At 55.3% G+C, this 56565-nt stretch carries 57 protein-coding genes, 5 pseudogenes and 1 riboswitch (1 of these 63 running past the window's edge); of the genes and pseudogenes, 29 read left to right on the top strand and 33 right to left on the bottom strand.

Annotation, left to right across the window (positions count from 1 at the left end; genetic code table 11):
• Positions 1-113 precede the first annotated feature (113 nt).
• The gene (locus tag RE428_RS15405) at positions 114-788 is read left to right on the top strand and encodes a FadR/GntR family transcriptional regulator (protein WP_004578696.1); all 675 of its coding nucleotides are present in this window, start codon (positions 114-116) and stop codon (positions 786-788) included.
• Complete coding sequence (locus RE428_RS15400) at positions 788-1774, top strand: bile acid:sodium symporter family protein (RefSeq protein WP_004578695.1); 987 nt, start codon at positions 788-790, stop codon at positions 1772-1774. Before RE428_RS15405 ends, RE428_RS15400 begins: the two co-directional genes overlap by 1 nt.
• Positions 1775-2578: 804 nt before the next feature.
• Here the strand turns inward: RE428_RS15400 and RE428_RS24465 are convergent.
• A pseudogene (locus RE428_RS24465) lies at positions 2579-2713 on the bottom strand (integrase core domain-containing protein); the annotation flags it as partial.
• A gap of 236 nt (positions 2714-2949) precedes the next feature.
• Between RE428_RS24465 and RE428_RS15390 the strand changes: the two are divergent.
• Positions 2950-3222, top strand: a pseudogene (locus RE428_RS15390) (MerR family DNA-binding protein); the annotation flags it as partial.
• Positions 3223-3282: 60 nt separating this feature from the next.
• Here RE428_RS15390 and RE428_RS15385 read toward each other — a convergent pair.
• The 6 genes from RE428_RS15385 to RE428_RS15360 all read right to left on the bottom strand — a co-directional run bounded on the left by RE428_RS15385 (position 3283) and on the right by RE428_RS15360 (position 8099).
• Complete coding sequence (locus RE428_RS15385) at positions 3283-4005, bottom strand: cytochrome c biogenesis CcdA family protein (protein WP_004578693.1); 723 nt, start codon at positions 4003-4005, stop codon at positions 3283-3285.
• Between the two features lies 1 nt (position 4006).
• Complete coding sequence (locus RE428_RS15380) at positions 4007-4510, bottom strand: DUF411 domain-containing protein (protein ID WP_004578692.1); 504 nt, start codon at positions 4508-4510, stop codon at positions 4007-4009.
• Between the two features lie 79 nt (positions 4511-4589).
• Positions 4590-4853, bottom strand: a complete 264-nt coding sequence (locus RE428_RS15375) for a hypothetical protein (RefSeq protein WP_004578691.1) — start codon at positions 4851-4853, stop codon at positions 4590-4592.
• A gap of 925 nt (positions 4854-5778) precedes the next feature.
• Positions 5779-6684 (bottom strand): cation diffusion facilitator family transporter, encoded by a 906-nt coding sequence (locus tag RE428_RS15370; protein ID WP_004578690.1) that lies wholly within the window; start codon positions 6682-6684, stop codon positions 5779-5781.
• A gap of 65 nt (positions 6685-6749) precedes the next feature.
• Positions 6750-7139: a DUF3703 domain-containing protein gene (locus RE428_RS15365; protein ID WP_004578689.1), complete on the bottom strand. Its 390-nt coding sequence runs from the start codon at positions 7137-7139 to the stop codon at positions 6750-6752.
• A gap of 63 nt (positions 7140-7202) precedes the next feature.
• Positions 7203-8099 (bottom strand): cation efflux transmembrane domain-containing protein, encoded by an 897-nt coding sequence (locus RE428_RS15360; protein ID WP_004578688.1) that lies wholly within the window; start codon positions 8097-8099, stop codon positions 7203-7205.
• 168 nt (positions 8100-8267) lie between these two features.
• Between RE428_RS15360 and RE428_RS15355 the strand changes: the two genes are divergently transcribed.
• The 3 genes from RE428_RS15355 to RE428_RS15345 all read left to right on the top strand — a co-directional run bounded on the left by RE428_RS15355 (position 8268) and on the right by RE428_RS15345 (position 9864).
• Positions 8268-8732 carry a hypothetical protein gene (locus tag RE428_RS15355; protein WP_004578687.1) on the top strand — a complete coding sequence of 155 codons (465 nt, stop codon included), beginning with the start codon at positions 8268-8270 and terminating at the stop codon, positions 8730-8732.
• A 498-nt stretch (positions 8733-9230) separates the two neighbouring features.
• Positions 9231-9518, top strand: coding sequence for a hypothetical protein (locus RE428_RS15350; protein WP_004578686.1), 288 nt, complete (start codon positions 9231-9233; stop codon positions 9516-9518).
• A gap of 103 nt (positions 9519-9621) precedes the next feature.
• Positions 9622-9864 (top strand): hypothetical protein, encoded by a 243-nt coding sequence (locus tag RE428_RS15345; RefSeq protein WP_041644884.1) that lies wholly within the window; start codon positions 9622-9624, stop codon positions 9862-9864.
• 85 nt (positions 9865-9949) lie between these two features.
• Here RE428_RS15345 and RE428_RS15340 read toward each other — a convergent pair whose 3' ends face one another.
• The 3 genes from RE428_RS15340 to RE428_RS15330 are packed head-to-tail and all read right to left on the bottom strand — an operon-like array spanning position 9950 to position 11248.
• A complete protein-coding gene (locus RE428_RS15340; RefSeq protein WP_227499680.1) occupies positions 9950-10372 on the bottom strand; it encodes a c-type cytochrome in 423 nt (140 codons plus the stop codon).
• Complete coding sequence (locus RE428_RS15335) at positions 10369-11034, bottom strand: isoprenylcysteine carboxylmethyltransferase family protein (protein ID WP_004578683.1); 666 nt, start codon at positions 11032-11034, stop codon at positions 10369-10371. Before RE428_RS15335 ends, RE428_RS15340 begins: the two co-directional genes overlap by 4 nt.
• Positions 11027-11248 (bottom strand): DUF2933 domain-containing protein, encoded by a 222-nt coding sequence (locus RE428_RS15330; RefSeq protein WP_040882146.1) that lies wholly within the window; start codon positions 11246-11248, stop codon positions 11027-11029. The genes RE428_RS15335 and RE428_RS15330 overlap by 8 nt, the downstream gene beginning before the upstream one ends.
• Positions 11249-11396: 148 nt before the next feature.
• Between RE428_RS15330 and RE428_RS15325 the strand changes: the two genes are divergently transcribed.
• Positions 11397-12689, top strand: coding sequence for an ATP-grasp domain-containing protein (locus RE428_RS15325; protein ID WP_004578681.1), 1293 nt, complete (start codon positions 11397-11399; stop codon positions 12687-12689).
• Between the two features lie 60 nt (positions 12690-12749).
• Here the strand turns inward: RE428_RS15325 and RE428_RS15320 are convergent, their stop codons facing one another.
• The 9 genes from RE428_RS15320 to RE428_RS15280 all read right to left on the bottom strand — a co-directional run bounded on the left by RE428_RS15320 (position 12750) and on the right by RE428_RS15280 (position 21388).
• Complete coding sequence (locus tag RE428_RS15320; protein WP_004578680.1) at positions 12750-13208, bottom strand: hypothetical protein; 459 nt, start codon at positions 13206-13208, stop codon at positions 12750-12752.
• A 175-nt stretch (positions 13209-13383) separates the two neighbouring features.
• The gene (locus RE428_RS15315; protein WP_004578679.1) at positions 13384-13770 is read right to left on the bottom strand and encodes a DUF302 domain-containing protein; all 387 of its coding nucleotides are present in this window, start codon (positions 13768-13770) and stop codon (positions 13384-13386) included.
• A gap of 24 nt (positions 13771-13794) precedes the next feature.
• Positions 13795-16149, bottom strand: coding sequence for a heavy metal translocating P-type ATPase (locus RE428_RS15310; RefSeq protein ID WP_004578678.1), 2355 nt, complete (start codon positions 16147-16149; stop codon positions 13795-13797).
• Positions 16142-16369 (bottom strand): hypothetical protein, encoded by a 228-nt coding sequence (locus RE428_RS15305; protein ID WP_004578676.1) that lies wholly within the window; start codon positions 16367-16369, stop codon positions 16142-16144. The genes RE428_RS15310 and RE428_RS15305 overlap by 8 nt, the downstream gene beginning before the upstream one ends.
• Positions 16370-16399: 30 nt before the next feature.
• Positions 16400-17752, bottom strand: a complete 1353-nt coding sequence (locus RE428_RS15300) for an APC family permease (RefSeq protein ID WP_014575800.1) — start codon at positions 17750-17752, stop codon at positions 16400-16402.
• 11 nt (positions 17753-17763) lie between these two features.
• Positions 17764-18117 carry a hypothetical protein gene (locus tag RE428_RS15295; RefSeq protein WP_004578674.1) on the bottom strand — a complete coding sequence of 118 codons (354 nt, stop codon included), beginning with the start codon at positions 18115-18117 and terminating at the stop codon, positions 17764-17766.
• A 151-nt stretch (positions 18118-18268) separates the two neighbouring features.
• The gene (locus RE428_RS15290; protein ID WP_004578673.1) at positions 18269-19018 is read right to left on the bottom strand and encodes a copper resistance protein B; all 750 of its coding nucleotides are present in this window, start codon (positions 19016-19018) and stop codon (positions 18269-18271) included.
• Positions 19015-20775, bottom strand: coding sequence for a copper resistance system multicopper oxidase (locus tag RE428_RS15285; RefSeq protein ID WP_004578672.1), 1761 nt, complete (start codon positions 20773-20775; stop codon positions 19015-19017). The genes RE428_RS15290 and RE428_RS15285 overlap by 4 nt, the downstream gene beginning before the upstream one ends.
• An 85-nt stretch (positions 20776-20860) precedes the next feature.
• Positions 20861-21388: a cupredoxin domain-containing protein gene (locus RE428_RS15280; protein ID WP_004578671.1), complete on the bottom strand. Its 528-nt coding sequence runs from the start codon at positions 21386-21388 to the stop codon at positions 20861-20863.
• Positions 21389-21591: 203 nt separating this feature from the next.
• Between RE428_RS15280 and RE428_RS15275 the strand changes: the two genes are divergently transcribed.
• From RE428_RS15275 to RE428_RS15260, 4 genes are all read left to right on the top strand, one after another.
• A complete protein-coding gene (locus RE428_RS15275) occupies positions 21592-22257 on the top strand; it encodes a response regulator transcription factor (protein WP_004578670.1) in 666 nt (221 codons plus the stop codon).
• Positions 22244-23599 carry an ATP-binding protein gene (locus tag RE428_RS15270; RefSeq protein WP_004578669.1) on the top strand — a complete coding sequence of 452 codons (1356 nt, stop codon included), beginning with the start codon at positions 22244-22246 and terminating at the stop codon, positions 23597-23599. The genes RE428_RS15275 and RE428_RS15270 overlap by 14 nt, the downstream gene beginning before the upstream one ends.
• A 595-nt stretch (positions 23600-24194) precedes the next feature.
• Entirely contained in the window at positions 24195-24929 is a 735-nt protein-coding gene (locus RE428_RS15265) for a HupE/UreJ family protein (RefSeq protein WP_205624585.1), read from the top strand.
• A 15-nt stretch (positions 24930-24944) separates the two neighbouring features.
• Positions 24945-25640: a hypothetical protein gene (locus tag RE428_RS15260; RefSeq protein ID WP_004578667.1), complete on the top strand. Its 696-nt coding sequence runs from the start codon at positions 24945-24947 to the stop codon at positions 25638-25640.
• A 240-nt stretch (positions 25641-25880) separates the two neighbouring features.
• Here the strand turns inward: RE428_RS15260 and RE428_RS15255 are convergent, their stop codons facing one another.
• Both RE428_RS15255 and merR read right to left on the bottom strand, forming a co-directional pair.
• Positions 25881-26465, bottom strand: a complete 585-nt coding sequence (locus tag RE428_RS15255; RefSeq protein WP_227500167.1) for a class I SAM-dependent methyltransferase — start codon at positions 26463-26465, stop codon at positions 25881-25883.
• A 152-nt stretch (positions 26466-26617) separates the two neighbouring features.
• Positions 26618-27052, bottom strand: a complete 435-nt coding sequence (gene merR / locus RE428_RS15250; protein ID WP_004578665.1) for an Hg(II)-responsive transcriptional regulator — start codon at positions 27050-27052, stop codon at positions 26618-26620.
• Positions 27053-27125: 73 nt separating this feature from the next.
• Here merR and merT point away from each other — a divergent pair, with 73 nt between their 5' ends.
• From merT to RE428_RS15210, 8 genes are all read left to right on the top strand, one after another.
• Entirely contained in the window at positions 27126-27482 is a 357-nt protein-coding gene (gene merT, locus RE428_RS15245; RefSeq protein WP_004578664.1) for a mercuric ion transporter MerT, read from the top strand.
• Positions 27483-27497: 15 nt separating this feature from the next.
• Positions 27498-27800, top strand: a complete 303-nt coding sequence (merP, locus tag RE428_RS15240; protein ID WP_004578663.1) for a mercury resistance system periplasmic binding protein MerP — start codon at positions 27498-27500, stop codon at positions 27798-27800.
• Positions 27797-28057, top strand: coding sequence for a mercury resistance system transport protein MerF (gene merF, locus RE428_RS15235; protein ID WP_004578662.1), 261 nt, complete (start codon positions 27797-27799; stop codon positions 28055-28057). The genes merP and merF overlap by 4 nt, the downstream gene beginning before the upstream one ends.
• A complete protein-coding gene (gene merA / locus RE428_RS15230; RefSeq protein ID WP_406564722.1) occupies positions 27999-29453 on the top strand; it encodes a mercury(II) reductase in 1455 nt (484 codons plus the stop codon). Before merF ends, merA begins: the two co-directional genes overlap by 59 nt.
• A 294-nt stretch (positions 29454-29747) precedes the next feature.
• On the top strand, positions 29748-30245 hold the full coding sequence (locus RE428_RS15225; protein WP_004578660.1) for a c-type cytochrome: 498 nt from the start codon (positions 29748-29750) through the stop codon (positions 30243-30245).
• 715 nt (positions 30246-30960) lie between these two features.
• Positions 30961-31350 (top strand): SIR2 family NAD-dependent protein deacylase, encoded by a 390-nt coding sequence (locus RE428_RS15220; protein WP_004578659.1) that lies wholly within the window; start codon positions 30961-30963, stop codon positions 31348-31350.
• Between the two features lie 437 nt (positions 31351-31787).
• Complete coding sequence (locus RE428_RS15215) at positions 31788-31982, top strand: helix-turn-helix transcriptional regulator (RefSeq protein WP_004578658.1); 195 nt, start codon at positions 31788-31790, stop codon at positions 31980-31982.
• 32 nt (positions 31983-32014) lie between these two features.
• Positions 32015-32395, top strand: coding sequence for a hypothetical protein (locus RE428_RS15210; protein ID WP_004578657.1), 381 nt, complete (start codon positions 32015-32017; stop codon positions 32393-32395).
• An 11-nt stretch (positions 32396-32406) separates the two neighbouring features.
• Here RE428_RS15210 and RE428_RS15205 read toward each other — a convergent pair.
• The 6 genes and pseudogenes from RE428_RS15205 to RE428_RS15180 form a co-directional block, all read right to left on the bottom strand.
• Positions 32407-32991 (bottom strand): annotated as a pseudogene (locus tag RE428_RS15205) (IS3 family transposase); the annotation flags it as partial.
• Positions 32992-33021: 30 nt separating this feature from the next.
• A complete protein-coding gene (locus RE428_RS15200) occupies positions 33022-33291 on the bottom strand; it encodes a hypothetical protein (protein WP_004578758.1) in 270 nt (89 codons plus the stop codon).
• On the bottom strand, positions 33281-34912 hold the full coding sequence (gene tnpC / locus RE428_RS15195) for an IS66 family transposase (protein ID WP_004578759.1): 1632 nt from the start codon (positions 34910-34912) through the stop codon (positions 33281-33283). Before tnpC ends, RE428_RS15200 begins: the two co-directional genes overlap by 11 nt.
• Positions 34913-34940: 28 nt before the next feature.
• Positions 34941-35285 carry an IS66 family insertion sequence element accessory protein TnpB gene (gene tnpB, locus RE428_RS15190; RefSeq protein WP_004578760.1) on the bottom strand — a complete coding sequence of 115 codons (345 nt, stop codon included), beginning with the start codon at positions 35283-35285 and terminating at the stop codon, positions 34941-34943.
• Positions 35282-35572 carry an IS66 family insertion sequence element accessory protein TnpA gene (gene tnpA / locus RE428_RS15185; protein ID WP_004578761.1) on the bottom strand — a complete coding sequence of 97 codons (291 nt, stop codon included), beginning with the start codon at positions 35570-35572 and terminating at the stop codon, positions 35282-35284. Before tnpA ends, tnpB begins: the two co-directional genes overlap by 4 nt.
• A 50-nt stretch (positions 35573-35622) precedes the next feature.
• Positions 35623-36191 (bottom strand): annotated as a pseudogene (locus tag RE428_RS15180) (transposase); the annotation flags it as partial.
• Positions 36192-36808: 617 nt separating this feature from the next.
• On the opposite strand from RE428_RS15180, the gene RE428_RS15175 reads away from it, so the two are divergent.
• Positions 36809-37222 carry a hypothetical protein gene (locus RE428_RS15175; RefSeq protein ID WP_004582729.1) on the top strand — a complete coding sequence of 138 codons (414 nt, stop codon included), beginning with the start codon at positions 36809-36811 and terminating at the stop codon, positions 37220-37222.
• 121 nt (positions 37223-37343) lie between these two features.
• Here the strand turns inward: RE428_RS15175 and RE428_RS15170 are convergent, their stop codons facing one another.
• Both RE428_RS15170 and RE428_RS15165 read right to left on the bottom strand, forming a co-directional pair.
• Positions 37344-37802, bottom strand: coding sequence for a hypothetical protein (locus tag RE428_RS15170; protein ID WP_004582730.1), 459 nt, complete (start codon positions 37800-37802; stop codon positions 37344-37346).
• Positions 37803-37880: 78 nt separating this feature from the next.
• The gene (locus RE428_RS15165; RefSeq protein ID WP_004582731.1) at positions 37881-39347 is read right to left on the bottom strand and encodes a tyrosine-type recombinase/integrase; all 1467 of its coding nucleotides are present in this window, start codon (positions 39345-39347) and stop codon (positions 37881-37883) included.
• A gap of 704 nt (positions 39348-40051) precedes the next feature.
• Here RE428_RS15165 and RE428_RS15160 point away from each other — a divergent pair.
• From RE428_RS15160 to RE428_RS15125, 8 genes are all read left to right on the top strand, one after another.
• On the top strand, positions 40052-40768 hold the full coding sequence (locus RE428_RS15160; protein WP_004582732.1) for a response regulator: 717 nt from the start codon (positions 40052-40054) through the stop codon (positions 40766-40768).
• Positions 40761-42215, top strand: a complete 1455-nt coding sequence (locus RE428_RS15155; RefSeq protein ID WP_115840358.1) for an ATP-binding protein — start codon at positions 40761-40763, stop codon at positions 42213-42215. The genes RE428_RS15160 and RE428_RS15155 overlap by 8 nt, the downstream gene beginning before the upstream one ends.
• Positions 42216-42360: 145 nt before the next feature.
• On the top strand, positions 42361-43611 hold the full coding sequence (locus tag RE428_RS15150; RefSeq protein WP_004582734.1) for an ABC transporter substrate-binding protein: 1251 nt from the start codon (positions 42361-42363) through the stop codon (positions 43609-43611).
• Between the two features lie 132 nt (positions 43612-43743).
• A complete protein-coding gene (locus tag RE428_RS15145; protein WP_004582735.1) occupies positions 43744-44673 on the top strand; it encodes a carbohydrate ABC transporter permease in 930 nt (309 codons plus the stop codon).
• On the top strand, positions 44666-45535 hold the full coding sequence (locus RE428_RS15140) for a carbohydrate ABC transporter permease (protein ID WP_004582736.1): 870 nt from the start codon (positions 44666-44668) through the stop codon (positions 45533-45535). Before RE428_RS15145 ends, RE428_RS15140 begins: the two co-directional genes overlap by 8 nt.
• Before the next feature lie 10 nt (positions 45536-45545).
• The gene (locus tag RE428_RS15135; RefSeq protein ID WP_004582737.1) at positions 45546-46661 is read left to right on the top strand and encodes an ABC transporter ATP-binding protein; all 1116 of its coding nucleotides are present in this window, start codon (positions 45546-45548) and stop codon (positions 46659-46661) included.
• A 172-nt stretch (positions 46662-46833) separates the two neighbouring features.
• Positions 46834-48075, top strand: coding sequence for an ATP-grasp domain-containing protein (locus tag RE428_RS15130; RefSeq protein ID WP_004582738.1), 1242 nt, complete (start codon positions 46834-46836; stop codon positions 48073-48075).
• A gap of 33 nt (positions 48076-48108) precedes the next feature.
• Positions 48109-50127: a hypothetical protein gene (locus tag RE428_RS15125; protein WP_004582739.1), complete on the top strand. Its 2019-nt coding sequence runs from the start codon at positions 48109-48111 to the stop codon at positions 50125-50127.
• Positions 50128-50162: 35 nt separating this feature from the next.
• Here RE428_RS15125 and RE428_RS15120 read toward each other — a convergent pair.
• The 3 genes and pseudogenes from RE428_RS15120 to thiB all read right to left on the bottom strand — a co-directional run bounded on the left by RE428_RS15120 (position 50163) and on the right by thiB (position 53374).
• A pseudogene (locus RE428_RS15120) lies at positions 50163-50800 on the bottom strand (ATP-binding cassette domain-containing protein).
• Positions 50793-52469: a thiamine/thiamine pyrophosphate ABC transporter permease gene (gene thiP, locus RE428_RS15115; RefSeq protein ID WP_004582741.1), complete on the bottom strand. Its 1677-nt coding sequence runs from the start codon at positions 52467-52469 to the stop codon at positions 50793-50795. Before thiP ends, RE428_RS15120 begins: the two are co-directional and overlap by 8 nt.
• Positions 52445-53374, bottom strand: a complete 930-nt coding sequence (gene thiB, locus RE428_RS15110) for a thiamine ABC transporter substrate binding subunit (protein ID WP_004582742.1) — start codon at positions 53372-53374, stop codon at positions 52445-52447. The genes thiP and thiB overlap by 25 nt, the downstream gene beginning before the upstream one ends.
• Before the next feature lie 182 nt (positions 53375-53556).
• Positions 53557-53656: riboswitch (TPP riboswitch) on the bottom strand.
• Positions 53657-54035: 379 nt separating this feature from the next.
• On the opposite strand from thiB, the gene RE428_RS15105 reads away from it, so the two are divergent.
• Positions 54036-55622 carry a BCCT family transporter gene (locus RE428_RS15105; RefSeq protein ID WP_004582743.1) on the top strand — a complete coding sequence of 529 codons (1587 nt, stop codon included), beginning with the start codon at positions 54036-54038 and terminating at the stop codon, positions 55620-55622.
• 66 nt (positions 55623-55688) lie between these two features.
• Here RE428_RS15105 and RE428_RS15100 read toward each other — a convergent pair whose 3' ends face one another.
• On the bottom strand, positions 55689-56565 hold the 3' portion of the coding sequence (locus tag RE428_RS15100) for an alpha-L-glutamate ligase-like protein (protein WP_004582744.1). The gene runs 125 nt beyond the window's last position; only the last 877 of its 1002 coding nucleotides appear in the window; its start codon lies beyond the right edge, outside the window; its stop codon occupies positions 55689-55691.

Below are 56565 nucleotides of genomic sequence, written 5' to 3'. Positions count from 1 at the left end.
GCTGTCACGAGACGGTGCCGTTGCAAAGGCGGCGGCATTCGAGACGGACAGCTTGGCATTCATCTTTAATTGGATTAAATTCATAGGATGACTGGTTGATTGGGTGAAAGGCGATGTCATTGCAGAAGATCAAAAAGGGGTCGCTGGTCGAGCTGGCCATCGAGGACTTGCGACAGGCAGTCGAGCAGCGGGTCTGGGCGATTGGCGAGCGGCTGCCCAACGAAGCAAGCCTGGCTGAAACCCTCGGCGTGAGCCGCAATACCGTTCGGGAAGCCGTCCGGGTGCTGGTGCACGTGGGGATTCTGGATACGCGGCAGGGCGATGGCACCTACGTGAGGGCATTGTTGGACGCTGGCGAAGTCTTCCGCCGCATCGAGCGGACGAAACTACGAGACCAGTTGGAGGTACGCATGATGTTGGAGGGGGAGGCCGCGCGTCTCGCCGCCCACCATCGGCGCGACCAGGACCTGGCTGATATGAAGTCGGCCCTCGCCCTGCGCAAATCAGCCGGCGACGATATCGAAGCGCGGATTCGATTCGACGAGCAGTTTCATCGTGCGATTGTGACGGCCTCGCGTAATCAGGCGTTGGTCGAGCTCTACAGCTATTTCGCGTCCAGCATCAGTAAGACCATCCACGAGACCGAAAAGGACATGAGCCTACCGGAGCCGTCCCATGCTGATCATGAGCACCTGCTGGAAATGATCCGGTTCCGTGATGCCGAAGCTGCCCACGACGTAGCTCGGGCCTTGCTAAAACCGAGCCTGGACGCCCTGGAGGCTAACTGATGCGTATTCCGATCGATCGATTCACCTTGATCCTGCTGGGGACAATCGGCGTGGCCACCTATTTCCCCGCCGAGGGTGAGGTGGCCAGGATGCTGGGGGTCGCAGGTAGTGTCGCCGTAGCCCTGCTGTTCTTTTTTCACGGCGCGGCCCTGTCGCGCGAACAGGTGGTGGCCGGGGCGAGCCACTGGCGGTTGCATATCATCATCACGGCGATGACGTTTGTGGTGTTCCCGGTGCTTGTCTGGCCGATTTCGAAGCTGCCGTCCAGCTGGGTGCCCGAGGATCTGGTGCTGGGTTTTCTCTACCTGGGTGTGCTGCCGTCCGCTGTGTCATCCTCAATCGCCTTTACCGCGATGGCGCGGGGCAATGTGCCAGCGGCGGTGTGTAGCGCGGCCGCCTCGAACGTTTTCGGCATGATGCTCACTCCGTTCCTGCTCTTGCTGCTGGTTAGCGTGGCGGGTGACGGCTTTTCTGTGGGTGATGCCTTGAAGGATATTGTTTTCCAACTGCTGCTGCCGTTTGGAGTAGGGCATGGCCTACGCCCCTGGCTGGGGCGCTTTATGGAACGGAACAAGCCGCTGATGGCGCGGTACGACCAGGGCGTGATCTTGTTGATTGTGTATTCGGCGTTCAGTCATTCGGTGGCCAGCGGGCTTTGGCAGCGGCTACCGGTCACCTCGATCATTCTGGCCATTGGTCTGTGCGACTTACTGCTGTTCGTCGTGATTCTGCTTGCCCGGCTCGCCGCCATGAGTTGGGGGCTGAATACCGCGGATGAGGCGGCTGTCGTGTTCTGTGGTTCGAAGAAGAGTCTGGCTTCAGGTCTGCCCATGGCGAAAGTACTCTTTGCCGGTCATCCCGGGTTTGGCATGATCGTGCTTCCGATCATGTGCTACAACCAGATCCAGATTATCGTAGAGGCGGTTTTGGCGAAGTGGTATCTCTCAAAGTTCGAAGACCTCGAACCAAATTCCCGGCTATCTTGATACAGACTACGCCTACCAGCATGAACTGGAGGGCCATTCTGCAGCCAAAATGAGCGGCAAGAGAAGCTTGTCGCTAACCTTTGTATGATAATGCGGTGCTCCTCAGTCACTACCGTTACATGCATCAAAAATCGACAGAGGCTGTCCGTGATAGTTCGCAACGATTCCGTCGGTCTCGTGTTGGTACAGGCAAAAACTGCAACTAGATTTCAGAATCCCTACATAGGCGCTTACAACGTGGAGTAAACATCTAAGCGTAGCGCGCGTACTCGGCTCAGAAGCAGCGTCGAAAGCTTAGCTGGATAGTCATATTCCAGTCTTATGCGGCAAGAAGCCGAACGAGCTTCTGGCAACCCCAGAGGGCAGACGTCAAGTTTCGATGGTGCTCCGCAAACTCGAAGACGGCGATTTCGGCTAAATCAGCTAACCAAAAGTCTTTCTCACTAAAGCTTACTGGGGCTGATTGCTATGCTGGCCAGTTTCCAGCAGCGAAAAAAACCAAACTGAATTCGTCGTACGCTTCCACTGTGCACATACGTGTTACTTTCGTTGGCTGAGCTTTTTCTTCACCCAAGCCTCCAGTCGATCCCCGTGCCAGTAGCCAACTAACGCAACGATCGTCACCATAAGAAAGAAACCCCCATACCCGATAAACGCTGCAGCCATATTCATATAGTCAGGAACAATCCTCTTTTGCGACGGTATCACCCTAATTAATCCATATTTCGATCACGTCGACCGTGTCGGCGCAGCCTAGGCCGGGATCCCTTATTTCCTGTTCACTTATTGTGACCTGCTGGACCACCCCAGTGCTGAGTGGGGTCTAACTTGATTATAGAACGTTCTCCAAGTCTCAATCTTCTGCTCGGCATCGGTCAGTAACGGGACCCAGTTCTCGTTCAAGCATTCCTGGCGGAGTCTGCCGTTGCATGATTCCACAGCATGGCCGAGCGAAATCAATTTCTATCTGTCTCTCATCGGCCCACCGGTCCCTGACCTTGCCGGACGCATCGATTGGTGCGCTGTTAAACAATAGCGAACATCGAGCCAGAGCTTTCCTCCAGAGCTGACGACTTAATCACAGCCAGTTTATCCAGTGTGATTGGCGGAGCAAATTGCAGGCGCTGCCGCCGTAAAGATAGTGCTCAATATATCGGGGTAAGTCCAATATCGATCGATTGACGTTCGTGAAATCGGCGCAGAACCTGGGCTTCAGTCTCGATGAGATTATCGACTTGCTTCGGCTGGAAGATGGTGCCTACTGCCAGGAAGCCAGTGTCCTGGCCGAGCACAAACTGGAGTCCGTGCGTGGAAAGATCAAAAAGCTGGAGAGGATTGAAGGTGTTCTGAGCGATATGGTCACCCGATGCCATATTCAAAAAGGGGATGTTCAATGTCCTCTAATTGCGTCATTGCACACTGGAATCAGTGAAGCCCCAGAGGTTTGAGTGGGATCGTTGTTGAGATTCTAGAAGCGGGGCACCGGGACCTCCGCTTTTAGAAAAACATTAGCCGAGCTTTCCCAGCACTGGAAATGTGGACAGCATCCAGGTGGCAAATAGAGTCATTTGACCGGTTAACACCATCACGCCCATGACAATCAAAACCAAACCAGCTAGCGCTCTCAGAAACCTACTCCAGCGGCTCAAGCCGCGCACGCGCTTGCGGAAATGCTCAATGAACAGGGCGGTCCCAAGAAAAGGCAACGCCAGTCCCAACGAGTATATTGCCAGATACAGCATTCCCGTTTCGGCGTTGGCATGCGTAGAGCTCAGAGCCAGAATGGCACCAAGTATGGGGCCGATACAGGGCGTCCAGCCGACGGCAAAGGCGACGCCCAGTACAAAGGCCGCCGTCGGCCGCCCACCTTCGAGTGTCTGCCCGAGGCGCCAGTCACGTTGCAGAGCGGGCATGCTCCACCAACCCAGCATGAACAGCCCCATCAGCACAATTAGTGTGCCTGCCACCAGGTTGGCTTCCTGACGGTAGGCCATCAGCCATTGGCCCAGGAGGCTGGCGCTCGCACCGAGCGCGACAAAAACCAGGCTGAATCCCATCACAAAACAAAGGCTCAACCAAAAAGCCTTCAACCTATTTGAGGCTTCGCTTACCGCGCCGCCGGTCACAACGGATAGATAACCCGGTACGAGCGGAAGGGTACAAGGGGAGAAGAAGGACACAAGGCCGCCGAGAAAGGCGGCCAGAGTGCCCCAGGTTGCGAGGTCCGGCATATCAGAACTCGTATCGTTTGACGCTTTGAGCCATGCCGTCGGCGGTAAATGCCATCACGTCATAGTTATCCTGCCTGCCTGTTTCCATACCAGGCGTGCCATGAGGCATGCCAGGGACCGCGAGGCCGACGGCGTTGTCGCCGAATGGTTGTGACGGTGAATCAAGGTATGCCTTGATGTCGTCTGCTGGAACATGACCCTCGATCACCAAGCCATCGATGATACCCGTGTGGCAGGATGCCATGTCCCGTGGAATCTGATGCTGGATTTTGACTTCGTTGATGTTGCTTGTGTTCTCAATGGTCACGTCGAATCCGTTGTTCTCAAGATGCTCTGCCCAGTCGGCACAGCATGAACAATTGGGACTCTTGTAAACGGTAATGGCATGATCGGCTTTACCCGATACGCCGTTTTCGAGAGTGGGTTCGGCGGCGTGAAGCTGGAATCCCGTAGAAAGAGTGCTCAAAGCAAGAGCGATTGAGCCGGCAGCGATGGAGGTTCTCATAGAGTGTTCCTGTCAAATGATTTGAGTGAGGCTGGTGTCGCAGGTTTTAGCGCGTCACCAGCCATGGGCTCTTGATTAGTTATTGGCTGGATTCGTCCTGATTGCTTGATGGCGACGCTTTGTTGTGGCTCTGCATCATCTTCATGCACGCCGCCTGCATTTTGGAACGATCCTCGGCGGACATGCCGGACATCATTCCCATCATGCCGCCCATGGTCTCCATGTGTTCGCCCATCATGCCCATACCTTGCTGTTCAGGTTTGTGGGCAAAAGCGGAAACGCTAGCGATGGCGGCGGTAAGAACAGCACCTGCACCGATCATTTTGAACGTAGTGGTTTTCATCGTCATTCTCCTTACGCGCAGATCCGGACCCGTGTAGCCATTGCCAGAACTGCTTTTGTGTTCGAGCGGATATTCTTGTGCCGAGCTTTGGAGCACGGACTCGGCGGAACAGTGGTTCAGGAGCGAGAATCAGGTGGGGGCGTGAGAACGTCTGCAATAGGGCTCTGGTATTCCGCACTGATCGGTGCGGCACGAAAACCTGTGGTGAGCTGAATACTTGGAACGGAGCTTGTGCCTGTCAGCGCATATAACGGTATTAAGGGGCATTGCGCTGCGATCCGCAAACAGTTCATCTTCTCAGGATCACTGCAGTTCGTCGGTACCTTGGCGGTGCCAGATTCCATATCAGCTGGATAACCTTGACCCATTCCGCGGCAATGAGTCTCACTGCCAATCGCGTCAGTGGCACCCATTGCTACCCCAGCTAGACCCGATGGTACGGTGCCGAGCAAAAGCAGAATACTTAGCAATGCGGTGGTGACGTTTCGGAAGAGCATTGGTCGACCCGGATTAAATACCGAAGGTCATAATAAAACCCTTGAGCTGCTCATACGTCAAGCACTGGATCAGGGCAATCAAAAAAATCTTAAACCTATATCACCTCTGTGAACCAGGGCACTGAAAGTGCCTTCCCTCCCAATTCACAGAGGTAATTTCCAATGTCTGAACAATGCCCCAACTGCCTGTCCCGGAGGATTGGCAAGAATAACTACGGAAAGAAAACCGCTGGTGTGGTCGGTGCGTCTGCCGGTATCTACGACGGTTATGCAGCTGCCACTGCCGGTGCACAAGCGGGCGCCGCGATGGGGCCAGCAATTCAGCGGGGTTTAAAGAACGGAAAATTGGAAATAGCTTAGTTAAGCGTTATAAACCAGGCAGCCGAAATATCGGCTGCCACTAAGCGTGCGCCACATCTTTCCAATATTCAGCAAAGCAATGTATTTGGGCACTGGCCCTCACAACGCTCCCACTGAACGGTCGTATGCTGGATTCCAAAGTGCTGATTCAGCATTTCAGCGGCCTCACTGATCACCTGGTCGTCACTCTCGGGGTCGGGTTTCACTAGGTGAACGGTTAGCGCGTTTTCGGTGGTACTCAGGGCCCAGATGTGTAGGTGATGGGCCGATATTACTCCTGGCAATCGTTCAAGACGCTCATGGACAGCCGAAGGATCAATCCCCTTGGGAACAGCATCCACCGCCAGGTTTACGGAGTCCTTCAGTAACTGCCAGGTGCCCACAAAGATCACAACGGCAATAACGAGACTCACAATTGGATCAATCCAGGTCAGGTTGGTGAACATCAGTATCGTGCCGGAGATCACGACGCCGACCGACACTGCGGTATCTGCGGCCATATGCAAGAAAGCGCCCCGGATATTGATGTCCCCTTTCTGCCCTTTGAGAAAGAGCATCATGGTTGCGCCGTTGATCAGTACGCCAATGCCAGCCACGATCACCACGGTCAGACCAGCGACGTCGGCAGGATCTGTCAGGCGCTGAAGGGCTTCCCAGGTAATGCCACCGACAGCGGCGATCAGAATCAGAGCGTTAAACAGGGCCGCCAGAATCGTGGTTTTCTTCAGGCCATAGGTCTTTGCGTTGGTTGCCGCTTTGCTGGCCAGCCAACTGGCTGCCCAGGCCATGATCAACCCCATAACATCGCTGAGGTTGTGGCCGGCATCGGCAAGCAGCGCCAGCGAGCCGGATATGACCCCGTACACCGCTTCGATGACGACAAACAGGATGTTGAGGAACACAGCAATCGCAAAGGAGCGGTTATGGGTGTCGAAATGATGGCTGTGGTCGTGACCGTGACTGTGATCGTGCATTTTTGCCTCTATCAATGATCAACAACGATGTTGGTCTAGTTATGAACCCTGTAGCAACTATAGGGTCAAGGGAGCCGCCGATTCTTCGGTACGTTGTGAGCAACCATACTGACCGCGCTTTTTCCCAGTATCTCTGCCAAGTCTTCGGGCACCGGCATGGGTGCAAACGCGCTGACGTTGGCACGACCGGTGTTTCCGACCGGAACCCAAATTCGGGAAAAGACCAGGGCGGCAATGGTTCGAATAGACTGCCCCAGCACTTCACGAACGTCTCTTGTCCGCCACCCTAGTCTGAGCATTCGCAGATGGGTTGCAGTGTGCGCCAGAGCAAATTTCTGGCTGAGGATATGGGCTCGCTCAAGGTGAGTGAAGGCTGTTTGGAAATCGCCCGCCCATTCCGCAACGCGTGCCGCTTCAAGCTCCGTAAGATAGGACGCCTTCAATTCACTGTGCATTGATGTTCACTCCCCATGAATGGCAAACGACGGCCAAGTATCGACCACCTGACCCCGAAAGGTTCAGCTTTTCAGTGCCAGTATGCGTTTGGCACCCATCAATACGATGGCACCAACAATTCCTCCAATAATCAGATCTGGGTAGTTGGACCCGGTCCAGGCAACGAGCAGTCCCGCAAGTATTACTCCCAGGTTGATGACCACGTCGTTGGCTGAAAATATCCAGCTGGCTTTCATGTGAGCACCGCCCTCACGGTGTTTTGCGATCAGAAGAAGGCAACTGATATTCGCAATAAGAGCAACAGAGGCAACGGTCATCATCATTAACGACTGAGGGTCACTACCGAACAGAAAACGCCGGCCGACTTCAACCAGTACACCGGCGGCAAGGATCAGTTGGAGAATGCCGGCAACATGCGCAGCTCTGACCTGCATTTTGATGCCGTGCCCAACGGCGTAAAGCGCGAGACCGTAGACGGCGGCATCGGCAAGCATGTCTAGCGAGTCTGCAATCAGGCCAGCAGACTGGGCGATCAGGCCCATCGTCATCTCGACCAGAAACATCAGAGCGTTGATTGCCAGCAGTATCCATAAAGTGCCGGATTCTTCGCTTTCGTTGGTTTTAGACGATTCAGCCGCTCTGACGGACTCAGCGCTGGCCTCTTCTGACTTCTGCAAGGAAGCGCCCAGCCCCAGGGTTTCCAGTTTGCTGGTAATTGGTCCGGTTTCGCCCTGATGGATAATTTCCAGCTTTCGATTCGATAGGTCGAATGAGAGTGATTGAATGTTGTCAAAGCCCGTGAGCGCCATTCGAATCATTCGCTCTTCTGAAGGGCAATCCATTTTTGGCACGGTGTAGGTGCTGAACTGACTGCCTATTTTGGCGGTGACGGGGCTCTTAAACTCATTGCTTACGACAGCATCTTCGCTGCCACACTGTCCATTGCAGGGGGTGCTCATTTTTTTGGGGCTCCGGTTCTCGCAGAAGTTCCGTAATTTAAAACCCTGTAGTCACTACAGGGTCAATAGCTGGTTTACTCTCGTCGCAAAAAATCGGTGCCTATCTGGATAAAGATCTACAATTAAAAGCGGGATGGAGTGAGCATCTCACTTTCAGGGGAGAATTTTATGATTTCAATTAAAGGACTGATAGCAACCGCTGCGCTGTTGGGTTTTCCAGCATTCGTACTAGCGCATGGTGATCAAGGCTCATGGCAAGGGCATGGTCCTGGCATGATGATGGATCAGGAGCAAATGCAGCAGATGCACCAGAACTGGTCCCACATGAACCAGCTGATGAAACGCATTCCTGATGAAGCTTCACCGCAAGAACGACAACGATTGATGCGAGAACACAGGGAGGCGATGCAAGAGCAAATGGATTTTATGCATCACGGTATGATGGGCCCCGGCATGATGCGGGGACAACAGGGCATGATGGGAGGCAAGCACATGATGAATGGTGGTAAACCAAAAGATGGTGGTGGCCTGACGACCGATCAACAAATTCAGATGATGCAGGAGCGCATGGATCAAATGCAGCTGATGATGGAGCAAATGCTGCAATACCAGCAAAATCTAAAGGTAGAGTGATCGAGAAGCCTTCAAATACTTCTGTTTAACAGACGCTTAGTATCTGACGAGTTTGATAGGCTGACGTTTGTGAAAACGGCGCAGTAGCTGGCTTTCAGTCTCTACTATCCGTAACCTTTTACGGCTGAAAATTGGCGCTCCGGGCGCTCCGGGCGCTCCGGGCGCTACTTCGAATGTTCGCTTTGCGACCAGGGCATCCTCTGAACTCAGCTAAACAAAAGCGAACATTCGAGCCAGAGCTTTCCTCCAGAGCTGCCGAGTTAATTACAGCCAGTTCATACATTGTGATTGGCGGAGCAAATTGCAGGCGCCGCCGTAAAGATAGTGCCCATGGTGCCGAGGTAAGTCCATAACCCGTATCTTTATAACGTTTTTCTGTCCATCTTTTTTTAATCCACCCACCTGTAAATTTAAAGTTATATTTATTTTTTCTTTTTCAGGACCATTTCAGAAACCAATGGTTAAATATAATCGACAACCAAATAGGAGGTTTCGATTATGAAGAACATACTTTTATTTACCGCAACAATTGCTCTCTCAACATATACATTTGCTGGCAACGTGTCACCAGATGAGAATATGAAAGCCACGCATGATCAGTCTAAAGGTAAGGGCTCCTTAGAAAACATTCTCAACAATGACGAAATGAAACGCCTACACAAGCGAATGACACGTTACAGCATGTCCGAGCCTGGGATGGAGGCTCGCGTGGAAATGATTACGACTGAAGTGGGTCGGGCCTACCACAAGGCACTGGAAAAGGCAGAGAAAAATACCGCAGGATAACCCTGCGGCCAAGTTAACTCATGGAGACGTTAACAATCTAACCATACGAACCTGAACTCAGGCTGAAATAATCAACTGATTTTAAGGTTAAAGGGGAAAGGTCATGAAAAAAGTAATGGTAATCACAGCAATCGCAGCTTTTTTTTCAACAATGGCTTCGGCCAACTCAGGCTTGGCAGACCGTATTAATGAGGCTCGCACTTATCCGAACAAAACGGTCGAAATCCGATTTACAAAAAATTTCAAAGAGCATGCTAGAACGAAAAAGAATTCAAGTAAAATAAATACCGAACACAATCAGCACAGTGAACAGAATGTAGAAACGATGAGCCACAAGCACTCATGAATCGAAGATTATAAGTTGAGAGAAATAAGAACCGACCCTGTAAGTATCGGGGTCGGTTTCATTTTATTGCCTGAACAACTGAGTATCAGAGCCCACTCCTTTCAGACCATGCTTCGTAGATCCGCTTTTCCCATTTGCTTTGGAAATAGGCGATAGCGGCTTTTTGATCGTCCCTGGAGAGCTCGTCTGCGAAGGCCGGCATTTTCCCACCCATGGGGGCGCCACCTTGACTAATTGTACCCATCAGCGTGTCGAAGGAATGGTGCCAGGCATGGCCTGTTCCGTTGAGCGGTGGCGGCGGATAGGAGCCATCCTTCAGGGTCTTTTTCCAATTGAAAGCGCCTTGGGCATTTCCGCCATGGCAGCTTGCGCAGTTGTCGTCGAAGACCACTGCGCCGCGTTCGACCTGGGCCTGTGTGTACCAGCGGTCATCCACCGTCTGTTTACCGCAGCCGCTGATTAGTGCGACAGCAAGAACGCCTGCTGAGATAGTTACCACATGCATCATTCTTGTTCCTCGATTTCCTTGCGCCTCAAATTCCTCAATTGCGGAATAAAACGGGGAGTTCTGGCTGCATAGGCCCGCCAATCGGAGCCGAACGCTTTTTCTGTTTCACGCTCCTCGTGAATAGACAGGCGCGAGTACATCCACACCAGCACCGGGAACATGGCCAGCGTCAGCAGCGTTGGCCACTGCAGGAGAAAACCGAACATGATGAGCACGAAGCCGGAATACTGGGGGTGGCGAACGTGGGCATACAGGCCGGTTGCGGCCAACTGCCCTGCCTTTTGCGCGGCATACAGGGTACGCCAGCCAGCCGCAATCAGATAAAACCCGAGGCCAATAAACACTGTGCTCAAGAGATGAAACGGCCCAAAGTGTGGGGACCCCTTCCAACCAAACAGCATTTCCAGCAAGTGGCCACTGTCGTGAGCCAACCAGTTAACGTCGGGATACTGGCTCTGCAGCCAGCCGGAGAGGAAGTAGAGCGTCAGCGGGAACCCGTACATCTCGGTGAACAGTGCCACCAGAAACGCGCTGAAGGCACCAAACGAACGCCAGTCCCGGCGGGTCTGTGGTTTGAAGAAACTGAAGGCGAAGAAGATGAAAATCGCTGAATTCAAAACCACCAGGCTCCAAAGGCCATAATCCGAAGTGCCACTAGTCATCACGCCGTTCTACGCTTTTGCCAGATTGCTCTACTTGATGGCGATGCCCTCCATGTCCGCCGTGCCCACCATGCATAAAGATGTGGATCAGTGGGCAGGCAAGCAGTATCAGCCAAGGCAAAGCGCCAAGCAGATGAACCTTGTGTTCTCCCCAGAGTAAGACCAGTGCGATAACGGCAAATATTGCCAAGGTGATTTTGAAGCGTCGATCCATGAGCGGGTCCTTTTTGAGAAAACTCAGATATGGTTATTATCGATCAGTCCACCACACCAAGCTGAAACAGGCCTGAAAACAGTTGCGTAACATGCATTCGTTTGACCAGAATCAAGGTCGAACGATTCACAATGACCATGGACGACCAATGCAAGACGTACCCCGGGGAAACCAGCGGACACCCAAATCCCGCGCCGACCGGCTCAACCGGCAGTGTTATTGCATCACTCTTGACCGAAAAGCGCTCACCGACAGCCTCAAAAAGCAGTTTTCAGAGGCCGGGCATGAACTGTCGGCGGCTCCCGAGCTCCACCACTTTTTTTCAAACACGCCGGTTTTTGTACCCCAGGCGGACATCGCAACGATGGAGCGGATCGTCCAGGCGATCGAATCGGCTACCGAGCTTCCGTCCTACCGCGAAAGGGCTCTATCCTGGGCGCCGGACATCGCCGGTTTTGATCCAGGCCCCATCGGGGCCTTCATGGGCTACGACTTTCACCTGGGCGAGAACGGGCCTCAGCTGATCGAAATCAACACCAACGCCGGCGGCGCATTTCTGAACACGGTATTGGCCCGGGCTCAACACCGATGCTGTGACCCGTCCCAGCAGACCGCTGGCACCAACCGTGCACTGGATGGGTTCGAGGACGCGGTGTTTGCCATGTTCCAGCAGGAGTGGCAACGGCAAGGTGGCGACTCGACGCCCGGTTGCCTGGCCATTGTGGACGATGCCCCTGAATCCCAGTTTATGTTCCCGGAATTCCAACTGGCCCAGCAGTTATTCCAGGCCAGAGGCATTGAGACCTTGATCCTCGACCCATCGGAGCTTGAGTATGTTGATGGCGCTCTGAGCGCCCACGGCAAGCCTATCGACATGGTGTACAACCGCTTGGTGGATTTTGGCTTGGAGGCCCCGGCTCTTGGGGCGCTGAGGCGCGCCTACCTCGACGGCGCGGCGGTCGTCACGCCCAATCCACGCGCCCATGCGCTGATGGCCGACAAACGGAACCTGATCCTGCTATCTGATGCCCAAACCCTGCGCGACTGGGGCCTGAGTGAAACCGAGGCAGGATTTCTGGATAGAGCTGTACCGAAGACCCGGCTGGTTTCAGCAAGTGATGAGGCGGAGTTGTGGAGCAACCGGCGTAAACTGTTTTTCAAACCGGTAGCGGGCCATGGCAGCAAGGGCGTCTATCGGGGCGAAAAACTAACCCGCCGCGTTTTCGAAGAGATCCTGAAGGGTGATTACATCGCGCAGAACTTCGTTCCCGCCGGAGAACGCACCCTGAGAGTGGATGGCACGGTCACCACCAGAAAGGTCGATATCCGTTTGTACACCTATGCCGGGCAACATCTGCTTGCCGCTGCCCGTGTGTACCAGGGCCAGGCCACCAACTTTCGAACGCCGGGAGGTGGCTTTGCGCCCGTCTTTGAGGTGTGAAGGTGAGCCTCAATTGGAAACATTCAAAGGGATTAAGCCGTCAGCAAAAGTGCTCGGATCTCATAGATCCTGCATTCGGCCAACCTGACGAGCCAGTCTCATCGACTCATTTTCCTCCATCGCCAAAAGAGATTCGAACAGCTCTTTTGCTTCTGGAATTTCGGCTTTTCCAATCAGCGTTTTGTAGAGATCAATAATCTGATCATGAAAGTCGAACACCTCCCGGCAGATACCATCAAAATCAAGCTTCGCGTAAGGCTCGTCACAGGTTCGATGAGTTTTGATCGGATTATGGGACAGGTAGTCGTACACCCTAGTTTCCAGTGCCTTCTTATCCCCTTGGTGCTCAAACTCGTTCACGATCCGCTCTATTTCCGATTCATGAGTTGCCAGATAATCCAACAGCGCACGGGCCCGTTCTTCTTCGTGCTTTGTTGCGCAATGGGACAGGCAGCTCGCCAGATGTGAGTGCAGATCGCGCGTCCAGTCGATCAGTTGTCCAAAGGTCTTTATATCCATATCTTTTCCCTTTTTGCTTCTCCAAAGTATGACTGACATCCAGTAGATATCCCGTCATCAAATTAGAAGTCCTATTTGCATTTCCAGTGTTCAGCTGGGCTAGGGGCTCGCCTGGCTAGTTTGCTTACCCATTGTAAACCGGAGGCACTCCAGCAAATCGACGCCTCTACTGGCTTCAGATCGATTCGACAACCTCAGAGAGCATATCCCTGACCTTCCCAGCAACCTGCTTGAGCTCGTCATTATCGATGGCGCTCATGGAAGCCACTGGATCCACTGCACTCACCTCAATACCCTCCGAAACCTCTCGAAGAATAACGTTACAAGGCAGCATGGCACCCACGCGAGGCTCCACACCAATGGCTTCCCAGGCCATGCCAGGATTGCAGGCCCCCAGAATCCGATAGGCCAACATATCCTTGTCCAGCTTTTTCTTCATGGTGGCTTTGACATCAATTTCTGTCAGCACACCGAACCCGTGATCAGTGAGGGCCTGACGCGCTCTTCTGTCCACGTCCTCGAAATCGACATCTTTGATAACTCGATCGATCGTGTATGACATAGCTACCTCCAATGATTCAGAAGTTCATTGCTTTGACCCGAGTTTCACCACCCTCAAACGCAGCGCATTCACGATCACGCTGACCGAGGACAGCGACATGGCGGCCGCTGCAAAAATGGGCGACAGCAGTATCCCGAAAAACGGGTACAAAACCCCTGCCGCTATCGGAACACCGGCGGAGTTGTAAACGAAGGCGAAAAACAGGTTCTGACGGATATTGCGCATGGTCGCCAGAGACAAACGGCGCGCCTCGACAATGCCCATCAGGTCGCCGCGTAGCAGCGTAATGCCGGCGCTTTCGATGGCGACATCGGTCCCGGTGCCCATGGCCACACCGACATCCGCCGTTGCCAGTGCAGGCGCATCGTTTACGCCGTCACCCGCCATCACGACAACACGGCCTTCGTCTTTCAGGCGCTGGACGATCTTGCCCTTATCTTCCGGCAGGACTTCCGCTTCCACTTCGTCGATATGCAGTTTTCGGGCAACTGCTTCAGCTGAAGTGCGGTTATCGCCGGTCAGCATGACCACCCGGATGCCGTCTTTTTGCAGCGCGGAAATAGCGGCTTCGGTGGTTTCCTTGACCGGATCGGCAATCGCCAGCAACCCTGCGACGTTTCCGTCGACAGCAGCAAAAATCACGGTAGCACCATCTTTTCGGAGCTGGTCGGCGTCGTCGTCAAATCGCGTGGTGTCGACATTTTCCGACTCCATGAGAAGGCGGTTACCAAGTAGCACCCGCTTGCCGTCTATTCGACCGGCAACCCCTTTACCATTCGGAGAGTCAAAGTCTTCCGCATCCGGAAGCTTCAGGTCCATGCCCTTGGCTCTATCGAGTATGGCGTGAGCCAGTGGGTGCTCACTGCCTTTCTCCAGGCCGCCTGCATAACGCATGAGACTACTGTCATCGAACCCGTTGGCCGCGACAAGCCGGGTGACTTGCGGCTTGCCCTCTGTCAGCGTGCCGGTTTTATCCACCACCACGGTGTCCACCTTCTCCATACGTTCCAGAGCTTCCGCATCGCGAATGAGCACGCCACTCTGGGCACCGCGTCCGACACCCACCATGATGGACATGGGCGTCGCCAGGCCAAGTGCGCAAGGGCAGGCAATGATCAGAACACTGACCGCTGCAATCAGCCCGAACGCCATAGGCGGTGCGGGTCCAAAGAAGGACCAAGCAATAAAGGCGACAATAGCAATCACAATAACTGCAGGCACAAACCAGCCTGCTACCTTGTCAGCCAGCCCCTGGATCGGTGCTCGGCTACGCTGGGCGCTGGCCACCATCTGAACGATCTGGGACAGCATGGTATCGCGGCCAACCTTGTCGGCGCGCATGATGAAACTGCCCTGCTGGTTGATGCTGCCGCCGATCACCTCATCGCCGGATTTCTTACTAACCGCCAGGGGCTCACCGGTCACCATGGACTCATCCACGTTAGAACTGCCTTCAAGCACTTCGCCATCCAGCGGCACCTTGTCTCCAGGGCGCACTCGGAGACGGTCACCAACCTTTACCTGATCCAGCGACACATCAGACTCACTGCCATCATCATCCAGCTTCCTGGCTGTGGCGGGCGCCAGATCCAACAGAGCTTTGATGGCGCCGGAGGTTTTTTCTCGGGCGCGCAATTCCAGCACCTGCCCCAGCAGCACCAGCACCACGATGACAGCAGCCGCCTCGAAGTAGACGGCGACCGACCCGTCTTCCTGCCGGAAGGCGCCTGGGAAGGTCTGCGGCGCCAGGGTTGCCACCAGGCTGTAGATCAGCGCGACGCCGGTACCAATGGCAATGAGCGTAAACATGTTCAAGTTACGGCTAACCACGGATTTCCAACCCCGGACGAAGAAGGGCCAACCGCACCAGAGCACCACAGGCGTTGCCAACACCAGTTGAATCCAATTAGACATTTGCGGGGCAATGATGTGATCAAGCCCGGTAAGGTGCCCACCCATTTCCAGCACCAGCACCGGCAGAGCCAACACCAGGCCGATCCAGAATCGGCGGGTCATGTCTTTGAGTTCTTCCGAAGGCCCGTCGTCCAGGCTTACCTGCTCGGGCTCCAGGGCCATGCCGCAAATGGGGCAATCTCCGGGGCCTTGCTGGCGAATTTCCGGATGCATCGGACAGGTGTACATTGTGCCCGGAGCCACGGTTTCTTCCGGCTTCTGTTCTCCACTGAGGTAGTGTTCCGGATCCTCGTCAAACCTTGACTGGCAGCGTGAAGAGCAGAAGTACCAGGTTTTGCCGCCATGCTGGCTGCGGTGTTCCGCGGTATGCGGATCCACTGCCATGCCGCAAACTGGATCCTTGGCGGTGTGCTCGCCAGGTTCTTTATCGGTGTGGTGATCATGGGCGTGATGGTGCTCAGCCATTGCGATCTCCTGTTTTGTCGGAGGGCCAGTCTGCAAATGCGATGAAGTAGAGTAGAACAAGGTTGACGATGGGGATGAGTATCAACCCGCCCAACCACCCCGGGTAACCTGTTCGCTGGCAGATACGCCAAGCCGGAATCACCACCACAATGGCGATCACCAGCATCCACAACCAGTGCCCGGCCCACATGGTGTTTCCAAACATGTCATTGTTCATCATGGTAGTGCTCTCCCTGTCGAATTCTGGTATTCAGTGATGATGAGCATGAGATTCCTCCTGCCCTAGCTGCCCAGCATTGGCGGCCCTTTTAAGAAAAACCTGTTCAGCCACGGCAATCACAGCCATGGTGACAACCGCTACGCCGATCACAAACGGGTCAGTATTCAGTTTGACCCAAACGAAGCCACCAAGAGCGAGCAAATCCAGAACAATTGCCATCGTAGGCACCCACACACTGGCCTTCACATCCTTCCGCAAATAGCGCAGAACGCCCCAATGGATAGCAATGTCCATGATCAGGTAAAAAATGATGCCCAGCGCTGCAATTCGGGATAGGTCGAAGAAGGCCGTGAGGATAAGACCAAGCACCACGGTATAAACCAGCGTGTGCTTCTGGATGCTTCCCGGCATGCCGAAATGGCTGTGGGGGACCAGCTTCATTTCAGTCAGCATGGCCAACATGCGTGAGACGGCGAAAATACTGGCCAGAATGCCTCCGGCGGTGGCCATCATCGCAATGGCAACGGTAAACCAGACGCCATACTCGCCCAATGCGGGGCGCGCAGCGGCCGCGAGGGAGTAGTCCTGCGTCTTGATGATTTCCGCCAGGGACAGATTGCTGGCAACGGCAAAACCGACCAGGGTGTAGATCACCACGCAGGCTGCGATGGAAATAATGATAGCTCGCCCTACATTCCGCTTGGGGTCGATGACTTCCGAGCCGCTGTTCGTAATGGTGGTAAAGCCCTTGAACGCCAAGATGCCCAGTGCGGTCGCACCGAGAAAATTACCAATCGTTCCTGTTTCTCCCGGATCGGAAAAATCAACCGAGATCGAGTCAGCAATCCAGACCCCGACCAAACCGAAAATCAATATGCCGCCGATTTTCAGGATCCCTATAAAGGAAGCCACCCCCTGAATCATCCGATTGCCCAGCAGGTTGATCAGAAAGGCCGCCAGAATGAGCCCCACGCCGAGAATAGGCACCATGCGGCCACTGTCATCCCCGCCGAAAAGTTGCATGGTGTAGGAACCGAAGGTGCGCGCAAGAAAGCTCTGGGCGATCACCATCGAAAAATACATCAGCAAAGCATTAAACGCGGTCGGTAGCCGGTTGCCATAAGCTTTGTGCAGGTACATGCCAATGCCCCCGGCTGATGGGTAGGCATTGGAGATTTTGATGTACGAGTAAGCGCTGAAGCCGACGATCACCGCGGCAGCGAGAAACGCCAATGGGAAAAGAACTCCGGTCATCTGCGCCATCTGCCCGGTCAAAGCGAAGATACCGGCGCCAATCATGACGCCGGTACCCAGCATAACGGTTCCCGGGAGAGTAAGACTGCCTTCCTGGTAACGAGTGGTTCGGTCTTGTTCCCGACTCATTCAACCTCCTGTCATTTTTTCATGGGTGGAATTTTCGAGCAGCAGAATGGCTCATGCTTGGCATTAGCTCGGACGTTGTCGTCGGTAAACCGGTACCAGGCCAGTTTGCGCCGGGTCCACCATCCGGATTTTAATCGGCCACCGTAGGCCTTGATCAGTTCCAGTAATTCATCGACGGACCAGTGGGTTCCATCGTACGTCACCTGCAATGTGCCATTTGGCCTACGCTCGGCGAAATCAACGCAGGGGTGGTGATTCAGATCGTGGATGAGTCCCTCCCACTGATCCTCTCCAAGCCCCTCGACGGTCATTTTTCGGCGCAACAAAAACTGCTCCTGGTTGGTTGCTTTGTGTGCTTTGGTCATGGGGTGACACCTCTCTTCCTGATGACTTCTCCCTGTATCAAAACACTTCAACCTGAACTGCGACTGAAAATGGACACATGCTTTCGGTGGATTTGAGTTACATCAAATCATAGACGAAAAAAGGCCATGGGTTTCCCATGGCCCTTCAGCATCAGAATGCGATTCGAGCGCCGATTACGGCAAACCAATCTTCTGTGCCGCCGCCGCTCGCCTCGGCCAGGTCGGCACTATCGCCATACTTACGCTCGTGCACCACACCCACATAAGGCGAGAACGCACGGTCTATCAGGTCGTAGCTGAGCCGGAGGCCGGTTTCGGTGGAAACCAATCCTTTGCCGACACCAATCTCTTCATCCTCACTGAACGCTACAGAGGCATCCAGAGTTGCCGCCAGGATCCAGTAATTGGTGAACAGCAATTCGTACTCAGCGTCCAGTTCGGCTGACGTATCACCATCGTTGCTGATGTACAGGTTTGCATCGATCTCAAACCATTGGGGCGCCAGGCCGGCGACACCGAGAACGGCGTATGTCCGGTCCGGCCCTTCCGGAGTATCGAAACGCACGCCCGCTTTGGCGTCGAAGAACTTGGAAATGGGGATCTGGCCGACCAACTGGTTTTCCAGCGTTTCGTAGGCCTGCTCCTCTATTTCGTATTCGCCGGTTGTGAGCAACCGGACTTTAAAATCGTCAGTGCCATAGAAGGCATCCGCATTCCAGACGCCCAGCTCCTCGTCATCGTCGCTGTAGCGGTACTCAAATTCCTCGAATTGAACACCCCAGGTTGTGAGCGGCTGCTTACGAGCGGTGGTGTCGGAGATCATTTCCTGAGCTGTCACCGCCGTTGAGACACCAATAGAGGCAAGCAAACTGACTGCGACAAGTGATCGAACACAGCTCATACCTCACCTCCATCTTCGGCAATCACGTCTGTTTGGGCCTGCTTCGACTCTGGCCCACCTTCAACAATCACCTTGCGGAACATGCCAGCGGCCGCGTGATAAGAAAGGTGGCAGTGGAACGCCCACTGGCCGGGCTCGTCAACCTCGGTTTCCATGTAAACGGTGGTGCCTGGCTGCACACTGACCGTGTGCTTGATCGGATTCCACTGGTCTGCACCAACATCGAGGATGGACCACATTCCGTGAAGGTGCATGGGGTGAGTCATCATGGTCTCGTTGACAAACTTGAAGCGAACTCGCTCACCGTATTTGAGACGAATTGGGTCTGCGTCTTCGTACTTGACGCCATTAATGCTCCAGGTATACCGCTCCATATTGCCGGTCAAACGAAGCTCAATTTCCCGGGTCGGTTCGCGGTCTTCATACAACGGGTCCTGAGCCTTCAGGTCAGCGTAGGACAAGAACTTACCGCCATTGGCTGCGGTAGGTACGAGGCCACTACCCTTGGCGTAGAAGGGATCGCTTGGACCTTCTTTTTTACCCATCGCCATGGAACCGTGATCCATGCCTTCCATGTCGGAATGATCCATTCCTTGCATATTCGAGTGATCCATTCCCTCCATCGAAGAATGGTCCATTCCGCCCATCCCTTCTGAGCTGCTCATATCCATGTCGCCATGATCCATTCCGGCCATGCTGCCATGGTCCATGCCATGCATACCGCTCATGTCGGCCATAGTCAGGCGGGCCGGTTCACGCAGTTGCGGTACAGCCGCTTCCATACCCTCTTCTGGGGCCAGTGTTGCTCTGGCATAGCCCGAACGCCCCATGGATTCGGCGAATATGGTGTAGGCCTGCTCATCTTTCGGACGCACGATTACATCGTAGGTTTCCGCCACACCAATCCGGAATTCGTCTACATTAACCGGCTGAACATTGTTGCCATCAGCCTGGACAACCGTCATATCCAAACCCGGAATCCGGATGTCAAAGTAGGTCATCGCGGAAGAGTTGATGAATCGCAGCCGAATGCGTTCGCCCGGCTCAAAGAGTCCCGTCCAGTTCTGGTCCGGACCTTTGCCGTTGATCAGGCCCGTAAAGCCCTGCACGTCTTCAACGTCTGCCTTCATCATCCGCATGCCACCCCAGGCCATACGGTCACTGACGGTGTTCATCAGGCCATTTTTTGACACGTCCGAGAAAAACTCGCCGACGGTTTGCTGCTCGCGGTTGTAGTAATCCGGCATCATTTTCAGGTTGCGCATGATGCGGTCACCGGAATGGGGGTGCTTATCAGTCAACTGCACCACGTATTCACGATCGTAGCGGAATGGCTCACGGCCCTCGGGCTCGATGACAATGGCACCATAGGCGCCGTCCGGCTCCTGGAATCCAGAGTGGCTGTGGAACCAGTAAGTGCCCGCTTGCTGGATAGGAAATTCATAGGTGAAGGTTTCACCCGGCTTGATGCCCGGGAAGCTGATACCGGGCACACCGTCCTGGTTAAAAGGAAGGATCAGGCCGTGCCAGTGAATAGACGTCATCTCATCCAGGTTATTGGTCACATTGATCTTGACGTTTTCGCCTTCCTTGAAGCGCATAACCGGCCCCGGGGATGCGCCGTTGTATCCGATGCCTTCCTTCACAAAATCGCCGGTATCAATTTTTACCCGGTCGACCGTAAGGTCGTACTCACCGGCCATAACCAAGGCTGGCATCAGCAGGCTCAAAAGCCCTGTCAAAAAGCGTGTTTTCATCTGTTTTACTCCAAACTACACGTCATTGAAGCCGGGCCAAGAAACGTGTCTCAGCCCCGCTGATCGCGGACTTCCGCCAAGCGATTTACTCGAAATTGACCTCACCGTACATACCGGCCTGATAGTGGCCTGGCACGTTGCAGGCGAATTCGATATTGCTTTTATCAGAAAACTTCCAAATTATTTCTTTGCTTTGGCCGGGTTCCAGCAACACACTGTTCGGGTCGTCATGCTTCATGGAATGGCCATTGCCCATATCCATATTCATCATGTCGTGGTTCAGCTTGCCGCCCTGGATCACGCCATGCTCAACCATCATCATCATTTCCTCTTGGTGAGCGTCGTGCATGTCGGGAGTGCCCACATTGAATTCATGCACGAGGTTTCCTTTGTTCTCCACCACGAAGCGAACGGTTTCGCCAGGCTTTACACTGATTTCTTCGGGCTCGTAGTAGTTGTCGTACATTTCCACTGTGATAGTGCGAGAGGCCTCCGAGGCTTTACCCGGTTCGCCGCTGCTGGCGCCATGACCACCGCCATGAGCACCGGCGGCGAGGGTCACTGCGGACATCGACATGGCCGCGGCTGCAACAATCAACTTGGATGCATTCATCTTGTCTTCTCCATTGATAAAGTGGCCGGAAATCCCGGCGTCGGTTGGCTCTGAACAAAGAGCGATGCCAGAATACGAATCACACCATCGCGCATTAACCTGAATTCTTGCTGAAAATATTGAACTAATTTGCCATTCAGGCTGAATTCAGGTTGATCAGCGACACTCCAAAGCTATTACTTGGCTCAGAGAAGGAATGTCCGATGCGATTACTGCTCGTTGAAGATGACCGTTTGCTGGCTGACGGATTAAGTGGTCAGCTTGAAAAGGCAGGGTTCAGCGTTGATACGACCTACACCGCCAAAGAGGCTGCGATTCTGGGCGAGCAGGAGGACTATCGAGCCGTTATTCTTGATCTTGGCCTACCCGATGGCAACGGGTTAGACGTTTTGAGGAAATGGAGAACCCATCAGATAGGCTGCCCGGTTCTTATTCTGACCGCCAGAGGCGACTGGCACGACAAGGTGGAAGGCCTTAAAGCTGGAGCGGATGACTACCTTGCAAAACCCTTTCAGACCGAAGAACTCATCGCCCGGCTCAACGCCATTGTGCGTCGAAGCGAAGGCCGTATTCATTCAATGGTAAAAGCCGGACGCTTCGAATTAGATGAAAATCGTCAAAGCCTGAAATCGGAAGATGGCACGGAGCACAGCCTCACCGGCACGGAATTTCGCCTACTGCGCTGCCTGATGAGCCGTCCCGGCCATGTGTTCTCGAAAGAGCAGCTAATGGAGCAGTTGTACAACCTGAACGATACCCCTAACGAAAACGTGATTGAAGCTTACATTCGCCGATTGCGGAAACTGGTCGGCAACGACACCATTGCAACTCGTCGCGGTCAGGGATATCTCTTCAATGACGCTGTTTAGCAAGCCCAAATCCGTCAAAGGCACCTTACTTTTATTGCTACTGCCAGCCGGCATTGCGTTAATGGGGCTTGCATGGCTGGTTCACGGCCTCTTACTGGACCGGATGTCCCGGGAATTCGTCGAGACACGTCTGAAAGATGAGGTCGCATTTCTGGAACACCAGATTCTTGATTCTGGCGGTCAATTGGACAGCCTCCAGACCGGTGACTACTTTCAGGAAGTCTTTCACCACGCCTTCGCCATACATTCTCCGTCCAGAACGATCATTTCCCCGGATTCCTGGGCACCGGTGTTAACGTCGTTGATTGAATCAGCAAAGGATGGAACCGTTCGTGTTCGGGATGCGGATACAGTCGAGGGCCCAAAGAACATTCTTGCGTATCGAAAGTCGTTCCAGATCGGCGATACGCCGATTGTTGTGATCGTGTCCGAGGATCTTGGCGCACTGAAACGCAGCCAGGCAGAGCTGCACGCGTGGACAGCCATCGTCTCTATTTTACTGATTCTGCTGTTGGTCGTTGTGATCTGGTTCGGTATCAATCTGTCCATGCGCCCTGTCGTCGAGCTGAAGGCCACGCTTAAGCGACTTCAGGATGGCAAGGTTTCCCGGATTCACGTCCAGGCACCTGAGGAATTTCGACCGCTGGTTCAACAGCTCAACCAATTACTCGACTCGCTGGATCAACGCCTGGAACGATCAAGGGATGCGCTGGCGAATCTGTCTCACAGCGTCAAGACCCCCATTGCGGCGGTCCGGCAGATACTTGAAGACACTAGTCGTCCGCTTTCCAACGATCTCCGCCTTCAGATGACCGCGAGACTCAATGACATCGACAAACAGCTTGAAGCCGAGATGCGCCGAAGTCGCTTTGCAGGACCACAGGTTGGGAAAAGCGCTTACCCGCTGAAACAGGCGCGGGATCTACTCTGGATGCTGGGGCGGCTCTACCCGGAAAAGTCCTTTGAACTGTCGAGTTCTCTGCCGGAGGACGCCCGCTGGCCGATCGAGGAACACGACCTAAATGAAATTATGGGCAATCTCCTGGACAACGCCGGCAAATGGTCAGATCACTGTGTGGAACTGTCACTCGTTCAACGCTCCGGAACACTGCAAATGGGTGTCATAGACGATGGCCCCGGCGTCGCAGACGCTGAAATCAGCAAGCTGGGTCAACGGGGATTGCGGCTAGACGAGCAGACGCCGGGCCATGGCCTTGGGCTGGCAATTGTTCGGGAAATTGTCGAGCGTTATGGTGGAACACTGCGTTTTCCCACGATCCCGGAGCGCGGCTTTTCGGTGGTGGTCAACCTCCCAAAGTCAGCATCAGTGATCAGTCATTGAACCGCCCATTTGGGATGCAAGCTATCAGAGAGCTGGGCAAAGTTTTGCGCTCATGTATTCGATGTTCGCGATCATTTACCATGTTTAATGCCTATCACCCTTGGGAGGGGTGGTATTCTCTGTCCTCAATGAAATCCAACCACAGACTCTTCCCATTAGATTTATGATTTCAGCCATCCACCAGAGAAAACTGCTTCCGACACTCGTCATGCTGTTTGCATTGGCGGGCCTATCAATGTCGGTGATTGGCGAGTCTTTCTCTCACGGTGTGGCTGAGCTGGCAGGCGATTGGGAATCGCAGTCTGACGGCCAAACGGACAGTCATGGTGCGCATGGACACACCCACGATTTTGACGAAGAGCCAGAGACATCATCAGTGCATCATGATGCTGGCAATCATACCCACGAGACCATGGACCACCTCAGGGTTCCGTTTGTTTCCCAAAGCCTGACCGTTCTCCGGCAGCCCGTACCCTTTGCCGGAGGTTCGCCCCGCAGTTTGCGCTATCGGCTTGAACGCCCTCCAAAAGTTCTCCTTTCCTCTTGATTCTTGCCGCTTAGGCGGCCCGAGAAAACACATTCGATTGGAGTCTTTATGTTGTCAAACTTGCCTGGCCGATGCCGTGGTGTGTCCTCAACGGGCACAGGCAATCGTCTACTCTGGATATTTCTAACTTTGGGCTTGCTGGGTCTGAGTACCGATGTACTCGCTCATGCCGTCGCCCAGGACGACAAGGGGTACATCCAGGAAATTACCGGGATAAACCTTATTTCGTTCATCTATCTGGGGGCCAAACACATGGTCACCGGATATGACCACCTGCTGTTCCTGCTGGGTGTCATTTTCTTCCTCTACCAGATGAAGCACATCGCGATCTACGTGAGCCTGTTTGCCTTGGGGCATTCCACCACGATGCTGCTGGGGGTTTACTTCAACGTGGGCATCAATAGTTACATCATTGATGCGATTATCGGTCTGTCCATCGTCTACAAGGCACTGGACAACATCGGTGCCTATCAGCGGTGGTTTGGTTTCCAGCCCAACACCAAAGCCGCCACGTTGATTTTCGGGTTCTTCCATGGCTTTGGTCTGTCCACCAAGATCATCGAATACGACATCTCACAGGACGGCCTGATTCCGAACCTCCTCGCCTTCAATGTGGGCGTGGAAATCGGACAATTGATCGCCCTGGCCATGATCCTGATTGTCATCAGCTTCTGGCGAAAAACCGACGGATTTTTCCGCCATGCCTACACCGCCAACGTGGCCATGATGAGTGCAGGTTTTCTGCTCTTTGGCTATCAGCTCACCGGTTACTTCGTCGCCTGATTCTGGAGATTTTTTATGTACAACACCGATATTCCCAACCGTGAAGAACTGCCCAGCACTGCCAAGCTGGTTCGATCAACCATCATTGCGGCAATTGTGGCGTTGGTTCTGCTTGTAACCGTGGTCATGCCCGCCGAATACGCCCTGGACCCAACCGGCGCAGGTCGCCTTTTGGGCCTGACTGAAATGGGTGAGATCAAGGAGCAGCTCGCCGAAGAGGCTGCTGCTGACGAAGCTGCTCAGATGGTTGCTGTTCAATCCTCAACTGAGCGAGAGGCCCCGGAAGTCAAAGAACCTGTCGTGGCTGAAGCCGTTAAGGAACCAGCTCCCTCGCCTGAAGCAGAAGTTGCACCTGCCGAGCCAGAACCTGCGCCTGCACCAGAAGTTGTGGAACCGCAGTGGCAGGATGAAGTGCGCGTGGTTCTCACACGGGGAGAAGGCACAGAGTTCAAACTTACTATGGAGGAAGGCGCTACAGCCCGATTCTCCTGGGTATCAGAGGGTGGCCCGATCAACTTCGATACCCATGGTGATGGAAGTGGTCAGTCAATTTCCTACGAAAAAGGCCGGGGCGTGCTTGAAGACGAGGGCGAGTTGGAAGCAGCCTTTACCGGCAATCACGGCTGGTTTTTCAGAAACCGGAACGACAACGACATCACTCTGGTACTACGTACTGGGGGAGAATACGGACAGTTAAAGAAGATGTTGTGATTAACATTAGACAAATGTAACGACTTCCGGTCCCGTGTACTCACGGGGCCGGATCCTTTTGAGCAGCTAAATAGTGCTTGCCGGCTCATCTTTCGGTGTAACTTTCAAGCTTGTACCGAGCGACATGCGAGACTCAGAACCTGGTCGCAATAAAGTGCGCCTGAATGTTCGCTTCGCGACCCTCCACCACCTCGATTTCCTAAACAAAAGCAGACCTTCGGTGGGCGGCAAAGACGCCGTCTAGTTTTTCGCTTCGATAATGTAGCCCCAAAGGGAGAGGAAACGATACGGCATTGGGAATTGGGAGAAGGTCACAGAAGTGAACCCTGCTTTTTGAAGTGCCTCTTCAAGTTCTTGCTTGCTATAAAGGTTTGCTTGCCACCATCGGCCGATAAGCGGACGTGTGAGCCAGTTCCTGCGGGTGATAAAGAGAACGAATTTTCCATCTGGCTTTAATCGTAAACGAAGCGCTCGAAATCCTTCGCTCAAACGTTCTGTTGGAAGGTACTCGAACATCGATGCCGCAACGATTAGATCGTAATTGCCCCATTCAGCCGGCAAGCCCTGAGAGTCGAGCACATCTGCCTGTGCAATGTCGACGTTGTGGATAGCACGCTTTTGAAGCTTGGAACGAAAGCGATCAAGCATCGCCGGCGTCAGATCGAAGGCCTGAAGCGAACCAGGCACTATGCCCTTGCTAAGCAACGCGTCTCTAAGAGCGAGCGTTGCGATTCCAGAACCGCACCCGGCATCAAGCACACGAAGGCCTGACCGAAGGTGTGGCGAGCGACGGAAGTACGCGCGGATACCCTGGGGGTAGCACACAAGATTCACAAACCTAGCGTAAGTACTCACGCGACTGGTATACAAGCGAACGGGGTCCACAAAACAAAGGGTACCTTCACAAATGACTCTCGCATAGATGGTCTGTTTATGTGTATCGGGATAAGTCCACAAGAGGTTGATTGGTTCTGAAGCTAACCCTTTTGGCCTCTTGTCCCAATACCTCCCTCATGTAACGAAGCAATGAGCGGGCACGCGATGCTGTCCGGCTGTGCGTGGCATTGACTGACCATTTCGCTCAGAGCCTTCTCAATTTTCACCAGCCTTTCGATCTTTTCACGCACATCCTTCAGCTTGTGCTCGGCGAGCGCACTGGCTTCTTCACAGTGGGTGCCGTCTTCCAGCCGCAGAAGATCGCTTATCTCGTCGAGACTGAAACCCAGCTGCTGCGCCGTTTTAACAAATGTCAGCCGATCAATATCGGCGGAACCGTAGCGTCGAATACCACCCGGAGGCCGCTTGGGTTCCGACAAAAGACCTCGCCGCTGGTAATAGCGGATCGTCTCGACATTTACATTGGCCGCCTTGGCTAAGCCGCCAATAGTCAGTGAATTAGCTTTATCCAACATGATGCCTGACTCCGTACTTGACTACGGAAGTAACCTTATCTTATCGAGTCCATGGGCAACAGGTGTAAACGTCATGTCGACATTCAAATCTAAATCCGGAGGTGCTTCTCTCGCTGTCGGGGGGATGGCTGGAATTCTCGCCTCGGCTTGCTGTCTCGGGCCATTGGTACTTATCACTCTGGGCGTTTCCGGTGCCTGGATCGGCAACCTGACAGCTTTGGAGCCCTATCGACCGCTGTTCATTGGCGCGGCCATCGTCGCCATGTTATTTGCCTGGCGACGAATTTACCGCCCTGTAGAGCAATGCTCACCCGGTGAAACGTGTGCGATCCCTCAAGTCCGAAAGACTTATAAGGTGATCTTTTGGGTAGTTACGGCTCTGGTACTGGTCGCTTTAGTGTTCCCTTACATTTTGCCTCTGTTCTACTAAATGGAGATTTTTCTCATGCGTAAACAGTTTGTACTTGCCATGTTTCTCACTTTGCTCAGCATGTCCTCCTGGGCTGCGTCTCAAACAGTGACGCTCTCGGTGCCTGACATGACCTGTTCCGCCTGTCCGATCACCGTCAAGCTGGCCTTAAGTAAAGTGGAAGGGGTGTCGCAAGTTTCCGTGGGCTACCCTGATCGAGAAACCGTCGTCACCTTTGACGATGCGCTTACTTCCATAGAGGAACTCACCGAGGCTACGAGGGACGCTGGTTACCCCTCCACTCCCACGGCCTCAGAGGCGACCCCGGAGGGGCAATGAAGAATCCGAAGAACTTGCTCAGGGTCGGCATAGTAGGGACTATTCTGGTTGCACTATGCTGCTTCACACCGATTCTGGTCATTCTGATGTCCACCGTGGGACTGGCCGCCCTGACGGGCTATCTCGACTATGTGCTTCTTCCGGCACTGGCGGTATTCATCGGCCTTACGGTCTATGCGTTCTGGCGGAAAAAGCACTATGACGCCAGCTACGAGAGCAACTTCAAAGCTCCAAGGAGTTTCCCCAGTGAAAAATGACAACAAACTGCATATTGCGGTAATCGGCAGTGGTGGTGCCGCCATGGCGGCTGCCCTGAAGGCGACTGAATGCGGTGCCCGCGTCACCCTGATTGAACGTGGGACTGTCGGTGGCACCTGCGTAAATGTTGGCTGCGTGCCATCGAAGATTATGATTCGTGCAGCACATATCGCGCACCTGCGAAAAGAAAGCCCGTTTGACGCGGGCATCAGTGCTACGGCTCCTGAGGTAGACCGAGCGAAACTGCTTCAGCAACAGCAGGCACGGGTGGAGGAGCTGCGTGATACCAAGTACGAAAAAATACTTCGAGGACACAAGGACATCACAGTCCTGAACGGTGAGGCCCGGTTTCTCGGCACAAATAGCCTGGTAGTCACGTTGGCTGAGGGTGGTGAAAAAACGGTTCATTTTGATCGCGCCTTTATTGGAACCGGAGCCAGACCGGCAGAGCCACCAATTACGGGGCTGGCAGCCACCCCTTACCTGACATCAACCAGTGCCTTGACGCTGGATACCGGCCCCAAACGGCTGATCGTAATTGGTGCCGGTTTCGTTGCCTTGGAATTGGCTCAGGCGTTCGCCAGACTCGGTAGCAAGGTTACCGTTTTGGCCCGGAGCCGTGTGTTGTCCAGTGAAGATCCCGCGATCGGAGAGGCCATAGCGGGAGCGTTTAATCGGGAAGGTATTGAGGTGCTTAGCCAGACCCTGCCCAGCAACGTGGACTATAGCGACAACGAGTTCATCGTCGAGACGCCTGCCGGCACCTTACGAGCCGATCAGCTGCTGGTGGCGACCGGTCGAACTCCCAATACCGAGGCCCTGAACCTGGCGAGCATTGGCGTGGAAACCTCACGCGACGCAATTCAGGTGGATGAGCATCTGCAAACCACGGTCCCCGGAATATACGCTGCCGGAGACTGCACCAATCAACCGCAGTTTGTCTATGTCGCCGCTGCCGGAGGCAGTCGGGCCGCCATCAACATGACGGAAGGCGAGGCCAAACTCGACTTCAGTGCCATGCCTGGGGTCATGTTTACCGATCCTCAAGTCGCCACCGTTGGCCTCTCTGAAGCCGAAGCAGTTGCTCGGGGTTATAGCGTGGACACCAGGCTGCTCGACTTGGAAAACGTGCCGCGTGCGCTAGTAAACTTTGACACCCAAGGATTTATTAAGATGGTGGCAGAGCGCAACTCAGGCCGTTTGCTTGGGGTGCAGATTGTCGCAGCGGAAGGCGGTGAAATTATCCAAACGGCAGTGATGGCGTTACGAGCAGGTTTGACCGTTCAGGAAATCGGCGATGACTTGTTCCCTTATCTGACCATGGTTGAAGGATTCAAGCTCTGTGCGCAAACGTTCACCAAGGACGTAAAACAGTTGTCCTGCTGTGCCGGTTAATCGCTCCGGCTCTGGTCAACGCTAGCATTGTCCATAATTTGAACGTTCGCTTTGCGAGCCAGGCCAGCGAGCGGAAAATCCTTTTCTGAATCATAATTAAAGGCCTGGCAAGCCCCGATACCATAAACGCCCGATAGCATTACACGGAATTACGCGGGAAACTACAGAGAAAAAATCTATCCCGGTTTTCGGATATCGGTCATGATCACTCTGCCTATGACTGTTTACTGATTTGAACAATCAGGGCAGATTGGAAGCAATCAAGCATCACATAACGCGCAGGAAGCAAGTGAGATGGCTAAAGGCAATGGAACCAGAAAATATTCAGCACTGGCCTTGAGCGCGTTGATGTTATCCGGATGCATGGATGGTCACAACAGTCGCTACAGCGTCGACAACTGGCCAGCCAGTTTCAGCAGCGAAGGGGAACGCCTCTATTTCACTGGCGTTTCCAGCTCCGGTGAGAGGATCCGCCCGGTTGGCGGAAACCATCATATGCAGATGCACGGGGGCGGTTGTGCCACCTGCCATGGTTCTGAAAAGGAAGGCGGCGCCATCATGTGGCCGCGTTTCTGGGTGATGGCTCCGGCTTTAACCGACGCGGCGCTGCAGAGCGAACACGATGACGGCCACAACCATGCCTCTTATGACGAGTCATCGCTAAAAAAGGCCATCGTGAACGGTATTGGCCCCGATGGTGAGCCATTGCACGCTACGATGCCACGATGGAAAATTTCGGAGGAAAGCTTGAACGCGCTGGTTCACTATCTGATGGGTGAGCATTCGCATTGAAGCGTGGTTTGAGCGTGCTCAGTTTTTTATTTGCCCCCCTCGCCAAGCATGACACTTCCGGGCCTCAAACGGAGCCCTTTTTCATTGCCTTCGTCGGCCATTTTGAATGTTCGCTTTGCGACCCAACCGAAACCTCAGTCTTCAATGCATCTCCAGTTGCCAGCAAACCCACGTTTAGCGAGCCAGCGCCGTCAAATGATTTGATCCATAGGCGGGGCAGGGCAGCTATGTCTCCGGCGCCTTATATCTCCAACTCTGGCTGGATCTAAAACGGGGGTAGGGTCACGCTTCCACTGTGCACCTACGTGTTACTTTCGTTGGCCGAGTGTTTTCTTCACCCAGGTCTCCAGTCGATCCCCGTGCCAGTAGCCAACTAACGCAACGATCGTCACCGTAAGAAAGAAACACCCATACCCGATAAACGCTGCAGCCATATTCATATAGGTACCCCAGTCCTAAAGTGAGCTAAACGAGAGTGTCAGCCTAGCCTCGATCGCGCGATCGACTCACAGCACGCTGGTAATTTATTATCCAGCTGAAACCGCCTTGACCTCAACAATACGGCCGCGACCATTCTCATCTCAGTGAGATCGGCCTAACCGGGAAGTCGGTAGCAGGTCACGTCAACGATAACCACATTTAACTATCTAGCGACGCCCGCCGTCGCTAACTACTGGATTCTAAAAGGCATCGAAATGAAACGAGGGCTAAAAGTGTGGTCTCCCGGAAGAAGGTCGTTGTGTTCACCGGGGCTGGAATCAGCGCCGAGAGTGGATTAAGCACTTATCGAGGTAGCGAGGGCATCTGGAGCAACTGGAATCAGCTTGAGGTTGCTTCTTTTGGAGGTTGGAAAAAAGATCGCGGAAAGGTGCTCGAATACTGGAATCAAAGGAAGCGTGTTGTCGAGAACGCTAAACCGAACAAAGCACACGAGGCCCTGGTAGCTCTAGAATTAAAATTCGATGTAACGGTGATCACGCAGAACATCGATGACCTCCACGAAAAGGCAGGCTCAACCCACATCAACAAAAGTCGACAACGCGTTGGTCCACGCCAGCGCCAAACCCGACCGGTTGAAGAAGCCTTTTGGGAGAGCTTGAACTAACCCGAGAATGTCTTGCAATTGTAGTAGGGCAGAGCCTGCTCTAGCTGGAGCTAATATGGGGAGGTTCAGAGTAGGGTCAAAATCGGGGTTAGTTCAGGGGCAGTTAGATTACAGACTGTGGGAGCCGGTCACATAGTCAGGAAGAGTTCCCCTCTACGACGGTATTGCCCTCACTAATTCGTACGTCGATCACATCGAGCTCGTCCGCGTCTGCATAGGTCGGGAACTTTTTTTCCTGTTACTTTTGTGCCTCGTCTCAAAGACCGATTGGGTTTTGCCATCGATTCCGTACTAACGGATTTCATCCAACCACTATTTTTTTAGAAATTCTCGTCCAATTGCAGAAAACCCTCAATTACACGGCCCGCTCCTCTCTTGCGTTTCCCTACCATATCTCTCGTCCTAACCCTAAATACACCGATATAGAGAGAAAGAGCATGTTTTGGACAGACGTACAGGTTGGAAATCACTACGGGGTGTCGCGGCACACCATCTGGCGCTGGGTTCGGGAGGGCAAATTCCCACCGCCAAAAAAATTGAGCTCCGGTTCGACCCGCTGGCATGTGTCTGACATTAATCGCTTCGACGACCAGATCTTGCAGAGCGATATGCATATGATTGCCACCAAATAGTTTGTTAAGCCAATTTTTCTAGGGAAATAGTCATGCCGATCATTTCAATGTTTCCTCCAGCGGAAACTCCAAATCACGCCATCTCCCTGGCAAAGCTTGAGGCGGAGATTCTGTTTGTCGAAGATGAACTCAGGAGTCTCCAGCGTCAGTACTACATCCACTGGAACGCGATGAACGCGCAACGTTGTGCCGAGGAGTACAAGTATGCGCCGATGGACCTGTCTTCAATGTCTCATGAGTTCTTGGTGACCACGGCGGCGACCTGTGAGCCTCTGAACCTTCACCAAACAGTTTTCGACGTGCTGCTCCATCTTCCTCCGCACTATCAAGAGGTGATTCGGACCGCTTATGGTATTGATGTGTATCCGGGGAACACATGCCATCAGTCCGATACGCTGCAGGAAGAAGTGTAAACATCCCTGTTTTAGTTGCACCGCTGATTAGAGTTTTCCGTCTGTTGGTGTCTCGCCAGATATTCCCATGGCGTCAGGTCTTCCAGTGAATCGTGGGGACGTTCGTCGTTGTATTCCGCCATCCACGACTCGGTCCGCTGCCGGACTTCGGTGAGATTCCGGAAGACATACATATTCAGGATCTCGTCCCGGTAAGTCCGGTTGAAGCGCTCCACGTAGGAGTTCTGGGTCGGCTTACCGGGCTTGATAAATTCCAACGCGATACCGTGCTTTTCTGCCCAGTCTGCCAAGGCGATGGAGATGAACTCCGGGCCGTTATCCATGCGTAGTCTGGCCGGGTAACCTCGCCAGGCGATGATGCGTTCCAGGACCCGGATGACCCTCGGTGCTGGCAGGTTCAGGTCAATCTCGATGGCAAGGACTTCCCGGTTGAAGTCATCCACCACATTGAACGTTCGGAACCGGCGACCACAGAACAGGCTGTCGCTCATGAAATCCATGGACCAGCAGTGATTCGCTGTGCTGGGGACGGCCAGCGGTTCAGGATTTCGGGTTGGAAGCCGCTTCTTACCCCGTCGTCGCTTGTTCAGGTTGAGCGTAAGCGTTCATTCCACGACGTAGTTGACCTACTTCACGTCACGGAGAGGCCTTAATAACTCCGGCGAGACCTTGTACTGTTTCCTGCCATCCTCACCCAGCACGATCACACTCTTGCGATTGATTTTGGTGACGATCCCCAACACCGGTCCTTCCCGGCCTTCGAAGGTCACTTTCAGGCCAACCCGCAATTGACTCAAGGCATGCAGGGTTTCTTGTTCTTGCAGTTCATCAATTCGCTGGCAGATGGTCTGGTTCAGTTCCAGCAACTGGTCGATGGTCATGTCCTCAATGCGCACGGACGTTGGCCTCCGGCTGTTTGTTCTGTCGGTCAGGGTGGCGTGGGTCGATCAGCGCCCGTAGCGGATTGTCGGCGAACCGGGGTTTCCAGAGTCGGGGCGTCAGGTCGCTGACTTCACGGGCCGGGTGCTGGCTGATACGTTGCAGCACGTCCACCAGATACGTGTACGGGGTAATATCGTGCAGCTTGCAGGTGCTGATCAGGCTCTGGATGACGCCCAGGTGTTCCGCGCCCAGTTCGGTCCAGCAGAACATCCAGTTTTTCTTGCCCATTGGAATGGGGCGTAGTGCTCGTTCCAGGTGGTTGGTGTCTGGCTGCACATCCGGGTCTTCCAGGAACACGGTCAGGCTCGCTTCACGGCTGAGCACGTAGTTCAGGGCTTTGGTCAGCGAATCGCTGGGCACGAGGCCGCCTTGCGCCAACTGATCCCGGCACCACTGGAAGAAGTCGCTGACCACCGGTTTCGAGTGATCCAACCGGTACTGGCGTTTCTTCTCGCCAGTCAGCCCCTGGGTTTTGATGGCCTCTTCATTCCGGTACACCGTGGCGATCTGTTGCAGCGCGTCGGTGACTATCTCCGGATGATCCTTCTGCGCCTCGATAAAGTAACGGCGACTGTGCACCCAGCATTGGGCATGGGTGACGTTTTCCTGGGCGGCGGCATAACGGGCATAGGCCGCGTAGCCGTCACTGATCAGGGTGCCGCTGAACGATTCGCTGAGTACTTCTTCGATATGGGCACGCCCACGGCTGTTAGAGTAAGTGAACACCACCTCGTCGGCATCGCCATACAGCGGCCAGAACCAGCCGGATTTCATCTTGCCCTTTTGCGGGCCGGCCCGGCCCTGATGACCGGCCTTGATGGGCGTTTCGTCCATGGCCAGTACCCGACTGCGCAGTACGTTGTCGGTCTGGGCATCCACAATGGGGCGCAGCAGGTCGATGGCACGCTTGACCAGATTGGTCAGAGTGCTGCGACTGACGGTGATACCGGCCTGTTGGATACGCTGGTGCTGGCGATACAGCGGCAGATGGAACTGGAATTTGTCCACCAGCAACCCGGCCAGCAGGCTGACATCGGCCAGGCTGTTGTCCAGCACGTTGAACGGAGCCGGTGTCGTGATGAGCTTCTCGGTGCCCTTGCGCCGGAACACCGGGCGTTCGCACTTAAGCACCACATAGCTGGAGGCCCGCTGGGCCAGCCGGTAGGTGGTCTTGCTGCCGATCACTTCGTACTGGTCAGCCTCCGGCCCGGTCAGTTCCGGTGGCAGGTGTTCAATGACCTCCACCGGCACATCGGCGGTGAAGCGCAGGCCGGTGTCGTTCAGGCAGTCGTCGTCCCGCTGCTTCTTACCGGTACCACGCTGATAGGCTTTAACCGTGCGCTTTTTCTCTTCCGGTGGGTTCTCCGGAACCGGTGCATCGCCTTCCTGGAACAGGCTGTTCTGGCCCGGCAGGTCAAATGCCTGCTTCTCGGATTTGGGGCCGAACAGCTGCTTCTTGAACCAGTCCAGCTGGCGCTGAAGGGTCTGGACCTGCTCACGCAGCAGTGCATTCTCCTCGGCCAGAGCCGAGGAGGACGATGCATTGGGAGAAGGAGCAGAAGCCGTTGAATTCATGACCGATATTATACCGGAACCCGGCCTTCTATACCCCTCGAAAACGCTTGAACTGGCGGTATTTCTGCACCTCAATGCCATCGATCAGCAGTTGCAGATCCGTCAGCGTCAGGGCTCGCTGACCGGAGGCAGATAAAGGCACCCGGAACTGTCCCTGCTCCAGGCGTTTGGCCCACAGGCAGTAACCAGTGGTCGTAAAATACAGCATCTTCATCTGAGTTTTACGGCGATTGACGAAGACGAAATACTGGCCGCTGAGCGGGTCGTGCTTCAACTGATTCCGGACCAGGGCGCTCAGGCCCCGGAACGATTTGCGCATATCGGTGGGCTCAGTGCACAGCCAGATCCGGGCCTGACTATCGAGCCCGATCATCCGTTCTGGCTCAGCCGCAGTTCCACGCCGTTGCCCAGGCTGAGCACAATGTTCCAGCCGGGGCCGGAGGATGGAGAGTTGCCCATCAACGACGAGAGATCCAGAAAATCGGCTTCACCGGGACCTGACGACTCATCAGTCGACGGGTCGGACAGGCGCTTGCGCCAGTTACAGAAGCTGGCGTAACCGATCTTCTCCTGTTTACAAAACTGCGGTGCTGACAAGCCGCTGGCGCGCTGCTGATCAACCAGGGTCTGCCACTGTTCTGGAGTACGGTGCTTTCTCATGGGGGTAACCTCGTATCGGGAAATGTGAGGTTACTGTAGAGCGAATCTCAGCGGGGTGGCAGAACGTCGCGGAATGAACGCTTACGGTTGAGCGCGCGGTACAGTCGATGGACTCGTTTGTGATTCCAGGCATGCCCCCATCGACGCAGCACCTTGAACAGCTTGCTGAAGCCGTAGGCAGGATAGCGTTCAGTGGCGCTCTGAAGCGCTGCAATCACCGGCTCATCACGGGCGGTATCGGGCTGGTACCGATACACAGAGTCACTGATGCCAGCGATTCGGCAGGCTCTGCGAACGCTGATGCCATGAGCCTGCTTGAGGTAATCCACCAGTTCGCGTCGAACAGCCGGCTTTACAGCTTTTTTTCGATCACATCCTTCAGCAGCTTGTGGTCGAGACTGAGCTCAGCGTACATCTGCTTGAGCCGGCGGTTTTCCTCTTCAAGCTCTTTGAGGCGCTTCACGTCAGACGCTTCCATGCCACCGTACTTCGATTTCCAGTTGTAGTAGGTCGCGTCGGAGATGCCGTACTCCCGGCAGACTTCCTTGACCAGGCGACCGCCCTCGACCTCCTTCAGGATCTTGACGATCTGGGACTCGCTGTACCGTGATTTCTTCATGCTGCTCTCCGTTTGCCTCATTGTAGGCCGGAGAACTCTAATTACGCATGCACCGATTTTAGGGGGTGTTTACAATTATTACTGGCGTGACCCCTCGTTTTATGCATGGGAAATTATAAGGGGGTCTCGCCAGTAAGGGACAAGCAGTGCCCGATTAGCTTTTACGGCGGGTTGTCGCGGACTTAAAGCATTAATATTGATTTGAGCAAGCGAGGGGGTATCGGAACGTAAGTGAATGAACCCCAAACTGACGAGAACAAAAAGACCCCTGACGCTGAACTATGCTCTGTTTTTTCAGCAGCTGTTCTCGCTCTGAGCTGAACAGCAATTACGGTTATCTATGAGGGGTTGGTCGGACGCAGTCTCTTGGCTGAGGTTAGTAGCCCAACAACACCGAGAGTGTACCAGTAGTGAACCCTGGTAAGACCTCATCCATGAATGTCCTCTCATCAGTAACATTTGGTTCTTTAACGGTACACTGCGGGTACACTGTCGCTAGCTCACAACTCGCCAGCGTAGGCTTAGAGCTGGCCAGCGCTTTCGTTGTCATTTTTAAATACCGGCCGGATAATAGTTATTGGTAGAGTTTGGCATCCTACGTTCCAATCGAGGCCTACATGTCGGGTATCAATCAACAACTACTCCGGGATATTGGCGAGATTATCAACCAGAGCAACGCGGTTGTGTTCCTAACAGACGATTTCGCTTACCTCGGCAAGACTGACGACATTGATAACGTTTTAGGCCACCTTATAAGCAAGGGGCGCCTTCTCCCGATTGGTGAGGGATTGTTAGCTAAAGGGCGCAAGAACGCTATCACGGGTAACACCATGCTATCTGCAGCGGGCGGGTTTGATGAGGTCGCGAAGGCTGGCCTTAATCGCCTGGGTGTTTGGTGGAAGCCGGGCACTGCCGAGGCAGCCTACATATCTGGAGGAAATCAGATTCCTGTACGAACAATTGTAAGAGTGAAACCAGGAGTTAACCCACGGATAGCGTGGGATAAATTCGAGCTACGAGTCGAATGGTAAAGCATTTGCGCGCAGGTAGATGCATAGTAGGAGACGGGGTAGAACCCAAATCAGTGAGGACGAATGCGGTCCGACTAAAAAACTATTGCCGCACCCTCAGTCGGACCGCATAGCTCAAACTTTACGAGGTGCTTAGAGTTCGAGTATCTCTCTCTGCGGAGTAGATCAGTCGTTTATCTTCAATGGCATCAATATTGTCGTAATGCCCTTCGATATACTGAGTACCATCGGCGAAAGTGAAGATATGGAGTCGGGACAACGTCCCCCTGTCGACAGCGACTTCTAATCCTGTCACTAGGTGCGTTTGCAACCCCGAACCCTGGTCTTCTTTGTCGGAAACGACGAAGGTCACGCGATCAATCCAGAAAGCTTCCCACGACTCTTCTACTATAATTCCCAAGGTATCGAAATCAGAGAGAATAAAGATGCGGCTTCCGGGCTCTCGGATTCCACCCCGCCCGAACTTAACCCTGACATATAGCCAAGGCCCCTCATCACTCGACTCCACCCATTCCCAAAACTGGTCAGTACCGAAAGGTTTCCCGAGAGTCAGCTCAGCCATTCGTTGCGTCATAAACATGCAATTTTCACCTTGAATTTCGAGAGGAGCTCAGCAGTGTCGGTCCATATAGAGTTACCGAACACTGCTGAGAATTAATTAGGCCCGCGGACTTGGCGCGTAGCCAAAGGAGCCTGAATACTGTCTAGCCATAGCCAAGCGTTCAGACTCTGTCGGCTCCGGAATATGCTCCAGAGACGCCATGAGCTTCGCTACAGCTGATGGCTGACTCAGGGATAAGAGAGATCGACCGAGCAGGTCCCACGCAATCACCATATCGTGGTAGTACAATCCATGCTGATAGCGACGGCGAACCGTGCTGCCTGAGCGATGGTTCTGGCATTCGTCGATAACATGCGGCGCAATGCCAAGCATCTGCATGTGAGTAGCGGCCGTTCGACGAAGATCGTGTACGGTCCAATGACCACCAGGCAAAATCAGGCTGGAGTGGTGCTTCGTCCGACCTTTACGCGGCTTCGCCATAGGGCCAGCCTGACGTTCGCCGATTTGTTTACTGAACGATTTTGGATCGATGTGGCCGCGTTCCTCCGTTCGTCCAGGAAATAGCCAGTCGGTATGACCACTAAGCTCATGCAATTGTTTGAATAGGCGGTGCGTGTAGTCTGAAAGATGGACGGCGATAGGGTCTTTGTTCTTTGAGTTTTCACTGGGGATAACCCATCTTCGTCCTTCAAGGTCCACATGGGACCAAGAGGCTTTAAAAAGCTCACCCACCCGGCAACCGGTTCCAAGCAACAAACAAATAGCAAGCTGGTTACTCAGAGCCAGCCCAGAATCTGGGAGCATTACGAACAGTTCGTGCAGTTCATCTTCTTTGAACTGCGTGGCGCACAAAACACGCTCCCGGATTTGATCGGGGCCCCCAACGTCTCGCTTGCTGACAACATCAATCGGGGAGAACTCAAGGTATTCCCTGTTCACGGCGAACCGGAACAGCGTTTTGCTTGTTGTCAGCACGACGTTTGCCATGGTGTTATGGCCGCGTGCCAACACCGCGTCTACGGCATCGAAAAGATGCTCTCGCCGGAATTGTTTGATTGGCATCTCACCGTAGAGATTCAGCAGATGGTTGTTCAGCACAGCCATAGCCGCGGCCCCACGGTCTTTGTGGCCGCTTACCGGATTAGCCAATTTCCGAGCGAATACGGCAGCCACATCGTTCAACGTTTTTTGAGAACGCAACTCCAACTCTGCTCTCTTTCGTTCTTCTTTGCGCTGCTCCTGGATGCGACGCCGCTCTTCGAGCGGATCGTCTCCCTGCCGGATTCGCACTCGCCAACTTTCTGCGATTTCGCGCGCTTGCCGAGTTTTCATGCCTTCGCCAAAATCCCCAAAAGTGAATTTTCGGCCGACTTTGGACAATTTACCCACATCAGCTTGATAGCGAAGATGCCAAATCTTGCGACCTGACGGGGGAATTCTCAGGACCAGGCCAGAGACGATTGGATCCTTAAAGTACTGGTCACTGTCGCTAGGCTTCAGCTTCTGAATGGTTTTATCTGCTGAGTCAGCGCTGCGAGGGAGCTCGCAATTTTTTACAGCCATTTTTTTACTCCGTTATAGTTTCGTCAGAAGGAATTTATGGGGCCAGCCTGGGGACAATTTGCTAGGTCTGTACCGAATGGGTACAAGCGAAACAAGTTGCTACAGGACAACTCTCCAAAGCACATAAAAATGCTATTAAAATCCTTCTAAAACATATAGTTGCTTAACTATAACGAAAACGAGATGAGGCTGGTTGAACCGAAATGAAACAGTCGCCTGAGCTTATGGGGTGCAGGTGGTCACAGGTTCAAATCCTGCCGTCCCGACCAATTTTCCCTTCTTTTCCGGTTAGCCGGATTTTCTTGGTCAGTTCCTGTTTCGTTCGATTCTTTCTTTTTTGAAACGCCGTCATAAAGTGAACGCTTTGGGGGACTAGCAGAATTTTTTTGATGTAACCCTAGTCCATCCTGCATCCAGAGTTTCTTCCGACGCGATTCACGTTCTTCACGATCTCCTACGTGGAACCGTCAGGTACCATGGCGTGCGTTGAGCTCAGCGATACGACGCATCATCGCCTCGTGATTTGTTCGGACCTCTTTGGATTTGAATCACGCCCTCCTGCACCCCATTCATGCGCGCCAAATGCCACGAATGGTCCATCCATCTGGACAGCCAGTCGAGTAGGGGACATAGTGTTGTCCTTGGCGCGGGCCTCGGTCTCCGGCGCCGCGAAAACAACAAGTGGACACTATCGGCTTCCCGCAATGACAGCAGTAACCCATTCCGTACTTGTCGTGGATGATGACGAAGACATCTGCGAGCTTCTCCAGACGTTCCTGGGCCAGGCCGGTTATCACGTGCGTACGGCGTCGGATGGCGATGCCATGCGCGCTGCAATGGACGACTGCCTGCCGGATGTACTGATCCTGGACATCATGCTGCCGGGGGACGACGGCTTTACGCTGTGTCGCTGGGTGCGTGACCATTTTTCCCTACCGATCATCATGTTGACCGCCAGTTCCGACGAAGCGGATAAGGTGATCGGACTTGAACTGGGCGCTGACGATTACATTGCCAAGCCCTTCAGTGCCCGTGAATTGCAGGCCCGCATCAAGGCGTTGTTGAGGCGCTCCCAGCTCAGTCAGCAAGGTTTCCGGCGCTATATACGATTCGGGCAGTGGCGGTTGGATTGCCAGACCCACGAGCTGAACAGTCAGGACGGCAACCGGATTGCGTTGTCAGGCGCCGACTTCGCGCTGCTCAAGCTGTTTATTGATCATGCCAACAGTATTCTGGACCGCGACACGATTGCTGGCGTGACCCGGGGCAGGGAGGCGGATCCCCTCGATCGGGTAGTGGATGTGGCCGTGAGTCGCCTGCGGCAGCGGTTGGGTGACCAGGGCCGTCAACCGCGGCTGATCCGGACGGTGCGTGGTGCGGGGTATATGCTGACGGCGACGGTCAGCTACGAGAATGAGTAAGCTCAGGACTATGTTCGGCCGTCTGCGGCCCCGGTCCCTGTTGACGCGGATGCTGTTGCTGACGCTGCTTGCCGTTGTCATTGCACAAGGCATATCCACGGCTTTCTGGTACACCACTTTCCGTGCCCAGGAAAATGAAGGCCTACTCAATAGCAGCCGCAACCTGGCCTATTCCGCGGCGGCCACGGTACGTTTCTTCAAATCGCTGCCGCTGGAGTACCGCCATATCGTGCTGGACCAGTTGCGCAATATGGGCGGCACACGCTTTTTCGTGTCACTGAACCAGCAGGAAATTTCTCTCAAGGCGCTGCCGGATACCGATCGAAAAATGAGGGTGGTCGATGCCGTCCAGGGGGTGCTGCGGGAACGGCTAGGTGGGAGTTTCCCCATTCGTGTGGAGTTCGTGGCACCCGAGAACGTAAGAATCCTGAATAGTCAGATGAAGCTTTCCGATTTGCCGCCTTCCTGGGCAAACTATGCCCTGAACCTCGACCCAATCAATCCGCCGGTGCTGGTGACCCAGATCGAGATCGCACCGGACGAGTGGCTCTATCTGGCGGCGCCGCTGCCTGCGCCTTATGTCTCTCTCGAGGACACGGGCCTACCCAAGCAGCAGATTCTCTCCACCGTGCTACTAACGATATTCCTGCTCAACTTCATCGCGCTTCTGGTTCGCTGGCAAACCCGACCACTACGCCGGTTGGCGAGTGCCGCGCGGGAAATGCCGTTCGACGACGAGCGGCCACCTTTGGCCGAACAGGGCAGCAGCGAGGTAGTAGATGTCACACGCGCCTTCAATACGCTGCGGGAACGGATACAGCGTTACCTGAAGGATCGGGAGCAACTGTTTACCTCTGTTTCCCACGACCTGAAGACCCCTATTACCCGCCTGCGCCTGCGCAGTGAACTGCTGGATGACGAACTCCTGCGCACCAAATTCGAGAAGGACCTGCAAGAGCTGGACTTGCTGGTCAAGAGCGCCTTGCAGTCGGTTAAGGACAACGACATCTACGAGAATATGGAATCGGTGGACGTTCACGCACTGATCGACCAGGTGACGGAACCAGCGGCGAAGACGCCCGGCAAGGTGACGCTGGTAGGCAAAGCCCTTCGTCCCTATCGTTGCAAGCCGCTGGCCCTGCGTCGCTGCATCGGCAACCTGTTCGACAACGCGCTGAAATATGGTGAGCGGGTAACTATCCGTATCGAGGATTCGCCGGAGACATTGGCGTTACATTTCGAGGACGAAGGCCCGGGTCTGGCGCCGCGTGAACTGACCCGGATATTTGAGCCTTACTACCGGGCATCGCCGAGTACTCCGGGTGACGGACTGGGTCTGGGTATCGCCCGGACCATCGCCCATGCCCATGGCGGTGACGTGGAAGCCTCCAACCGGGCTGAGCGAGGCCTAAGGTTGTCGCTTATACTCCCGCGAAACCCGCGCTAGCCGGGGCTGAGGCTAATGTATCCATCCTGTTACATTGGCCTTGCACTTTGATACTTCACCCGATGCCCCCTTGCCATAGACTCATCTGACGTCGTTTTCGACGCAATAGTTGTATTGCCTTCAAAACAACAACAAGGTGCCAATTATGAAATTGTTCAGAAATTTCCTGGCCGCTGTCGGCCTGAGTGTTGCACTGACTCCTGCCCATGCCGGTGAGGTCGAGGTTCTCCACTGGTGGACCTCCGGCGGTGAAGCCAAGGCGATGGGCGTCCTCAAGGAAATGATGGAAGACCAGGGCCACACCTGGAAAGATTTCGCAGTCGCCGGGGGTGGTGGTGAGGCGGCCATGACCGTTCTTAAGACCCGCGCCGTATCCGGCAATCCTCCCGCCGCCGCCCAGATCAAGGGCCTCGATATCCAGGAATGGGCGAAGCTTGGTTTCTTGACCAATCTGGATGATGTCGCCAGTGACGCCAACTGGGACGAAGCCCTGCCGCCAGTCGTCGCCGATACCATGAAGTACGAGGACAACTACGTTGCGGTGCCCATCAACGTACACCGTGTGAACTGGCTGTGGGCCAACCCCGAAGTCTTCGAGAAGGTCGACGCAGACGTCCCGCGTACGCTGGACGAGTTCTTCACGGTTGCCGATAAGCTGAAAGAGGCTGACGTCATCCCGTTGGCGCATGGTGGCCAGGCCTGGCAGGACGCGACCGTGTTTGAAGCCGTTGCCCTGGCGGTACTAGGACCAAAGGACTTCGAGGCGGCTTTCGTCAATCACGATATGGATGTGCTGTCGGGCGAGAAAATGGTCGAGGCGCTGACCAAGTTCCATCGCATGCGCGACTATATCGATCCCAACGCGGTGGGTCGTGACTGGAACATCGCCACCCAAATGGTGATCAATGGCGAAGCCGCTATGCAGATCATGGGTGACTGGGCCAAGGGCGAATTTACTGCCGCGGGTCTCGAAGCCGGCAAGGACTATGTCTGTGTACCGGCCCCGGGCACCCAGGATGCCTTTACCTTCAATATCGACTCGCTGGCGATGTTCAAGCTGAACAACGATGCCAACGTGAAGGCTCAGAAGGATCTGGCGCGGACTATTCTGGAGCCCGAATTCCAGACCATCTTCAACAAGGCCAAAGGCTCGATCCCGGTGCGTACCGATATGGATATGTCCGGGTTTGACAGCTGTGCCCAGGCGTCCATGGAGGCGTTCAAGTCCACCTCCGAAACCGGTGCGCTGGTTCCGAGCATGGCCCATGGCATGTCGACTACCAGTGCCGTCCAGGGTCAGATCTTCGACGTCATCACCAACTTCTTCAACAACGCCAATGCCGATCCCAAGGAAACAGCGGAGCGTCTGGCGTCTGCCGTGCAGTCGGCGCTTTAATCCAGTCAGACCCCCGATCCCTTCCCACTGTTGACGCTGTCCGTGCAGCGTTTGGATCGGGGGCATTCCCCCGCAAAAGGGTGGGGCATCCGCCCCATTCCACTGACCGATAACGGTTGAGGAGTTCTAAAGATGGCTCAGCTCGATGCGGTGTCCCAGTCGACATCCCGGCATCCCCGCGTCCGTCTTGTCGACCACCTGCAGCATTGGCTACCCAAACTGGCGCTAGCGCCGACGGTCGTGCTGATGCTCGTGTGCATCTACGGATATATGATCTGGACCGGCGTGCTGTCGCTGACCGGCTCCACCTTCCTGCCCAGCTATGAGTATATTGGGTTCGAACACTACGAGCGGCTGTTTTCCAATGACCGCTGGCTTACCGCCTGCGCCAACCTGGCGATATTTGGCGGTCTGTTTATCGCAGCCTGCCTGGCGATTGGCTGTTTTCTCGCAATCCTGCTGGATCAGCGCATCCGCAACGAGGGCGTGATCCGCACGATCTACCTGTACCCGATGGCCCTGTCCATGATCGTGACCGGCGCCGTCTGGCAATGGATCATGAATCCCAGTCTGGGGCTGGAGAAACTCATGCACGACTGGGGCTGGACCAGCTTCCAGTTTGACTGGCTGACCGATTCCGACATGGTGATATATACCATCGTGATCGCGGCGGTCTGGCAGGCGTCCGGCTTTGTGATGGCGTTGTTCCTGGCCGGCCTGCGGGGGATCGATTCGTCCATTATCAACGCGGCCCGGGTCGATGGTGCCAGCATGCCGCGTATCTACGCGCGTATTATCCTGCCGGCACTAAGACCGGTGTTCTTCAGCTCGATCATGGTACTTGCCCACCTGGCCATCAAGAGTTTCGACCTGGTCATGGCGATGACTGCGGGCGGTCCGGGTTACGCTTCCGACCTGCCGGCACTGTTCATGTATGCCCATACATTCACCCGCGGTCAGATGGGTCTGGGTGCAGCCAGCTCGATCCTGATGCTCGGCGCCATCCTGGCGATCCTGGTGCCTTACCTGTATTCGGAACTGAGGGGCGCGCGCAATGGCTAATGCAGCTCAATCCCGATTCAGCACCAGCCGTGTGCTGATCTACGGCACGCTTCTCCTTGCCTGTGCCGCGTACCTGGTGCCGGTATTCATTATGCTTATCACCAGTTTCAAAACGCTGGGTGACATCCGCACCGGCAACCTGATGAGTTTGCCCGAAGTGTGGACCGTCGATGCCTGGATCAAGGCCTGGTCCAGCGCCTGTACCGGCGTCCAGTGCGAGGGCGTCAGTGGTTTCTTCTGGAACTCGTTCAAGATGGCGGTGCCGGCCGTGATCATCTCGACGGTGCTTGGAGCCATCAACGGTTACGTGATATCCAAATGGCGTTTCCGGGGTTCCGACCTGTTGTTCAGCATGCTGCTGTTCGGCTGTTTCCTGCCGTTCCAGGTGATCCTGCTGCCGATGGCGATGACGCTGGGCAAACTGGGGCTCGCCAATACCACATCGGGGCTAGTGCTGGTTCATGTGGTGTATGGCGTGGCGTTTACCACACTGTTCTTCCGCAACTTCTACGTCGGCGTTCCTGACGCGCTGATCAAGGCAGCCCGGCTTGATGGCGCCGGATTCGTGACCATCTTCGTGCGCATCCTGCTCCCCATGTCGACACCGATCTTCATGGTCTGCCTGATCTGGCAGTTCACCCAGATATGGAATGACTTCCTGTTCGGTGTGGTCTATGCCAGCGGTGACAGCCAGCCGATTACCGTCGGGCTCAATAACCTGGTCAATACCAGCACCGGGGTCAAGGAATACAACGTCAATATGGCGGCAGCGATGATCGCGGCCCTGCCCACACTGGTGGTGTACATCATCGCGGGCAAGTATTTCATCCGCGGACTCACGTCCGGCGCTGTCAAAGGTTAGAGGTCCTACAATGGCACAATTACAACTCAAGGGTATCCGCAAAACCTACGGCAAATCCGTGCAGGAGACCCTCAAGGGCATTGATATCCATATCGAATCCGGCGAGTTTCTCATCCTCGTTGGTCCCTCTGGCTGTGGTAAGTCGACGTTGATGAACAGCATTGCCGGCCTGGAACATGTTACCGAAGGCAATATCTTCATCGACGGCAAGGACGTGACCCATGCCGAGCCCAAGGATCGGGACATCGCCATGGTGTTCCAGTCCTACGCGCTCTATCCGACGATGACCGTGCGCGAGAATATCGCCTTCGGCCTGAAGATCCGTCGCATGCCCAAGGATGAGATCGACACCGAAGTCCAGCGGGTGGCGACGCTGCTACAGATCGAGAATCTGCTGGACCGCAAGCCCTCGCAGCTCTCCGGCGGTCAGCAGCAGCGTGTGGCCATGGGACGGGCCCTGGCGCGCCGCCCCAAGATCTATCTGTTTGACGAGCCGCTGTCCAACCTGGACGCCAAGCTGCGGGTGGAGATGCGGACGGAGATCAAACGGCTGCACCAGCGCCTGGGCACCACCATCGTGTACGTGACCCACGACCAGATCGAGGCCATGACTCTGGCGGACCGGATTGCAGTGATCAAGGACGGTGAACTGCTGCAGCTTGGCACGCCCAAGGAAATCTACGAGCGGCCGGCTACGCGCTATGTAGCGAGTTTCATCGGCTCGCCGGCGATGAGCTTTATTCCGCTCAAGGTGGAAGGGGAGCCGGAGGCTCCGCGGGCGCGGTTACGCAGCGCCGACGGCGACGAGACCTTCGTGCCGCTGCCAAAGAAGCTCGCGGAGTATCATGGTCGTGAGATTCACTTGGGTATTCGCCCGGAGCACATTACCCAGCCGCTGGCCCACAAGGAGGGTCAAACGGCCATTGCCTCCGGCACGTTCCGTATCGAGGTTACCGAGCCCACGGGCCCCGATGTGATTGCGCTCACTAGGATCAACGATACTGATGTGCATTGCCGCCTCGATCCGGATCACACCGTCGAGCCAGGCCAGCCTGCGCAGCTGATGGTGGACCTCAGCCGTGCTGTGTATTTCGAATCGGGCCAGGAGGCCCGGATCGAGATCTGATAAATTTGTAATTGTAATTTTCGGCCCGTAATTTTCTGTAACTCAATGGGATTACGGGCTTTTCCTCCTGTTCCTCACTTGCCAGCCCGGCGAACCATTAACCTGTTTGTTTCTTATCCATTTTTGATTCGTGTAGGGTAAAAGACACCGATGTCCAAAAGGAGGACGTTCGATGTCATCTGATACCAATACCTCTTACGACCCAAACAAGGGTTATATTGCTCTTCTCGGTTGGAGTCTCAATGCAGTTGAAGCGCTCGACAAGTTCGACCGCCGCTATGTCGTCGTCGCGCCTGACTGGGCCGAGAGTTATTGTGAAGAACATGACATTCCCTATCTGCCCTGGAACTTCGAACGGCTTAACGACCGCTCCATGGAGATCGCCCAGACCTTGAAGGACAAGGGCGTCGATGTGGCGATTCCGTTGTTCGAGGAAACCGTCGAGTGGGCAGGCGCCATCAATGCCGTTCTCATGGATAAGCCGCGTCTGTTCGGCCAGGCCATGTTGTTGCGCGATAAAGCATTGATGAAGCGCCGGGCGCAATTAGGGGGCATCCGCGTGGGGATATTCGAGGAGGCTCACGACAAGGAAGATGTTATCCGCTTCCTCAAGCGGGTTAACCAGACGCTTCTGAAATTGGACGGTGACCCGAACGATCCTATCCACCTCAAGGCCTTCGACAAGGCGGGTTGTCTCGGTCATCGAGTGATCCGTACGCCGGATGAGGTGGATACGATCCCGGACGAAGAGTTTCCGGTGCTCATGGAGTCCCACCTGGACGGCTGGGAATTCGCGGTGGAGGCGTGGATACACGACGGCAAGATCCGTTTCCTGAATATCTCGGAGTACGTGACCCTGGGGTATTCGGTCTTCGTGCCGGCGTCGCCTGAGTTGGAGAAATACCGGCCCCAGATCACGCAGCAGATCGAGAAACTGATCAAGACCTTCGATATCGATTTCGGTTTCGTGCATCCGGAATACTTTGTCACCGCCGATGGCGAAATGTACTTTGGTGAAGTGGCATACAGACCGCCAGGCTTTAAGGTCTTCGAACTTCTGGAGCGGGTCTACGGGTTCAATGCTTATCAGGCGATGGTCCTGGCTTTTGATCCCAAGACAACGGAAGAGGAGATCACCAGCTTCTTCCCCAAGGAAGTGGTCGACGCCAAGTGTTACGCAGGCTGCTTTGGGGTCTATCCGCGTCGGCGTGTTGTCAGTCGGTTGGAGATTCCGGAAGAGACGGAAGACCACGAGTACTACGAGTCGAACGACCTGGCGCCACCATTGCAGGATACCGTCACCAAGCGGACGGCTTTCGGCACACACTGGGGGCTGCTGTACTTCAAGGGTGACGACCCGCATCGCTTGCGGGATCTGCTAAAACATCAGGAAGAGCTCGACTTTTACGTGTAGTCTGGCAGCTATCGACGATAGCGAGGATTCCGGGTGGATAATACAGAGATCGTGGGAGCAGCTCCGGGAAAGCTGGAGGGGTTGCTTACCAAGCTGGATGATGCCACAGGGCAGTTGGAACAGGCCAAGGGCTTTGCCAAGCCAGGTAAGGTTTCGCTGGTATTCGACCTTGCCCGGCGCATCATGCTTCAACCTGGCGGCTGTGCAGCCATCGAGGCACGCGCTCGCCGGTTGGAGGAGGCCGGTGTGTTCGAAGGCTCGGACTGGGCTCACCCGCAGATCCTGATCCCTTCATTGACCACCTATTCCCTCAAGAGCAGTCTGGCCGACACGGTGGTGCTGGAGGCGCTTAGCGAGTTGAGGTTACTCGCAGTCGCGATGGGCGATTATCCCCATTCACTGATTTCCGCCGAGCAGGCCCACCATTACCTGACCCAGGTCCTGGCCATGAATCTGGGGCTGCTGTTCGGTATGGGGGGTGAGGCCGAGCGCGAGCAGCAGGGCCGGTTGTCGCAGCTCACCCAGGCGCTGGTCAGGCACGTGGCTGATCGCATCGGCTACGAGCATGTCATCGATCAGTTGATTGCTGAGATCTGGCGTATCCTCAACCAGCGCCCCATCCAGACGGCGTCGGTGAAGCGGATGATCACTCAGATCGCCATCTGCACCAGCGATCCTGAGATCGACCTCGGTGGTAGCGGTCAGGGCGCGTCCCGGCTGATCAGCAGCCTGTTCGGGCCGACCCAGGCCTGTCAGGAGGATCCCGGTCTGGACATCTACCGGCAGCGTCTGTCGACCATGGATACCCGTAGCCTGCAGAACGAGAGCCTGGGCTGTGCGCGGGCCATGCACGACACGGGATTGGTATCCGCCTATCACACGGAGCTGATCCGTTTCCTGAGGGAAAATGAAAACTCCTTGCTCATCGAGGCCCTGGGCCTTTCAAGCACGGGGCGGGACTGCTATCTGTGCTATCGGGATCTGGTCCACGCCCTTATCGATGCCATGGTGCAGCCGGAAACCGCGCAGTCCGTCTATGGACTGACGCTGATGCTCGAGCGCGGCTTGCTTTACCAGCCGGCGGTGGCTCCCGCCCTATGGCGCCAGGTGTCGCTACCCTTGTCCCGCAACACCCGCGAGCGTCTGCAACTGGTATTCGGATCAGCGGTCTCGTCCCGTTCGTTGCTGCTGGAGGGTGTGGTCTGCATGCTGGGCCACCCACTGGGTGTTGGGCAGGGCAACAATCCGACCTGCCAATCTGCACGGGCCATGTCCATGTGGGCCTATAGTGATCCGGACTATCTGCTGCAACTGGTGGTCTGGGCGGCGCGGGATGATGAGATCATCATGCATTTCGAAGGCAAGGCCGTATCCTCGCTGGAAAGCCAGGGCGGCGTTGCCAAGGAACTGCACCTCGATCTGGATGCGGTCTCGCTGATCCTGGTGCCCCATCTGGATCGGATTTACGGCGAGATGGGACGCTTGTGTCACAGTCGGGAAGGGGATCCGCACCGTTGGATCAACCCGGAGTTCCACGGCTGGTGGTGTGGTCGCGGTTTCAGTATCAATGTGGATGTGGAAACCGGTCGTCTGCACGACCTGGAAAACTTCCTGCGTCACTTCTACGCCAGCTACCATCCCCTGTATAACGGCAACCAACCGGTGATCCATCCGCAGCCCGCAGGTATTGCGGTGACCGACAGCGCCGCGCGCTTCATCGGATGGCACGCCATCACTATTCTCCGCGTTGCGCTGGACCCGCAGGAAGTGATGCGGGTTTACTTCTTCAATCCCAACAACGACAGCGGCCAAAACTGGGGCGACGACATCGTGGTGAGTACGTCCGGCCACGATGAGCTGAATGGCGAATCGTCCCTGCCGTTCGAAGCCTTCGCCTCGCGCCTGTATATCTTCCACTTCGATCCGCTCGAACATGGGGTATTGGCGGATGTTAAGCCGGACGAGTTGCAGCGGGTGACGGACCGCATCTATCGCAGTTGGGGGGCGGATCGGCTGCCGGCGGCGGACCTTCAGGCCGATCCGGGCGAGTGACCCGCGCGGGTGAGCAGGATAGGGCCTTCAGAGGTTCAGGCTGTCAATTCAAGGGTACGATCCGCCAGGATCCGGACGTCGCCTGGGTCATGACTGACCAGCAACATCGTGGCTCCGCTCGCCTTCTGGTCGAGTAAAAGGTCCTGCAGCCCCTTACGGGTTTCGGTATCCAATCCGGTGAAGGGTTCGTCCAGCAGCAGCAGCGGCGTGCGTCGCAGCAGCGCGCGAGCAACGGCCACCCGTTGCCGTTGCCCCCGGAAAGTTCGGTGGGGTAACGCTTCTCCATACCTTCCAGGCCGACCTCATGCAGGATATGCGGGATCTTCTTCCTGCTTGACTTCGATAGCTTCATACCCGGGTGCAGGCCGAGTGCCAGGTTGTCATGCACGGTGAGGTGATCGAACAGGTTGTGTTCCTGGAATACCGAGGTCATTGGACGCTCCCAAGGCGGACGCTGCAACAGATCCTCGCCCTGCCACTGCACGCGTCCAGACTCCGGCGTCAGAAAGCCGGCCAGGAGGCTGAGCAGCGTGCTCTTGCCACAGCCGCTGGGACCTGTGACGCCCAGGCACTCGCCACGTCCGAGACGGAAGCTGAAATCGAATCCCCGCCGGGCGTTAATCGAATGAGAGGCATCCGGATAGCGAAAACGTAGCTGGCTGACATCAAGCATGGGCTTGCTTCCTCACGGGGACCGGCGTCTCTTGGCGGTAACGGGAACGGCCATCGCCAAGCCGGTGCAGGACAAAGAAAATCCCGAACAGCAGGACAAGCATTACCAGGGCAGTTCCTGCAGCATCATCGAGCTGGTAGGCCGACAGTTGCTGGTATAGCAGTAAGGGAAGGGTGGGCGAACTGGGACTGCCGAACAGCGCAATGACGCTGAAATCCCCGAGTGAAAGTCCGGCCGCATAGGCAAAGCCCAGTAGCAAAGGACGCTTGAGTAACGGCAGCAAGAGTAGTCGGAAACGGTACCAGCCGCGCACATTGAACTGGTCGGCCAGGCGAAGTGAGCGCGGGTCGAATGCTTTGAACGGGCCCCGCAATACCTGGATCACGAAGGGCAGGGCCATCAGCGCGTTGATCAGCGTCACCAGTGCGAGACCCTGACTGACGTTGCCCAATTGGGGGCGCAGGAGGACGAACAGTCCAGTTCCGAGCACCAGTGCCGGAACCACCAGCGTCAGGTGACCGCTAGCCTCGATGAACCCCGACTGCCACTTCCGCCCAGACCGGGTATCGCTCTGGCTGGCGCCGAGGATAGCGAGACCAAAACCGATACTCAGACTCGCGGCGGTCACGGCGACTATCAGGCTTCGCCCGAGGCTTGTCCAGAGACGCGTATGGGTGAGTTCGCCATAGAGGCCGGGAAAGCCACGGACGGCAACCGCTACCAGCGGAAGCAGAAGAAAGACGGTAAACACCAGCAGTAGAAGCCGATCCCGCCTGTGAGCCGGCATTGCATCACGACGGGGCCATTGATCGGAGCTGACAGTACCGCCTGGCATGAGGCTACCGGCAGAGGCCTGGCGGGACGCCAGCGCCCAAAGCGAACCGCAGATCAGCAGTTGGACAACCGCAAGTACGGCCGCCTGACTGAAGTCGAATTCGTAGCGCAGGGCTTGGTAGATAGCGACTTCGACAGTCGTGGATTTTGGTCCACCGCCCAGGGTCATGACGATGGCGAAGCTGGTAAAGCACAAGGTGAAGACGAACGCCGCCAGGCCCGGCAGGAGTCGGCGCAGCGCGGGCCACTCCAGGGCTCTCCAGATAGCACTGCTGCCAAGGCCCAACTGGGCGGCAAGGCGCCACTGGTTGGCGGGGATACGCTCCATGCTTTGCAGCATGATGCGGGCGGCGAGCGGCGCATTGAAGAACACATGCGCAAGCAGGATGCCCTGGAGGCCATAGAGATTCCAGCTAGCCGGCAACCCCAGCGTTTCGAGCAACGCATTGAACCAGCCGGAGCGACCGTAGACGGCGACCAGTCCGAATACCGCGACGATGGTGGGCAGAACCAGACTCAGCTCTGTCAGTCGTAGTAGCAGGCCGCGGCCACGAAATCGCGACTGTCGGTGCAGCGCGCGTGCCACCGGGATGGCAAGTGTCAGACTCAGGGCCGTGGATACTGCCGCCTGATAAATGCTGAACCAGATCACCTGGCGCAAATAGGCGCTCTGCCACAACGCAGGTACGGCTTGCCATTGCCACTCCGTCAGCAACCCGCCAAAGCCTGCGGCTACGATGATCATCAATACGAGCGCGATGATACGTCCGGGCCAACGACGCCAGGCTGGATGCGCCAGGGGAGGAGCGATCAGCGCGTAGTCGCGTTGAGCCACTCGTCAATCCACTGTTTGCGATGGTCAGCCACGGTTTCGGGCTGGAAATAGAGTGTTTCCGGCGGATCGATCAGACGATCAAATACGTCCGGCACCTGTTGGCCAAGGTCGATGGCCGGGTACATGACATTCTTCAGTGGGATTTCCTGCTGGAAGGCCGGCGTGAGCATGAATTCGAGGAACTGCCGTGCCAATGCCGGCTGCTGGCTGGTGCGGACGAGGGCCGCGACTTCTACCTGCAGATAGTGACCTTCCTCGAAGGCGACGGCCTGGTAGCGATCGGTATTGTCCACCGCCATGTGGTAGGCCGGCGATGTACTGTAGGACAGCACCATCGGCGCTTCGCCATTCATGAACAATGAGAAATAGGCGTCGCTCCAGCCCTTGCTCACGGTCAGGATGTTGTCCTGCAGGGCCTGCCATTTCTCCGGTGCCTGGTCGCCATAGACATGGCGCATCCACAGCAGGAATCCCAGACCCGGCGTGCTCGTGCGGGGATCCTGCAGGATGATCTTGAGGTCGTCCGGAGCGTCGATCAGTGCCTCCAGACTAGAGGGAGGATTAGTCAGTTGCTCGGTATCGTAGACGAAAGCGAAGTAACCCCAGTCGTAGGGCACGAAGATATCGTCCTGCCAATTGATCGGTAACTCAAGCGCTGACGTATCAATCCCGTGGGGAGCCAGGAGGCCGGTCTTGCGGGCCTCCGCCATGATGTTGGCGTCCAGGCCCAGAACCAGGTCAGCCCGGGTCGATTCGCCTTCAAGTCTGAGCCGGTGGAGTATCGCGACGCTGCTGTCCAGGGCGATGAACTCGAGCGTACAGTCGCACCGCGCCTCGAAGGATGTCTTGATGGCTGGCCCTGGGCCCCATTCGGAGACAAAGGAAGGGTACGTGTAAATGGTCAATGTTGGTGCGGCTACGGCATGGCGCCCTGCCGCTATGAATAAGAACGAAAGGAGTAGGAGCGATAGGGATCTTGCCGCCGTCGTTGGTAACAGCGTCTTAACCAGAATGTTTACCAAAGTTGTCACCTAAAGCTGGATGAGTATCCGGAAACCGGCCAGGGACAACGGGGCGGGGCCAGGGAGGCCTTGAGATACTCAATCCCTGCGCCGGCATGATCCGGATCAGGTTCCGCGGGTCTGATCTCAGCCTGCGGACAAACGCAGACACCCCGTTGAGAGTCCTTTCAGTTTATCAGAATCATGCCTTTGACTGCAGTTACTTGCGACGGATGGTTGATTCTTGCGGGGGCTTTCCTTAGTCTGCGCCCTCCTTTAGAGCTGTAAGTAAAATGCCTAGGCCCTGTGACGGCACTATCCTGGTGCGTGAGAGCCTTCGTGTTGTGACGTTTCAAAGAAAATATCTCAACATTGACAGGCGTAAGTGAGGTTTTATCAGAGCCTCTGAGCATCATGGGTCATCGTGCTGTTCGCTTGGAACACAAGAAGAATCAGCACGTCAATTCATACAAGCGCTTTGATATTTCGAGCTCAAATAAATAAACTTAACTGGTTGTAATCTCGGCCCGCCCCCGGGCCCTCAATTCGTTCGAGGAGACTTGATGTGAGCGAAAGTCTAAAAGACGAGTACTCCACCGACTACCAAGCGGGGCAGGATAACATCACGCCCCTGGGGCTCGACCTGCATAAGTCGGTATTCTTCATCACTGCCGCCCTGATTATCTTTTTCGTCGTGGGCACGCTGATTTTCCCGGAAGTATCCAATTCGTTGCTTAGTGGCGCGAAGAACGGCGCCATTGCCCATTTCGACTGGCTCTTCCTGATCAGTGGCAACATTTTTGTGATCTTCTGTCTCGCCTTGATTTTCATGCCGGTGGGCAAGATCAGGATTGGCGGTAAGGATGCTGTGCCGGAGTTCTCCACGCTCTCCTGGTTCGCCATGCTGTTTGCAGCGGGTATGGGTATCGGGTTGATGTTCTGGGGCGTCGCTGAGCCAGTGGCCTATTACACTGATTGGTACGGCACTCCGTTGGGCGTGGAGCCGAATACCCCAGAGGGTGCCAATCTTGCGCTGGGCGCCACCATGTATCACTGGGGGCTCCACCCCTGGGCGATCTATGCCATCGTCGCACTTTCCCTGTCATTCTTTGCGTTCAACAAGGGTATGCCATTGACGCTTCGTTCCGCCTTCTTCCCGATTTTTGGTGACCGGGTCTGGGGCTGGATCGGGGACGTCATTGACATTCTTGCCGTGTTGGCGACGATTTTTGGCCTGGCAACATCATTGGGCCTGGGCGCCCAGCAGGCCGCTGCCGGCCTTAATTACCTGTTTGGTATCGATGGCGGCACAGCTACGCAGATTGCCATCATCGTTGGCGTGACCTGTGTGGCGTTGGTCTCGGTTGTCCGAGGTCTCGAGGGTGGCGTGCGAGTCCTGAGTAACATCAACATGTTTCTTGCGGCGGCGCTGCTGCTGTTCGTCATTTTTGCCGGCCATACTGTCGGCGTGTTTCAGGCGATGTGGACTACTGCGTCGTCCTATGTAGCGAACATTATTCCGCTAAGTAATCCCTTCGGCCGGGAGGATGAGACCTGGTTCCATGGCTGGACCGTGTTCTATTGGGCTTGGTGGATTTCCTGGTCTCCGTTCGTAGGGATGTTTATCGCACGTGTATCCAAGGGGCGTACCGTTCGAGAGTTCATTACGGCCGTGCTGATTGTTCCGACGGTGATCACCGTGGTCTGGATGAGTGCTTTCGGTGGCTCCGCGCTGGAGCAAATTCAGGGTGGCGTTGGTGCGCTGGCGAGCGATGGTCTCACTGACGTATCCCTCGCAATGTTCCAGATGTTTGAATATATTCCGCTGACTGCCGTTATTTCATTCATCGGTATTGTCCTGGTACTGGTCTTCTTCGTAACCTCGTCCGATTCCGGTTCATTGGTGATCGATAGCATCACCGCCGGCGGCAAGCTTGATGCTCCGACCCAGCAGCGGGTGTTCTGGGCCGTTATGGAAGGTGCTATCGCCGCCGCACTGATCTTCGGTGGCGGGGCCGATGCCTTGAAGGCCCTCCAGGCAGGCGCGGTTAGTGTTGGCCTGCCGTTCACCTTCGTCCTGCTGGTCATGTGCTACGGCCTGTTCAAAGGGCTCAACAATGAGCGGGCACTGATCAATGCCGGCATGAAGTAAGTCGGCTAGCCCAATAAAAAACCCGCCTCCTGGGAGGCGGGTTTTTTTGTGGCTGCTGTTTGTGTTTCAGGCAGGTACGCGCGAGCTCGACGTTTTCTTGGGGGGCGTATACAGCGCGCCGGTATGGCTGAAAACGGACATGGCGTATTCCACCCGGGCTTCGGGCGTCAGGTGGGTGCGTTTGAGGCCCTCGATATACTTCAGCCTTGGCAGCAGGCCCTTGCCATTTGCCATCTGGATGGCTAGCCCCGGGCGGGCGTTCAGCTCAAGCAGGGTGGGGCCGCTGTTCTGGTCGAGCACCAGGTCTGCACCCATATAGCCCAGGCCGGTGGCTTCATAACAGCGGGATGCCATTACCAGCATGGTGTGCCACTCCTGGATGTGGATGTGCTCCAGTGCCAGGCCGGTATCCGGGTGATGGCTTACCGGTCTGTTGAACTGTACGGCGTTCAGACTTTGGCCGGAGGCAATATCGATGCCCACCCCGATAGCGCCCTGGTGCAGGTTGGCCTTACCGTCGGAAGCGCGGGTCGCAAGACGAAGCATGGCCATGACGGGATAGCCGCGGAACACGACAATACGGATATCCGGAACGCCCTGAAACGAGAAGTCGGTCAGCGTGCTGCTGCACTGGATCAGGTCCTCGACAATGGCCACATCCGGCGCGCCGCCGAGGGAGTACAGCCCTGCCAGGATGTTCGACAGGTGCCTTTCCAGGCTGGCCAGGGACACCGTAGCGCCGGACGCCTTGACGAAGCGATCGTCATCCCGCCCCGTAATGACCATAATGCCCTTGCCCCCCGAGCCCTTGGCGGGTTTGATAGCGAAGCCGGCCAAATCTTCGACTCGCTCCCGGAAATGGGAGATTTCGTGCTGCTGACTGACGACCTGCCGCAGCTTGGGGGTCGATACATCGTATTCTGCCGCGATGAGCTTGGTTTTC

The sequence above is a fragment of the Marinobacter nanhaiticus D15-8W genome, from assembly GCF_036511935.1.
Lineage (GTDB): Bacteria > Pseudomonadota > Gammaproteobacteria > Pseudomonadales > Oleiphilaceae > Marinobacter_A > Marinobacter_A nanhaiticus.
This window is presented reverse-complemented; position numbering and strand designations above follow the sequence as displayed.

Excerpts from the sequence above, each read along its gene's own strand:
- RE428_RS15290 (WP_004578673.1), bottom strand. The coding sequence starts at position 19,018 with ATGAGCTGTGTTCGATCACTTGTCGCAGTCAGTTTGCTTGCCTCTATT.
- RE428_RS15380 (WP_004578692.1), bottom strand. The coding sequence starts at position 4,510 with ATGAGAACCTCCATCGCTGCCGGCTCAATCGCTCTTGCTTTGAGCACT.
- merT (WP_004578664.1), top strand. The coding sequence starts at position 27,126 with ATGTCGACATTCAAATCTAAATCCGGAGGTGCTTCTCTCGCTGTCGGG.
- RE428_RS15310 (WP_004578678.1), bottom strand. The coding sequence starts at position 16,149 with ATGGCTGAGCACCATCACGCCCATGATCACCACACCGATAAAGAACCT.
- merF (WP_004578662.1), top strand. The coding sequence starts at position 27,797 with ATGAAGAATCCGAAGAACTTGCTCAGGGTCGGCATAGTAGGGACTATT.
- RE428_RS15340 (WP_227499680.1), bottom strand. The coding sequence starts at position 10,372 with ATGATGCATGTGGTAACTATCTCAGCAGGCGTTCTTGCTGTCGCACTA.
- merP (WP_004578663.1), top strand. The coding sequence starts at position 27,498 with ATGCGTAAACAGTTTGTACTTGCCATGTTTCTCACTTTGCTCAGCATG.
- RE428_RS15350 (WP_004578686.1), top strand. The coding sequence starts at position 9,231 with ATGAAGAACATACTTTTATTTACCGCAACAATTGCTCTCTCAACATAT.
- RE428_RS15365 (WP_004578689.1), bottom strand. The coding sequence starts at position 7,139 with ATGCACAGTGAATTGAAGGCGTCCTATCTTACGGAGCTTGAAGCGGCA.
- RE428_RS15175 (WP_004582729.1), top strand. The coding sequence starts at position 36,809 with ATGTCGGGTATCAATCAACAACTACTCCGGGATATTGGCGAGATTATC.
- RE428_RS15305 (WP_004578676.1), bottom strand. The coding sequence starts at position 16,369 with ATGATGAACAATGACATGTTTGGAAACACCATGTGGGCCGGGCACTGG.
- RE428_RS15330 (WP_040882146.1), bottom strand. The coding sequence starts at position 11,248 with ATGGATCGACGCTTCAAAATCACCTTGGCAATATTTGCCGTTATCGCA.
- RE428_RS15165 (WP_004582731.1), bottom strand. The coding sequence starts at position 39,347 with ATGGCTGTAAAAAATTGCGAGCTCCCTCGCAGCGCTGACTCAGCAGAT.
- RE428_RS15400 (WP_004578695.1), top strand. The coding sequence starts at position 788 with ATGCGTATTCCGATCGATCGATTCACCTTGATCCTGCTGGGGACAATC.
- RE428_RS15285 (WP_004578672.1), bottom strand. The coding sequence starts at position 20,775 with ATGAAAACACGCTTTTTGACAGGGCTTTTGAGCCTGCTGATGCCAGCC.
- RE428_RS15385 (WP_004578693.1), bottom strand. The coding sequence starts at position 4,005 with ATGCCGGACCTCGCAACCTGGGGCACTCTGGCCGCCTTTCTCGGCGGC.
- RE428_RS15260 (WP_004578667.1), top strand. The coding sequence starts at position 24,945 with ATGTACAACACCGATATTCCCAACCGTGAAGAACTGCCCAGCACTGCC.
- RE428_RS15335 (WP_004578683.1), bottom strand. The coding sequence starts at position 11,034 with ATGACTAGTGGCACTTCGGATTATGGCCTTTGGAGCCTGGTGGTTTTG.
- tnpB (WP_004578760.1), bottom strand. The coding sequence starts at position 35,285 with ATGATCGGGCTCGATAGTCAGGCCCGGATCTGGCTGTGCACTGAGCCC.
- RE428_RS15405 (WP_004578696.1), top strand. The coding sequence starts at position 114 with ATGTCATTGCAGAAGATCAAAAAGGGGTCGCTGGTCGAGCTGGCCATC.
- RE428_RS15270 (WP_004578669.1), top strand. The coding sequence starts at position 22,244 with ATGACGCTGTTTAGCAAGCCCAAATCCGTCAAAGGCACCTTACTTTTA.
- RE428_RS15170 (WP_004582730.1), bottom strand. The coding sequence starts at position 37,802 with ATGTTTATGACGCAACGAATGGCTGAGCTGACTCTCGGGAAACCTTTC.
- RE428_RS15150 (WP_004582734.1), top strand. The coding sequence starts at position 42,361 with ATGAAATTGTTCAGAAATTTCCTGGCCGCTGTCGGCCTGAGTGTTGCA.
- RE428_RS15130 (WP_004582738.1), top strand. The coding sequence starts at position 46,834 with ATGTCATCTGATACCAATACCTCTTACGACCCAAACAAGGGTTATATT.
- RE428_RS15145 (WP_004582735.1), top strand. The coding sequence starts at position 43,744 with ATGGCTCAGCTCGATGCGGTGTCCCAGTCGACATCCCGGCATCCCCGC.
- merA (WP_406564722.1), top strand. The coding sequence starts at position 27,999 with ATGACGCCAGCTACGAGAGCAACTTCAAAGCTCCAAGGAGTTTCCCCA.
- RE428_RS15325 (WP_004578681.1), top strand. The coding sequence starts at position 11,397 with ATGCAAGACGTACCCCGGGGAAACCAGCGGACACCCAAATCCCGCGCC.
- RE428_RS15315 (WP_004578679.1), bottom strand. The coding sequence starts at position 13,770 with ATGTCATACACGATCGATCGAGTTATCAAAGATGTCGATTTCGAGGAC.
- RE428_RS15155 (WP_115840358.1), top strand. The coding sequence starts at position 40,761 with ATGAGTAAGCTCAGGACTATGTTCGGCCGTCTGCGGCCCCGGTCCCTG.
- RE428_RS15265 (WP_205624585.1), top strand. The coding sequence starts at position 24,195 with ATGTTGTCAAACTTGCCTGGCCGATGCCGTGGTGTGTCCTCAACGGGC.
- RE428_RS15375 (WP_004578691.1), bottom strand. The coding sequence starts at position 4,853 with ATGAAAACCACTACGTTCAAAATGATCGGTGCAGGTGCTGTTCTTACC.
- RE428_RS15370 (WP_004578690.1), bottom strand. The coding sequence starts at position 6,684 with ATGCACGATCACAGTCACGGTCACGACCACAGCCATCATTTCGACACC.
- tnpC (WP_004578759.1), bottom strand. The coding sequence starts at position 34,912 with ATGAATTCAACGGCTTCTGCTCCTTCTCCCAATGCATCGTCCTCCTCG.
- RE428_RS15275 (WP_004578670.1), top strand. The coding sequence starts at position 21,592 with ATGCGATTACTGCTCGTTGAAGATGACCGTTTGCTGGCTGACGGATTA.
- RE428_RS15215 (WP_004578658.1), top strand. The coding sequence starts at position 31,788 with ATGTTTTGGACAGACGTACAGGTTGGAAATCACTACGGGGTGTCGCGG.
- RE428_RS15140 (WP_004582736.1), top strand. The coding sequence starts at position 44,666 with ATGGCTAATGCAGCTCAATCCCGATTCAGCACCAGCCGTGTGCTGATC.
- RE428_RS15210 (WP_004578657.1), top strand. The coding sequence starts at position 32,015 with ATGCCGATCATTTCAATGTTTCCTCCAGCGGAAACTCCAAATCACGCC.
- RE428_RS15300 (WP_014575800.1), bottom strand. The coding sequence starts at position 17,752 with ATGAGTCGGGAACAAGACCGAACCACTCGTTACCAGGAAGGCAGTCTT.
- RE428_RS15345 (WP_041644884.1), top strand. The coding sequence starts at position 9,622 with ATGAAAAAAGTAATGGTAATCACAGCAATCGCAGCTTTTTTTTCAACA.
- RE428_RS15280 (WP_004578671.1), bottom strand. The coding sequence starts at position 21,388 with ATGAATGCATCCAAGTTGATTGTTGCAGCCGCGGCCATGTCGATGTCC.
- RE428_RS15320 (WP_004578680.1), bottom strand. The coding sequence starts at position 13,208 with ATGGATATAAAGACCTTTGGACAACTGATCGACTGGACGCGCGATCTG.
- tnpA (WP_004578761.1), bottom strand. The coding sequence starts at position 35,572 with ATGAGAAAGCACCGTACTCCAGAACAGTGGCAGACCCTGGTTGATCAG.
- RE428_RS15360 (WP_004578688.1), bottom strand. The coding sequence starts at position 8,099 with ATGAGCACCCCCTGCAATGGACAGTGTGGCAGCGAAGATGCTGTCGTA.
- RE428_RS15295 (WP_004578674.1), bottom strand. The coding sequence starts at position 18,117 with ATGACCAAAGCACACAAAGCAACCAACCAGGAGCAGTTTTTGTTGCGC.
- RE428_RS15135 (WP_004582737.1), top strand. The coding sequence starts at position 45,546 with ATGGCACAATTACAACTCAAGGGTATCCGCAAAACCTACGGCAAATCC.
- RE428_RS15225 (WP_004578660.1), top strand. The coding sequence starts at position 29,748 with ATGGCTAAAGGCAATGGAACCAGAAAATATTCAGCACTGGCCTTGAGC.
- RE428_RS15160 (WP_004582732.1), top strand. The coding sequence starts at position 40,052 with ATGACAGCAGTAACCCATTCCGTACTTGTCGTGGATGATGACGAAGAC.
- merR (WP_004578665.1), bottom strand. The coding sequence starts at position 27,052 with ATGTTGGATAAAGCTAATTCACTGACTATTGGCGGCTTAGCCAAGGCG.
- RE428_RS15355 (WP_004578687.1), top strand. The coding sequence starts at position 8,268 with ATGATTTCAATTAAAGGACTGATAGCAACCGCTGCGCTGTTGGGTTTT.